At 66.7% G+C, this 57,671-nt stretch carries 48 protein-coding genes and 2 pseudogenes (2 of these 50 running past the window's edge); 15 read left to right on the top strand and 35 right to left on the bottom strand.

All coding sequences use genetic code 11. The features are described from left to right. From ON22_RS36515 to ON22_RS36510, 3 genes are all read right to left on the bottom strand, one after another. The coding region annotated (locus ON22_RS36515; protein WP_043739811.1) for a WXG100-like domain-containing protein crosses the window boundary (this coding region is incomplete at its 3' end): on the bottom strand, positions 1-14,058 show 14,058 of its 36,117 nt. 22,059 nt of the annotated region lie to the left of the window's left edge. A 15-nt stretch (positions 14,059-14,073) separates the two neighbouring features. After that, complete coding sequence (locus ON22_RS04015) at positions 14,074-14,568, bottom strand: YbaB/EbfC family nucleoid-associated protein (protein ID WP_051157126.1); 495 nt, start codon at positions 14,566-14,568, stop codon at positions 14,074-14,076. Positions 14,569-14,587: 19 nt separating this feature from the next. Next, positions 14,588-14,908, bottom strand: a complete 321-nt coding sequence (locus ON22_RS36510) for a hypothetical protein (RefSeq protein ID WP_156052297.1) — start codon at positions 14,906-14,908, stop codon at positions 14,588-14,590. A 228-nt stretch (positions 14,909-15,136) separates the two neighbouring features. On the opposite strand from ON22_RS36510, the gene dtd reads away from it, so the two are divergent. Continuing rightward, positions 15,137-15,580 (top strand): D-aminoacyl-tRNA deacylase, encoded by a 444-nt coding sequence (dtd, locus tag ON22_RS04005; protein ID WP_033244275.1) that lies wholly within the window; start codon positions 15,137-15,139, stop codon positions 15,578-15,580. A 69-nt stretch (positions 15,581-15,649) separates the two neighbouring features. Here the strand turns inward: dtd and ON22_RS37365 are convergent, their stop codons facing one another. From ON22_RS37365 to rpsH, 10 genes are all read right to left on the bottom strand, one after another. Beyond that, the gene (locus tag ON22_RS37365; RefSeq protein ID WP_174375545.1) at positions 15,650-16,165 is read right to left on the bottom strand and encodes a hypothetical protein; all 516 of its coding nucleotides are present in this window, start codon (positions 16,163-16,165) and stop codon (positions 15,650-15,652) included. Between the two features lie 248 nt (positions 16,166-16,413). Continuing rightward, on the bottom strand, positions 16,414-17,223 hold the full coding sequence (gene map, locus ON22_RS03995) for a type I methionyl aminopeptidase (RefSeq protein ID WP_033244274.1): 810 nt from the start codon (positions 17,221-17,223) through the stop codon (positions 16,414-16,416). A 44-nt stretch (positions 17,224-17,267) separates the two neighbouring features. Then, entirely contained in the window at positions 17,268-17,828 is a 561-nt protein-coding gene (locus ON22_RS03990; RefSeq protein ID WP_033244273.1) for an adenylate kinase, read from the bottom strand. Further along, positions 17,825-19,141, bottom strand: coding sequence for a preprotein translocase subunit SecY (gene secY, locus ON22_RS03985; RefSeq protein WP_033244272.1), 1,317 nt, complete (start codon positions 19,139-19,141; stop codon positions 17,825-17,827). The genes ON22_RS03990 and secY overlap by 4 nt, the downstream gene beginning before the upstream one ends. Positions 19,142-19,380: 239 nt before the next feature. Next, on the bottom strand, positions 19,381-19,824 hold the full coding sequence (gene rplO, locus ON22_RS03980) for a 50S ribosomal protein L15 (protein WP_033244271.1): 444 nt from the start codon (positions 19,822-19,824) through the stop codon (positions 19,381-19,383). Position 19,825: 1 nt separating this feature from the next. Next, positions 19,826-20,005, bottom strand: coding sequence for a 50S ribosomal protein L30 (gene rpmD, locus ON22_RS03975; RefSeq protein ID WP_033244270.1), 180 nt, complete (start codon positions 20,003-20,005; stop codon positions 19,826-19,828). A 1-nt stretch (position 20,006) separates the two neighbouring features. Further along, positions 20,007-20,651 (bottom strand): 30S ribosomal protein S5, encoded by a 645-nt coding sequence (rpsE, locus tag ON22_RS03970; RefSeq protein WP_033244269.1) that lies wholly within the window; start codon positions 20,649-20,651, stop codon positions 20,007-20,009. Between the two features lie 46 nt (positions 20,652-20,697). Then, complete coding sequence (rplR, locus tag ON22_RS03965) at positions 20,698-21,105, bottom strand: 50S ribosomal protein L18 (protein ID WP_033244268.1); 408 nt, start codon at positions 21,103-21,105, stop codon at positions 20,698-20,700. 2 nt (positions 21,106-21,107) lie between these two features. Then, a complete protein-coding gene (rplF, locus tag ON22_RS03960) occupies positions 21,108-21,644 on the bottom strand; it encodes a 50S ribosomal protein L6 (protein WP_033244267.1) in 537 nt (178 codons plus the stop codon). Between the two features lie 13 nt (positions 21,645-21,657). Further along, the gene (rpsH, locus tag ON22_RS03955; RefSeq protein ID WP_033244266.1) at positions 21,658-22,056 is read right to left on the bottom strand and encodes a 30S ribosomal protein S8; all 399 of its coding nucleotides are present in this window, start codon (positions 22,054-22,056) and stop codon (positions 21,658-21,660) included. Between the two features lie 255 nt (positions 22,057-22,311). Between rpsH and ON22_RS03950 the strand changes: the two genes are divergently transcribed. Continuing rightward, the gene (locus ON22_RS03950; protein WP_051157125.1) at positions 22,312-22,698 is read left to right on the top strand and encodes a hypothetical protein; all 387 of its coding nucleotides are present in this window, start codon (positions 22,312-22,314) and stop codon (positions 22,696-22,698) included. A 76-nt stretch (positions 22,699-22,774) separates the two neighbouring features. On the opposite strand, the gene ON22_RS37795 is transcribed toward ON22_RS03950, so the two are convergent. Together ON22_RS37795 and ON22_RS37790 are read right to left on the bottom strand one after the other, a co-directional pair. Beyond that, complete coding sequence (locus tag ON22_RS37795) at positions 22,775-23,587, bottom strand: MSCRAMM family protein (protein WP_231508604.1); 813 nt, start codon at positions 23,585-23,587, stop codon at positions 22,775-22,777. A gap of 267 nt (positions 23,588-23,854) precedes the next feature. After that, positions 23,855-25,261, bottom strand: a pseudogene (locus tag ON22_RS37790) (MFS transporter); the annotation flags it as partial. A gap of 141 nt (positions 25,262-25,402) precedes the next feature. Between ON22_RS37790 and ON22_RS03940 the strand changes: the two are divergent. Further along, positions 25,403-26,533: an alkaline phosphatase family protein gene (locus ON22_RS03940; RefSeq protein WP_051157124.1), complete on the top strand. Its 1,131-nt coding sequence runs from the start codon at positions 25,403-25,405 to the stop codon at positions 26,531-26,533. 112 nt (positions 26,534-26,645) lie between these two features. Next, the gene (locus tag ON22_RS03935; RefSeq protein WP_033244619.1) at positions 26,646-27,281 is read left to right on the top strand and encodes an MBL fold metallo-hydrolase; all 636 of its coding nucleotides are present in this window, start codon (positions 26,646-26,648) and stop codon (positions 27,279-27,281) included. Between the two features lie 63 nt (positions 27,282-27,344). Here ON22_RS03935 and ON22_RS03930 read toward each other — a convergent pair whose 3' ends face one another. Further along, the gene (locus tag ON22_RS03930) at positions 27,345-27,680 is read right to left on the bottom strand and encodes a hypothetical protein (RefSeq protein ID WP_033244263.1); all 336 of its coding nucleotides are present in this window, start codon (positions 27,678-27,680) and stop codon (positions 27,345-27,347) included. 931 nt (positions 27,681-28,611) lie between these two features. On the opposite strand from ON22_RS03930, the gene ON22_RS03920 reads away from it, so the two are divergent. The 4 genes from ON22_RS03920 to ON22_RS03905 all read left to right on the top strand — a co-directional run bounded on the left by ON22_RS03920 (position 28,612) and on the right by ON22_RS03905 (position 32,341). Continuing rightward, complete coding sequence (locus ON22_RS03920; RefSeq protein WP_033244261.1) at positions 28,612-29,979, top strand: acetamidase/formamidase family protein; 1,368 nt, start codon at positions 28,612-28,614, stop codon at positions 29,977-29,979. Positions 29,980-30,122: 143 nt separating this feature from the next. Next, complete coding sequence (locus ON22_RS03915) at positions 30,123-30,989, top strand: alpha/beta fold hydrolase (RefSeq protein WP_033244260.1); 867 nt, start codon at positions 30,123-30,125, stop codon at positions 30,987-30,989. After that, positions 30,976-31,575 carry a TetR/AcrR family transcriptional regulator gene (locus ON22_RS03910; protein WP_033244259.1) on the top strand — a complete coding sequence of 200 codons (600 nt, stop codon included), beginning with the start codon at positions 30,976-30,978 and terminating at the stop codon, positions 31,573-31,575. Before ON22_RS03915 ends, ON22_RS03910 begins: the two co-directional genes overlap by 14 nt. A 73-nt stretch (positions 31,576-31,648) precedes the next feature. Next, complete coding sequence (locus tag ON22_RS03905) at positions 31,649-32,341, top strand: class I SAM-dependent DNA methyltransferase (RefSeq protein WP_033244258.1); 693 nt, start codon at positions 31,649-31,651, stop codon at positions 32,339-32,341. A 129-nt stretch (positions 32,342-32,470) separates the two neighbouring features. Here the strand turns inward: ON22_RS03905 and ON22_RS03900 are convergent, their stop codons facing one another. From ON22_RS03900 to rplN, 4 genes are read right to left on the bottom strand one after another with little or no spacing between them, the layout of a single operon-like run. After that, positions 32,471-32,656 carry a type Z 30S ribosomal protein S14 gene (locus ON22_RS03900; protein WP_014349101.1) on the bottom strand — a complete coding sequence of 62 codons (186 nt, stop codon included), beginning with the start codon at positions 32,654-32,656 and terminating at the stop codon, positions 32,471-32,473. Between the two features lie 3 nt (positions 32,657-32,659). Next, positions 32,660-33,223, bottom strand: coding sequence for a 50S ribosomal protein L5 (gene rplE, locus ON22_RS03895; protein WP_033244257.1), 564 nt, complete (start codon positions 33,221-33,223; stop codon positions 32,660-32,662). 1 nt (position 33,224) lies between these two features. Beyond that, a complete protein-coding gene (gene rplX, locus ON22_RS03890) occupies positions 33,225-33,542 on the bottom strand; it encodes a 50S ribosomal protein L24 (RefSeq protein WP_033244256.1) in 318 nt (105 codons plus the stop codon). Between the two features lies 1 nt (position 33,543). After that, complete coding sequence (gene rplN / locus ON22_RS03885; RefSeq protein WP_033244618.1) at positions 33,544-33,912, bottom strand: 50S ribosomal protein L14; 369 nt, start codon at positions 33,910-33,912, stop codon at positions 33,544-33,546. A gap of 326 nt (positions 33,913-34,238) precedes the next feature. Here rplN and ON22_RS03880 point away from each other — a divergent pair, with 326 nt between their 5' ends. Further along, complete coding sequence (locus ON22_RS03880; protein ID WP_051157123.1) at positions 34,239-36,257, top strand: M13 family metallopeptidase; 2,019 nt, start codon at positions 34,239-34,241, stop codon at positions 36,255-36,257. 181 nt (positions 36,258-36,438) lie between these two features. Here ON22_RS03880 and ON22_RS03875 read toward each other — a convergent pair whose 3' ends face one another. From ON22_RS03875 to ON22_RS03860, 4 genes are all read right to left on the bottom strand, one after another. Continuing rightward, complete coding sequence (locus ON22_RS03875) at positions 36,439-41,004, bottom strand: non-ribosomal peptide synthetase (protein ID WP_051157122.1); 4,566 nt, start codon at positions 41,002-41,004, stop codon at positions 36,439-36,441. Between the two features lie 70 nt (positions 41,005-41,074). Next, positions 41,075-42,016: a methionyl-tRNA formyltransferase gene (locus tag ON22_RS03870; protein WP_033244254.1), complete on the bottom strand. Its 942-nt coding sequence runs from the start codon at positions 42,014-42,016 to the stop codon at positions 41,075-41,077. A gap of 63 nt (positions 42,017-42,079) precedes the next feature. Further along, on the bottom strand, positions 42,080-43,372 hold the full coding sequence (locus ON22_RS03865; protein ID WP_033244253.1) for a SidA/IucD/PvdA family monooxygenase: 1,293 nt from the start codon (positions 43,370-43,372) through the stop codon (positions 42,080-42,082). A gap of 482 nt (positions 43,373-43,854) precedes the next feature. Then, entirely contained in the window at positions 43,855-44,907 is a 1,053-nt protein-coding gene (locus ON22_RS03860; RefSeq protein ID WP_033244252.1) for an AMP-binding protein, read from the bottom strand. Between the two features lie 324 nt (positions 44,908-45,231). On the opposite strand from ON22_RS03860, the gene ON22_RS03855 reads away from it, so the two are divergent. Beyond that, positions 45,232-45,933: a siderophore-interacting protein gene (locus ON22_RS03855; protein WP_033244251.1), complete on the top strand. Its 702-nt coding sequence runs from the start codon at positions 45,232-45,234 to the stop codon at positions 45,931-45,933. 51 nt (positions 45,934-45,984) lie between these two features. Beyond that, a complete protein-coding gene (locus ON22_RS03850) occupies positions 45,985-46,941 on the top strand; it encodes an RluA family pseudouridine synthase (protein ID WP_033244250.1) in 957 nt (318 codons plus the stop codon). Here the strand turns inward: ON22_RS03850 and ON22_RS03845 are convergent. After that, positions 46,926-48,458: an alpha/beta hydrolase gene (locus ON22_RS03845; protein ID WP_231508568.1), complete on the bottom strand. Its 1,533-nt coding sequence runs from the start codon at positions 48,456-48,458 to the stop codon at positions 46,926-46,928. The genes ON22_RS03850 and ON22_RS03845 overlap by 16 nt on opposite strands. Positions 48,459-48,624: 166 nt before the next feature. Here ON22_RS03845 and ON22_RS03840 point away from each other — a divergent pair, with 166 nt between their 5' ends. After that, a complete protein-coding gene (locus ON22_RS03840) occupies positions 48,625-49,368 on the top strand; it encodes a CPBP family intramembrane glutamic endopeptidase (protein WP_051157121.1) in 744 nt (247 codons plus the stop codon). Between the two features lie 11 nt (positions 49,369-49,379). Here the strand turns inward: ON22_RS03840 and ON22_RS03835 are convergent, their stop codons facing one another. The 3 genes and pseudogenes from ON22_RS03835 to ON22_RS03825 all read right to left on the bottom strand — a co-directional run bounded on the left by ON22_RS03835 (position 49,380) and on the right by ON22_RS03825 (position 51,735). Further along, positions 49,380-49,970, bottom strand: a complete 591-nt coding sequence (locus ON22_RS03835; protein ID WP_231508567.1) for a hypothetical protein — start codon at positions 49,968-49,970, stop codon at positions 49,380-49,382. A 216-nt stretch (positions 49,971-50,186) separates the two neighbouring features. Beyond that, positions 50,187-50,678, bottom strand: coding sequence for an NUDIX domain-containing protein (locus tag ON22_RS03830; RefSeq protein WP_051157120.1), 492 nt, complete (start codon positions 50,676-50,678; stop codon positions 50,187-50,189). A 65-nt stretch (positions 50,679-50,743) separates the two neighbouring features. Next, positions 50,744-51,735, bottom strand: a pseudogene (locus tag ON22_RS03825) (oxidoreductase). Positions 51,736-51,951: 216 nt separating this feature from the next. Between ON22_RS03825 and ON22_RS03820 the strand changes: the two are divergent. From ON22_RS03820 to ON22_RS03810, 3 genes are read left to right on the top strand one after another with little or no spacing between them, the layout of a single operon-like run. Continuing rightward, on the top strand, positions 51,952-52,326 hold the full coding sequence (locus ON22_RS03820; protein ID WP_174375548.1) for a winged helix-turn-helix transcriptional regulator: 375 nt from the start codon (positions 51,952-51,954) through the stop codon (positions 52,324-52,326). A 44-nt stretch (positions 52,327-52,370) separates the two neighbouring features. Next, positions 52,371-52,688 (top strand): type II toxin-antitoxin system Phd/YefM family antitoxin, encoded by a 318-nt coding sequence (locus ON22_RS03815; protein ID WP_033244247.1) that lies wholly within the window; start codon positions 52,371-52,373, stop codon positions 52,686-52,688. Continuing rightward, positions 52,685-53,104: a type II toxin-antitoxin system VapC family toxin gene (locus tag ON22_RS03810; RefSeq protein WP_033244246.1), complete on the top strand. Its 420-nt coding sequence runs from the start codon at positions 52,685-52,687 to the stop codon at positions 53,102-53,104. The genes ON22_RS03815 and ON22_RS03810 overlap by 4 nt, the downstream gene beginning before the upstream one ends. Here ON22_RS03810 and ON22_RS35460 read toward each other — a convergent pair. The 7 genes from ON22_RS35460 to rpmC all read right to left on the bottom strand — a co-directional run. After that, positions 53,067-53,708, bottom strand: a complete 642-nt coding sequence (locus tag ON22_RS35460) for a P-loop nucleotide/nucleoside kinase family protein (protein ID WP_081595302.1) — start codon at positions 53,706-53,708, stop codon at positions 53,067-53,069. The genes ON22_RS03810 and ON22_RS35460 overlap by 38 nt on opposite strands. A gap of 327 nt (positions 53,709-54,035) precedes the next feature. Further along, positions 54,036-54,464, bottom strand: a complete 429-nt coding sequence (locus tag ON22_RS03800) for a hypothetical protein (RefSeq protein WP_033244244.1) — start codon at positions 54,462-54,464, stop codon at positions 54,036-54,038. Positions 54,465-54,466: 2 nt separating this feature from the next. After that, positions 54,467-54,697: a hypothetical protein gene (locus tag ON22_RS36505; RefSeq protein WP_156052296.1), complete on the bottom strand. Its 231-nt coding sequence runs from the start codon at positions 54,695-54,697 to the stop codon at positions 54,467-54,469. 55 nt (positions 54,698-54,752) lie between these two features. Next, positions 54,753-55,685, bottom strand: coding sequence for an NAD-dependent epimerase/dehydratase family protein (locus ON22_RS35455; RefSeq protein WP_081595301.1), 933 nt, complete (start codon positions 55,683-55,685; stop codon positions 54,753-54,755). Positions 55,686-55,700: 15 nt separating this feature from the next. Further along, complete coding sequence (locus tag ON22_RS03790; protein ID WP_033244242.1) at positions 55,701-57,077, bottom strand: helix-turn-helix domain-containing protein; 1,377 nt, start codon at positions 57,075-57,077, stop codon at positions 55,701-55,703. A gap of 122 nt (positions 57,078-57,199) precedes the next feature. Further along, the gene (gene rpsQ / locus ON22_RS03785; RefSeq protein WP_033244241.1) at positions 57,200-57,469 is read right to left on the bottom strand and encodes a 30S ribosomal protein S17; all 270 of its coding nucleotides are present in this window, start codon (positions 57,467-57,469) and stop codon (positions 57,200-57,202) included. Then, a protein-coding gene (rpmC, locus tag ON22_RS03780; RefSeq protein ID WP_033244240.1) for a 50S ribosomal protein L29 crosses the window boundary here: on the bottom strand, positions 57,466-57,671 show its 3' portion. The gene runs 34 nt beyond the window's last position; the window shows 206 of its 240 coding nt (coding positions 35-240); its start codon lies off the right edge, out of view; the stop codon is at positions 57,466-57,468. Before rpmC ends, rpsQ begins: the two co-directional genes overlap by 4 nt.

The raw sequence follows: 57,671 nt of genomic DNA, 5'->3' as shown, positions 1-57,671 counted from the left end.
CCGTTCCTGCGCCACATCCACTTTCGCCAGCAGCTCGGCCGTTCGCGCCGCCACGATCAACTCGCGTGCGTGGTGGGCGGGGGAATCGGCCGGGTCGAGGACGACCGTGCGCGTGATCGGATCGTATCCCGCGGCGGGCCCGCGCCGGGCCCTGTCGAACGGCGAACGACTCGTCGCGACGTCGGGGTCTGCGCTCAACCGGATCCGGATGTCGTGATGGTTCAGTGTCTCGGTCACCCAGCGGGGCAGATCCCACAGGAACCCCCGGCTAGGGACGTTCTGCAACTCTTCGACGGCGGCGTTACGCGCTGTGTCCACCTGTTCGTCGAGCGTGCTGCGATCCTGCGCCGACGTGCCCGTATCGGCCATATGCTCGGCGCCGGTATCCCGCGTGACCACGTCCGATGCGGGCCCCACGGGTTCCGGCCGGATAGCGCCGTCGAATACGAAGAGAACTCCGGATTCATCCCGGTGCACGCGGATCGGTTCGTTGCCCGAGCCGGTCGTGTCCGCCAGATCTTGCCGCACCCTCGCGGTGATCTCGCCGAACAGCCGATCACGATCAGCGACTGCCCGGGTATGCCGGTCGGTCAGCTCCTCCAGTACGAGGATGTCGTGCCGGAGCCGGGGGTCATCGATGAGCCGGGCGCGCATATCCAGTTCGTCATAGATCGCACGCCGGGTTCCCGACTCCTGGCCGGGCCGCAGCCCGAGGCGCTCCCGGAGCCGTCCGCCGACCCGATCCCACTCCGCGGCGGTGCGCTGCTCGGCTCGGGTTGCGGCGGCATGATCTCGCACCGAGCGTTCGATATCGCGCGCTACCTCCGCCGAGGAAGGCACGTACTCCCGCATTCCCGTGGGGACCGCTACGTTCCGGAACGCCTCCCACTCCGCACCCGCTTCCGACCGGCCACCGATACCGATCGCCGGATCGTCCGGGTTGTCGAACAGCGGGTTGTCCAGCAGTGCGCGAACACCTGCTGTATGCCCGGCCTCCGAGTCGGCACCGGTGTCACGAGATTCCAGATACGCCTGTTCCACCACGCGCTGGTAGGCCTGCGCTACCTCTCGGCGCCGCAGATCCTCGATCATGTGGATGCCGAGACCACCCGGGTCGTCGTACCCGGCCTCCGCGATTTCCCGGTGGAATTCGGCCTGCCGGGCGAAGGCTTCGGCCTCCGCGGCGACCCGAGCCGCCACATAGGCTTCCCGGTCGAGCTCCCGGATCCGAGTGGGTGTCACCTCGATCCGGCCGCCCTGTACCGCTTCCGCCAGCTCCGCCGCCCGGATGATCGCCCCGGCCTGCGCCATCTGGTCACGACCGGCGGTGACTATCACCACTTCCATCGTCCGGCCGTTGAAATCATCGGGCCGGTCCGGATCCTCCGGGTTCGAGTCGAACCGTATCGTCGCCCCGGCGTCGAGCAGCACCGCAAGCGCGCGTCGCCCGCTCTCTGTGCGCGCCAGCAACTCTCGTACCTCGGCCGCCCCGGAGTCCACAGGGCGTCCGGACCAGAGCGTTTCGCCGGCGCGCACGGATTCGAGCTCTGCCCCGCGCTGTTCGTGGTCGCGCTCTTCCGGGCCCGGCTCGGGATCCCCGAGCGAATCGGAACGGTCACTGTGCACAGTGGTTTCGGCACCGGACGGCTCCGCCGCCGGCCGCTCCGGATGCTCGGGCGCTGTCCGATCGCGACCGGCGGGTTCGATTCCCAGGTCGGCCGGCCGCACCCGGCCGCCGGTATCGACGGTGTCGTAGTAGTTGTCGACCGCCGCGCGCAGCAACGCCCCGTACACGATGCGGGCGGGCTCGGTGGCGTCCGCTCCGTTGACGACCACATCGAGAACCGCGTCGGCGAGCATCTCGGTCTGGTTCAGATCACCACGCGCGGTGAAGCTGTAACCACTGAGCTGGTTCAGCCATACACTGAAATGATCGGGATCGAAACTGCCCGTCAGCTCCGTGTAGTAGTCGACCAGCAGGTCTTCGACGCTGCCCCGGGCACGCATGCTCCCGGCGAAGTCCAGGGCGTGGCCCAGCTCGTGGATGGTGGTCGCGAAAGCCGGGCGCCGCGCCGAATTACGCGGTGCGAACAAGCTGTTCTCCGAGCGGCGCCGGGATGCGTAGAACTCGCCGGGATTACGTAACAGCCGTTCGTTCAAGGTGATCGAGCCGGTAACGAATCGATCGATATCGTCCGGGTCGAAGTCGTAAGAGGCCAACCCCCTCGCGTGCTCCTCGTCGTCGGTCGGCGCTATCCGCAGACTGTGCACGTCCAGCATCGGAAACTGCGACATCATCAGGTCGACGGCGCGCGCAACCTCCCGCACCAGCGTCAGATCCAGAGGCGGCACCGCGGGATCGGCCGGGTCCGTGAATCCGGTGATCTCGCGGAACGGATACCGATCCCGCAGGGTCGCGACGATTTCTTCCAGGCCCATCCGGGACCATTCGTCGGTACCGGGTATATCGCGCAGTTCGGCGGCGGACCGCACCCGGAGATCGGCCGGCGGTTCTCGGTCCGGTAACCGGTGGCTGTCGGCGGCGAACCGGCCGCTGCGGAACCGCTCCCGGATACCCGATCCGAAATCCTGGAAGTCGTCGGCAAGCAATCCTGCGACACCGCGGTTCTCGGTGCGCTCGACCGCCGCCAGCAGAGTGTCGTAGATCAAACCCACCACGGCATCGACATTGTCCCGGCCCACGGTCTGCACATGCTGAAATGCCTCCGCCAGCGCCTCGGTCGGGTTGAGCCGGCCGTCCTTGTGAATGCTGTACCCGCTGAGGTTTTCGGCCAGCCAGCGCAGATATCCTTCGGCAGTCTGCTCGCCGAGCTCGTTCGCCGCGTAGTACTCCAGCAGCACCTGGTCCAGCGTGCGCCTCGCCTGCCGCATACCGGCGTTGTCGAGCACATGCCCGAATTCGTGCAGAATCGTCGTGTAGACGGGGCGATCCCGCGAGCTGCCGTAATGGAACCCGGTGTCGTCCGCCGTACTGACCAGGTAAGCCACAGGATCCTTCGCCCAGCGGTTGCCGAACGCGACCGAAGCGGTCGAGTATCCGCGGCGGCCGAATCCCCCCGCCGACGAGGCCACGGCCCAAGCTGTTCTTCCCAGGTCCGCGAATTGGACCGCCCTGAGAATCGGCTGTGGGAACTGGGCCGAAATATCGGTGATCGCGCGCGCAAATTCCCGGGCGATCTCCGGCTGCACCTTGTCGGAGAACCCGTACACCCGGAACCGGCGGTTGCCGGTGAGCTGCCGCATCACCTCCTGCAACCGCTCGCCGACCTCGACCGCGGACAATCGCGACCACCCGTCGAGTGGTGCCCTGAACATCAGGGCGAACGCCAACTCGGCCGGCCGTTCGTCGGACAGCTCATCCCCGGCGGGGAGCCTGGGTTCGACACCGTCCTGAGCGAGCAGCAGATCGTAGAGCACCCGTGCCTGATCGGTGACATTGTCCCGGCCCCGGAGTACGACCTCGGCGAACGCTTCCGCCAGCACCCGACCGGGATAATTCTCGGCTCGAGAACCGGGAGTGGCGGCCTGGGTATCGACCCAATCGCGGTAGGCGAGGCGGTCTCCTGCCTTTTCCGCATAGGTCACGAAATGCCTGATTCGCAAACTGTCGACGAGCCGGGAAGCTTCGTGCCCGGTCGCCTCGTCCACCGCCCGGCCGAATGCCTGAACGGCCTCCGCGTACGCGGGGCGTTCACCCATACCCGCGTGCGGTGTGCCGGCTTCGCCCGCACGGTCCGTGCCCCACTCGGACCCGCGCGCGAATTCGGATCCGAGGCGAACAGCGGGGTACCGGTCAACCGTCCCGGGATAGCCGTCGGCCTCGAGAAGACCGTCCCGGGATCCCGGTCCGGGTTCGACGGTGTCGATCAGCTCGACCGCCCCGACCCGCACTTGCGGGAAACGGCCGAACATATCGACCATCGCCCGCGCATAGTCATGCAGCACATCGACACCCAGACCGGAGTTCGCGAACCCGGACACCGAGAATTCCGGATCACCGGTGGCCTCGCGCAGTACCTCACGCAGACGCTCACCCACCTCCGCGGGCCCGAGGCCGGACCACTGGTCGGTGGCGGTACCGGGATCGTCCAGGAGATCGGGCCGATCCGAATTCTCGGCTCGTGGCGGGGGTCCGTTCTCCGTTGCGGCAGGGAGGTAGGACAGCAACAGGTCATAGATCATCTGCCGCGGCGGCGAGAGCGCCGGCCGCTCCGGTTCCGGGAGCAACGCGGCCAGCTCGGCCTCCGCGAATGCCTCGGCAATCGCTTCGGCCTCGAAGAGTTTGCCGTCTTGCTTGTGGAAGCTGTACCCGGCCAGTTCGCGATGCATCCAGTTCTGGAACTCTGCCGCGGGCCCGCCGACTTCATGTGCGTAGTACTGGAGCAGTGCGTATTCGACGGCCCACCGGGCATCTTGGCGGCCCGCGTAGTCGACTGCGTGACCGAACTCGTGGGCGATCACCCCGAAGGCGGGCCGGATGAGCACGTTCGGGTTGTAGAACCCCATTTCGGCACAGGTGTGTACCGCTTCCAGCAAGCGATCGAGATTACGCGCGAACTTCAGGTTCAGACTGATCGAATCGGCCCGTACCTCCCCGGTCGCGGGGTCGGTGACGGGTTTGGCAGACGCGATCGCGCTACCGATATCGGCGATCCCGACACTGCGCAGATCGACCTGCGGATAACGCCGCTGCAAATCGAGGATCGACCGGGCGAACTCTTGTACCACAGTCGGATTCAGCTCCGACAGACCGAACCCGTACACCTCGAAATCGGGATTGCCGGTCAGCTCCCGCATCTCCTCGCGTAGCTGCCGCCCCACGTCCACCGGATCGAGTCCGGACCACCTGTCGGTCGGGGCGGCCAGCCACTCGGCGTCCGAATCGCTGTCGGCCGGACCGTCCGGATCAGGCGCCGTGTTGTCGGGACGCGCCGTCAACCGGTCGGCCCCATCGGGAACCTCGACCCGGCGGAAGGTGTCGGTCCGGCGTGCACCTTCGGGACCGACCCGCGCGGGCGTGTCCGGCGTGACCGGATCCCGGTCCCCGGTCCGCGGCGCACCCTCCGCATCGCGTGACCGTTCCGGCCCGCTCCGAACCTCGGCGGCTCCCGGCGCCGCGGGGGGTTGCGACCCCGGCCGATCCGGGCGCGGGCCGCCCGCCGGTTCGGGACCGTCACCGGACGGCGGGCTCGGTGGCCGGCCACCGACGGTATCCCACCACATATCGGCGTTGGCCCGGTGCTGGCCGGCATTCCATTCCGCCTGCACGGCTCGGTCTCGATAGGACTCGGCCTCGTCGAACGAACCGGCGGCCTCGAGATCCTCGGCCAATCCGCGCAGATGGTCGGCCCGGTTCTGCTCCAGATCCGCGCGGCTGTCGGAAATCCCCGCCCGCAACCGCGCGGTGAACTCACTCGGTGACTCCTGCCGCAATGGAGTTCCCCCCGCGTCCGGCACATCCGGTTCGCCGACGGCTTGTGGCGGCGCGGCGGGAAGTTCGGACTCCGACCGGGCCTCCGGCTCGTCGATTGTCCTGCCCCTCGGTGCGCCCTCACGTGTGGAACCTGGCTCCGACCGGGGCGCCAGAGTGCCGGTACCGGGCGCCCCGGTATCCCGGCGGGGCGGCAGCACCGGGTCCCGGAGCGGCGGCGCATAAGGCACCCCGGCCCGGGGACCGGTCAGTGGCGGTCGCCGGTCGTCCCAGTGCGGGCCTTCCATCCGTGATACCAGTGCTACGACATCCTCCCAGGTCGCCTGGTATCCGGTTTGGTTGTTCAGATGGTCCAGCATCCGGTGCCACGACCACGCGTCGCGGATGAGCAGCAGATCCTCGGAGTCCGGCGCACCGTCGATCAGCCGCTGCCAGGCTTCGGCGATATGCGGTAGCTGTGGCAGCCCACGCCGGATCTCCGCACCGGAGTCGAGATCATCCATCAGGATGTCGCCGCGGCGCATCAAGAGATCCTTGACCGCACCCACATCACCCGGCGTCAACTCCGGCACCGACGAACCCACCAGATCCGTGAACGGGACCGCTACTTCGGTATCGTTCCCGGCCGGTCGATCGGGGTGGGGAAGGCGCAGCGTCGAATTCAGTATTTCGTCGGTGCTGCGCCCGGCACCCAGCCGGTCGAGCAACTGTTCGACGACAATGCGCCGAACCTCCGGATCGCCGGGGACGAGGCGATAGCCCAGATCGGTGTGGAGCCGATCGATCGCAGTCCCCAGGTCGACGAGTTGCGCGTCGATATCACCGCGCGGGTCGACCTCCGTGCGCGGCAGTACTTCTCGACGAATCCGGTCGAGAATATTGCGGGCGTTGTCCTGGACCTCCTGTTCCCGTCGACTGTTCAGCAGGTCGGCGATTCGCGCGATATCGGAGTCGTCGGCGCGGAATCGGGCGTACTGGTCGTCGGCCCATCTCTGAACCCGGGCCCACTCGGCCCGGCGTTGCCTGTCTCGGTCGGCCAGGTGCTCCGGGGCCTCGTAGGACGATTGCAGCGGTTCGGCCGACGGGACGAGCGGCTGCACGTCCGGAGGTGACGACCGGAACCACGGGTGCCCCTCGAAGCGCGGTCGCAGCCGCGTCGGATTATCCGGATCGCCGTACCAGGTCCAGCCGGAGAGCTTGGCGACCTCGACGAACACTCGCATGACATTGCTCGCCGCATCCGCGAACGGAAGTTCGTAGGTGGGCATGTCTTTACCGGTCACCGGGTTGGGACCACCGACGATATGCGGTAGCAGATCGACGTTCACACCCTCCGGATGCGGCCCCCCGGGCTTGGCCGGGGCCGCATCCGCGAAACTGTCGACAACGGCCGCCTGCACCCGGTCCACCGCCCAGGCGCTGACACCTTCGGGAAGATCCCGATCTTTGTAGCCACCCTCGTCCGGTGTTGTGCCCTGCCGGTTGTAGGTCCAGTCGAGCCGGTTGGGATCGACCGTCCGCCATATGCCGTCCCGGCCGCGCCAGCGCACCGTGTCCCGGTCCGCGGCCGGGTGATCCGCGGGCAGCACGGGCGGCCGCCGTTGTACCTGCGGCCCCTCCGGCCCCGGCTCGACCCGCCAGTCCCCGACCCGGCCCGAATGCACGCGGCGGTATTCGATGGTGGCGTTCGGATTCATCATTGCCCGCACTACCTCGGGCGAGGTGTGCAACGCATGCTCGAGCGCGGCCTCGTAGTCGGTCAGCCCGGACCCGGGCAGATACCCGAGTGGCTCCCGGGGACCGTAGACGATGGTCCGCGGAGCCTCCCCGTCGATCACACCGACCCGGTCGGTCACCATCCGGCCGCCCGAGGCCTCGATATCGCGGAGCCCGGCACCGGACAGTTGCGCCATGGCATCCTGGATCCGGCCGATCCGGTTATGCGCCTCGTTCACCTCTCGGGCCGCGGCCGCGAGCGCATCGATATCTTCTGTTCGGTCCGGGAACGCTGCGCGCAACCCGTCGATCGTATCGGCCAGCCGCGGCGGTGCCAGGGCATCGTCGTTCACGATGCCGTCTTCGACCAGGCCGAATCGCCGGGCCAGTTCCTGTCGGATATGCCGATGCGGTTTCACCCGGCCCAGCTCGTCCGCGCGCCGCACGGCAAGCCGATCCTGTAGCGGGCCCACTTCTTCCAGTGGACGCCGTTCGACCGCGCCGCTGTTCTCCAGGATCTGGATTTCCCGATCGGTCCTGCCCAGCGCATCTCGATAGGCCAGGGTCTGCCGGGCCGCCGCCTCGAGCCGGTGCAGTTCACGCATCCGGCGGTCGCGTTCGTCGGGCGCCAACGATTCGCTGTACCGCCGGAATCCGTCACCGTCGCCGCTGGGCGCGATATCGGTGGTCCGACTGGTCGCCCGGTGCTGTAGTTCGGCCAAGGTGCGAGACAGCGACTCCCGGCTGCCGAACGCCTCGTCGGGTCTGCCGATATCCATCCAGCCCTGCACCCGGCCGTCGCGTTTACCGCGCCAGAACTCCGCCTCCCTCGCCTGGTTGTTCCGTTGCTGGATCAACCTGTCGTATTCGGCATTCGCCCAGGCACTTCCAGCGGCCACGGGATCCGGTTCGCCGGGTGTGCCCGGTTCGTCGGTGGAGTCACGGCCGGCATCCGAACCGCCGGGTTCGACCGGGCCGAGACCGCGTGTGGCCGGACCGGGCCTGCCATGCTCCGGAGTGCCGAAGCGGGCCGGTGTGTTCTCGTCCGCAGTCCGGACCAGCAAGTTGTGGATCAACCCGACGGGGCCCGCCGGGTCCGGCGGCGGAGTTCCCCGCGGGCCGAACCGGCTCATCGTCGCGGCAAGGAAGGCTTCCGCGAGCGCTTCGGCAGGATTCACATGCCCGGCGGGATGGAAACTGTAGCCGCTGAGCGCTTTGCGCAACCACGCCAGATAGTCGTCGACGCTCGCGGTGTCCGGATTGCGCTGGTAGAACTCCCGCAGCAGATGGCCGGTGACCTCACGGCGCGCGGCGTGGTCACCGGCAGCGTCGAGTACATGGCCGAACTCGTGCACCGCCCGCGCATACGCGGGACGGTGCCGCACCCCGTCCGGGAACCATCCGGAATCGGCATTCGCCTCGGTGAAGCGGCGGACCTCCGCGGGATCGCGTGCCATGGCCGGGTTGAAATCGATGCTGCTCGCCCGCCGGACGCCGTCGACGGGCACCCACCAGGTGCGGCCGAAAACCGTCTCCGGGAGACCGTCACGGAAGCGCACCGAATCGAGCTGAGCCGACGGATACTCGGTGAACATATCCACCAGTGCCCTGGCGTATTCGCGGACGACCTCCGGATGCAGTTCCCGACGGTCGAATCCGAGGGCCTCGAAGCGAGGGTTACCGGTGATCGCCCGCAGTTCGTCCTGCAACCGCCGGCCGACTTCCGCCGCGGACAGAGTCGACCAGACGTCGTCGTCCGGTGCGCCCAGTAGTTCGGTATCCGGTGGGCGATCGGTCCCGTCCACGGTCGGCAACGGCTGGGTATCGGCAGTGGTCGGTGCGGGCTGCGGGTTATCGGTTCGCGGCGACGGCTGGGTATCTCCGACCACCGGCAGCGGCCGGGTATCGGCAGCACTCGGCAACGGTGGTGCGTCGGGGGTCGCCGACGGCGACCGGGTTCCGTCCACTCGCGGAATCGGCTGCGTATCACCGATGGACGCGGGTGGGTCACCGGCCTTCGGCGCCGGCTGCCGGTTGCCGGCCACTCCATGCGGCTGATCCTCGTCCGCCGAACGCCCCCGGTCGTGACCGGCATCGTCCCCCGGGTTCCTGCCACCATCGAGGTCCCCGTCGGAATACAGGTTCCCGACGCCGCCGATCATATCGATGCGAACCGGCGCACCGTCGCGGGTGAGATCGAAGTGGCGAACCGTGATATCGCCGTTCGCCGCGGTCCGCACCTGGTGGTATTCGATCTGCAGCGTTCCGTCACGATGAGCGGCCAGCAGTTCGTCGCGAGCGCGGATGAGCGCACGGCCCGGCGCGCTGTCGGGGTCGATACCGCGGGCTCGCATCTGCTCCGGGCTCTCGGTGAGTACGGTCGCGAGATTCTTGTCCATGGCGAGGGTCCGGCGCAGATACTCCGGTGATCCCTGTTGTGCCGCGGAGACCCTGGATCCCCCCAACGTCGACCCGACGCCTTTGGCTTCGACGACCAGTAGTTTCGGCGGCGCGCCGTCGGTCCCGGGCACCAGAACGGCAATGTCGACGACGTTCTTCGCGCTGCTCCCGCCCTCGTACGGCGACAGCTGGACAGCATCGGGATGCAGTTCCGGGTCCAGCGCGTAGGCCAGCCCGCCCAGTTCTCCGAGCCGCTGCGAGGTGGCGACCTCCTGCCGGACCAGATCGTGGTACTGCCCGGCGTGGGAACGGAAATCGTCCAGGAGTGCGAGCCGCTCCTGCCGCTCGTCCTCGCTCAGGCTCTCGTCGTAGAGCGCAACCTCTTCTTCGCGCGCGATCTCCCCTTCGAGCTTGTTCGGGGTGAGATACCGGAGATCGGTCAGATCGGCGCGCGCGACGATCCCGGCGTCGACCGCCAGCAGCGCGAGGTTCTGGGCCAGCCGGTCGCGCCGGGCCTGCTGATCGAGCCGGGTTGCCGATACCTCGGCCAATTGCTGAGCCGCCGGTCCGGGGGCGAGGAGGTACGGCGTGGCTTCACCGAGCTGGGCACGGTGCTGGTATCCGTGGCCGGTGAGCGGATCGGGCACCCATCCGTGCTGGTCGCGCAACCGGAAGTCTTGGTCGCGATAAGTATTCGGCGGGTCGTCGCGATGGTGCAACCGCCCCTCGGAATCACGGTGGACAGATTCTCCGCCGTCCACGCCGGAACGCGGTTCGCCGCCGGATTCGTCCCGCCGTCCCGAAGCAGGTTCGCCGCCGGGCTGGTTCCGGCCGTTGTCGACACCGAATTCCGGCGGCCGGCGGACCCCGGCCCCATTCTCGCCCGCACGATCCGGGGTCCGGTCCTGCCCCTGGGGCATGGGGGCCTCGTCCTCGTCCCCCGCGGCCTGGCTGTCCTCGTCTCGGCCGGCAAGCGCATCTTCATCCCGAGCTGCGGGCCCGCCCTCATCGAGCCCATCGTGATCACGGCCTGCCGGCTCGTCCTCATCGCGCCGCGACGACTCCCCCTCGTCACGAAGCACCGGTTCGCTCTCGTCACGACCGGTGGACTCGTCCTCGCCACGATCCGTATCGTCGGTCTCACCCCGGTTCGCCGGTTCGTCCTCATCGGGCGCTGCCCGCTCGTCGTCGCGGGGCCAGTCCGAAACTCGCGTTTTCGGCGTGCGCCGCGCCTCCTCCCAATGGTTGTCGGCGGTGGTGCGGTGTTCTTCGGCCAACCGGTCGGCCTCGTCGGCGCGATCGCGGAGCATATCGCCGAGGCCGGCTGGTCCGTTCTCGGCGAAGCCGTCCGCCGCCAGCCGCAGGACCTGCGCGCGCCGCCGTTCCAGCAGCGATTGCAGATCGGCGTTCTCGGCTTCCCGGCGCGCCGTGTACTGCTCCTCGGATTCCCGGCGGCCCTGCCGGTTCGCCCGGTAGTCATCCTGGTTGTGCCGCAGATACTCCTCGACCGACGGCCGGACCCGTGCATCGTTCCCGGAGGGCGGTACCACCCGGCCGGCCCCGTCCAGGATCGTCGCGGACACCTTCCGGACCTCCGCCGGAGCATCCGGCGGGTAGCCCCGGGTCGGCGGCGCCGCCGTCGGATCAGAGATCACGATCCGGTATTCACCGGTCAGCGGATCGGCCGCCACCCGCATCGAATAGGCGTGCGATCCCACGCCGTGCTCGTCGACGGGCCCGGCATAGCTGTCGATCACGAACGCGCGGGGTCCGTGGCCCGCGAGCACCAGCTCCGGCGGCATCTGCGCGGCCCGCCGCAGCAATTCGCCGGCCACCGCCTGATGCCGGGGAAGGTCCCCCTCCGGAGCCGGGTAGTCGTAGAGCTTGCCGCCGAGAGCGTCCTCGATGTCGGAACGGCTCATACCGCGCGGCCCGACCGGCTCCTCCGGGGGCGTGATCCGGGTGCTGCCGGTCTCGTCTTGGAGCTGGGCCAAGGTGAGACGCGCACATTCCCCGCGGTTTCGGGGCTCCGAGGCCCCCTCGGGCTCGTCCGGGTCCCGGGTCCGGATGTCGTCGGAATCGTCGGGCGAAGGGGCGAGGTCGTCCGGGTCGTCGGGGTCCGGACGATCGTCGGTGTCCGCGGGCTCCCGGCCCGGGTTGTCCTCGGATTCGCCGGGCCGAATGTCGCGACGCAAGCCACGGGACTCCGGATCACGTGGTGCACTGCGCGTTCCGACGTCTCGCGAAGCCGGATCGCCGAGATCACCCGCGGGCAGCGGAAGCGGCAGCACATCTTCCGGGCCGATCCGGCCGTCACCGATATCGCCCGGGACCCGGCCGCCCGGTGGTTCCTGCCGGTCAGCGGCCGGCGGAGTATCCGCCGAATCGGGGACGGAGACACCGGTCCGGCCGGCGCGTATACCTTCCGTGCCCGGATAAGGCCTGCGGTCACCTGTTCCAGCCCGGTCACCGGAACCCGCTCGATCAGCGACTCCGGCACGCTCGGCAGTCCGCGCGCGCGAACCGGCCTCGCCGGAGCCCGGCGCCGACCGGGAATCACCCGGCGCCCCGGGCTGCGCCCGCGAATCGCTACCACTGCTCGAGGCGGGTGACGAACCGGACGCCGCCGGGCTGGAACCGGGTGTGGCACCGGAAGCGGCCCCCGGGGCGGGCGCAGCTCCGGGTACACCTGCCGCCTGCGGTGCGGCGACGCCCGCCACCGGACCCGTTACCGGGGCGCCGACAATGGCGCCGGGTGCGCCGGCTCGGTCGGTCCCTACCGATGGATCCCCGGTTCCGGTGACCCCGTCGCCGGGCGTACGACCGGAGTGCTGCGCGTCATCAGCGCCGGAATCCTGCCGCTCACCAGTGCTATCCGCGTCTCCGGAGCGGTCGCCCGCCGAATCCGACCCGGAATCCGCGACGGGGCCGGTGGATTCCTCACTCCCGGCCCGGTCCGCGATACCGGCACCGGATTCGGACCGGTCGGCGCCACCGGTCGATTCCGGGGCCGCACCCGAATCCGCGGAATCCTCGCCGCGCGACGTCCGACCGTTGTCGTTCGACGGCGAGTCCGATGCCGCCGGACCCTGATCGGATTCGCCACGTCCCGCGCCGTCCCCGCCACTGTCGCTCGACGAATCGCCGGTGACACCCGCCGGGTGACTGCTGCGCTCGCCGGTGTCGTTGATCGAACCGCGGTCGGAGGTAGAGCTCCCGTCGGCCGAAGAGCTGTTGTTCGGCGAGGAACTACCGTCCGTCGACGAACCACCGTTGCTCACAGAGTCGCCCGCGACCCCGGCACCGTCGGAACCACCCGGTGTCCGCGCCGGACTGCTGCTCTGCGAACCATCGCTCCCCGGACCGGAACCGTCTGCACCCCCGGGTAATCCGGTGCCGGGGTCGAAACCGGTCCGCGAATCCGGCCCGCCCACCACCGCGTTCATCCGGTCCATGAAGGTCCGGTCGCCCCAGGTGTCGCGATAGTTCTGGCTGTGCACACCCCAGCCGTTCTTGGCGGCCAACGCGTTCATACCGCCTTTGCCGCCACCGGTGAGGGCCCCGTTGGTCGCGCCGGAAACCAGTGCCAGCGGTCCGAACTGCTGCGGCAGCGACGACATCGTCTGGTCCATCGCCGTATCGAAATCTCCGGTCTGGTACCAGATGACCGCGAACTGCGTCGGTATGGCGGCGAGAGTTCCTGCCAGCCCCCCGACGAGTCCGGCACCGGCGCCGGTGACGATCCCGTTCGCGGTCTGACGCAGTACGCCCGCGCCCTCGCGGGACAGTGCGTTGCCGATCACGTCACCCACCGGCCCGGCGGCGGCGCCACCGGCGGCGGAGCTCACTGCGGCGATAGCGATCTGGCCCAGATCGAAATCCGGGCGATGTCCCTCTTTGATCTGCCAGCCCTGGATCCCGACTTCCTGAAGGGTGCCGAGAACGGTATCGATTGCCATATGGCGCAGCAGGAATTTGACGAACCGGTTGCTCGCGTACCGCAGGATCGCCTGGACGACCCGCTGCAGCAGGCCGCGCACCACGAGCCGGGTGACCGCGATGGCCGCGGCCTGAACGGCCGGAGCGGTGGGCGGGAAGATCAACGCCGCAGCCAGTTCCGCCGCCAGCAGACCCAGCGACGAGAGATACATCAGCTTGGTGTATTCGATCTCCGTGCCGGTGTTGTACGCCGCATCCCCGAGCGCCCGGAAGTTGTCGGCCAGCTTCGGCACGGATTGATCGGTATCGGATCCGTCACCGGAGATGAGGCTGTCGAAAGCCTTGATCATCTCCTCGACGCCGTCACCCTCTGGATAGGCGTGCAGTGAGGCTCGTTTGGCCTCGATGATGTCGGCGACGATATCGTCGAGTGAACCCCCCGCGTCCCGCCAGTCTCCCCCCAGGCCCCACATCTCGTCTTCGTTGCCCTCGGGCCATTCCACGCCCGCGAGCCATGCGAGATTCTGCGCCCAACCCGGGATGTCGATCATGGTGGGTTACTCGGATTACCAGCTGGAGTCGGTAACCGAGCGGCCACGCCCGCTACCGTCTTCACCGGCGAACGGCAGTCCGCTGCCATCCGGGCCTCCGCGCCGTTCCGCGGGCGTCGGCCGCACAGTGGAAGCCGATACCACTCCCGGTATCTCCGTCTCTTCGATTCCTTCCACGAGATCGGAGAGTTTGGGCATCCGCGCCTTCTGCGTTTCCAATGGCGCCATCAGATCGGTGGTCTTTTCCGCGATCTGATTACAGGCGCCCTGCGTCGCTTCGACGATCGCCTTCGCAATCTCCGAATAGCTCAATTCGTCGATATCGTCGGCAAATTTCACATCGATCACCGTGTTGTCGGCGTTCACGGTGACGCGGACCTTCTTGCCCCGGGCATTCCCGGTGGCGGTCAGTTCGGCGCGCTGCTGCTGGATTCGTGCGATGGTGCGCATCTGCTCGCGCACCCCGCCCATGATCGCGGCGAAATCGGCTTTGGCTTGTTCGTTGGTCATCGTCGCGCCGCAGCCCCGATCAGCGCAGACCGTCGCGGTTGCCGTCTTCCATATCCTGCAGATAGTCGGCGCTCTCGACCTGGCCCTCGTAGAAGGAGTTCATTGTCCCGGCGACGTTTTCGGCGCTGTCGACCAGATTCTTCTTACCCGCGCCGTATCCGTCGTTGTTCTGCCCGTCGAAGAAGCTGTTACCGAGCGTATCGTTACCCCACGGCTCACCGCGGCCGTTGATGCTGGTGGTGAGGGTGTCGATCACGCCGTTGACCCGATCGCGCACGCCGCCCGTACGTTCCGCGGCCGCCCGGAACGCTTCGTCGTTGTAGTCGACCCTGTCGGCCATGGCGTCCACTCCTCCCGCGGTGCCGAGCCACCCCGCACCGTCGTATCCGTTCGAATCGACGATGGCAGCCTGGAGCGAACCCGGCGTGATGCGGGTGTGAACAGCAGCTTTCCCACGGTTTGCGAACGAGAAATACAGCCGGGCAGGAGCTTCTGCGCGGTGCGCGGCGGATGGGAATACCTGTCCCACGGCATCGGCGCGGCAGCCGGCACGGCATGATCGACCGATATGCGAGCCCTACTACAGCGTGTGACCTCGGCGCAGGTCCGGGTGGACGGCGAAGTGGTCGGCCGGATCGACCCGACGGACCGGGGAATCCCGCACGGATTACTGGCCCTGATCGGGGTCACCCATACCGATACCGATACCACTGCCCGCGCCATGGCCGAGAAGATCTGGCGCCTGCGAATTCTCGACGATGAGCGCAGTGCCGCGGATCTGTCCGCCCCGATCCTCGTGGTCAGTCAGTTCACTCTGTATGCCGATACCCGTAAAGGACGCCGTCCCTCCTGGTCGGCCGCCGCACCGGGTCCGCTCGCGGAACCTCTGGTGGAAGCCGTCACCGAGACACTCCGGCAGCTGGGCGCCACGGTCGCCGGCGGCCGTTTCGGCGCCCATATGCAGGTGGAACTCACCAACGACGGCCCGGTCACGATCATGCTGGAGCTGTGAGGGCAGCCGCCGCAGGGCAGTTGAAACACGGCCTGTCACGCCGCACCTGCGCCGTGACAGACCGAATCCTCAACGGCCGGGCGGAGTCCCATAGCCCCCGTACTGCGGATTCTGCGGGTACGGTTGCGGCGGAACGCCGCCCCCGTACTGCTGCGGCGGAACGCCACCGGGCTGCTGCGGCATTCCTCCCGGTTGCGGATTTCCACCCGGATGCCCCGGCGGGACCCCATAAGGCGCGGGCGGCGCACCGTACGGCCCGCCGGCCTGCTGCGCGAACCCACCGGGTTGCCCCTGCGGGGGGCCGGCCTGCTGCATCGGCGGTCTCGGCGCCGCCGACTGTTGTAGCTGCCGGGCCTTCCACCAGGCGATAACGGCGATCGCCACGATCACCAGAACGATGAAGGTGATCACCCACCCCCAGTGGATATCACCCCCGTCCCCACCACCGCCACCACGGCTACGAGCCAACAGCTCGCCACCCGCGGCAAGAACGCCGCCGTCCGCGGGCGCGGATAATCCCGTGAGCAGATTTGCGTAGAGCACGAAAACACCCCGATCTGTTTCGTACGCCTCCTCCAGACGCACGGGGCCCCACGCTAGTGCGCCCTCGCCGCTCTCGCACACACGACATTTACCGCAGAATGGACAGATCCGACGGCGCGCTCCGGCAACCCGGCTTCACGGCCTGCGCTGTGGAGGCACCGGCAGCCGCGGCACTACCCGGCTGCCGGCGAAATATCAGGTTCCGCACTGTGCCAACCGGATCCAGTCGGCGTGAAAACCGCCCGGTGCGATCGGTCGATCCGGCCGGCACCGGGTGTGCTACCCCGTGCCTACTCGGAGTCGGACGGGCGCAAGGTCAGAATCCGCGGACCGTCCTCGGTCACTGCGACCGTGTGCTCCCAGTGCGCGGCGCGCGAACCATCGGTGGTCACCACGGTCCAGTCGTCGTCGAGCACCTTCGTATCCGCGGTGCCCAGAGTCAGCATCGGCTCGATCGCGAGCACCGAACCGACCACCAGCCGTGGCCCCTTACCCGGCTGTCCCTCGTTCGGCAGGAACGGGTCGAGATGCATTTCGCGGCCGATACCGTGCCCGCCGTATCCGTCGACGATTCCGTACGACCGGCTGTGCTCGGCTTCCGCGGCCCGGGTCCCCAGCTCGATCGCGTGTGAGACATCGGTGAGCCGGTTCTCCGGGACCATAGCCGCGATCCCCGCCACCATCGACTTCTCGGTGGCTTCGCTCAGCATCCGATCGGCTTCCGATACCTCACCGACACCGAACGTCCACGCCGAATCACCGTGCCAGCCGTCGAGGATCGCACCGCAATCGATGGACACCAGATCTCCCGGTGCCAAGATCTCTGCCTCGGTCGGGATACCGTGCACCACACGATCGTTCACCGAGGCACAGATCGAGCCCGGGAAACCGTGGTAACCCTTGAAAGACGGGACCGCACCGGCGTCCCGGATCACCTGTTCGGCCACCCGGTCCAGTTCGAGCGTGGAGACCCCGGGGGCGGCGGCGGCGCGGACAGCCACCAATGCGCGGCCGACGATCGCGCCGGCCGCCGCCATGGCGTCGAGCTCCCCTGCGGTGCGGAACGGTACGACCTTCTTGTTCTTACGCCCGAACACCACGACTCTCCCTCGTCGAAGGATCGGCTCCGGACCCGGAAACCGAGCTAACCGGTCGTGGCATTACGGCCCAGTGCCTCCAGGGCGCGCGCGTTGACCTCGTCGACCTCGCCGATACCGTCCACCGAGACGACCAGGCCGTCGTAGTACTTCAGCAGGGGTTCGGTCTCGTCGCGGTAGACACGCAGGCGGGTCCGGATGGTTTCCTCGTTGTCGTCGGAGCGACCCCGTGAGAGCATCCGCTCGACCACGGTGTCCTCGGACACCACGAAGCACAGCACGGCGTCGAGCCCGCTGCCCAGTTCGTCGAGGATCTTCGCCAGCGCGTCGGCCTGGTCGACCGTGCGCGGGTATCCGTCGAGAACGAAACCGCGCGCCGCATCGGGTTCGCCGACCCGGGACCGGACCATACGGTTGGTCACATCGCTGGGCACCAGCTCGCCGGCGTCCATGTAGCGCTTGGCCTCGAGGCCGAGCGGTGTCTGCTCGCTGATATTCGCGCGGAAGAGGTCCCCGGTGGAGATATGCGGTACGCCCAGCTTTTCCGATAGCAGCACGGCTTGAGTGCCCTTGCCCGCTCCCGGCGGTCCGAGTAGTACGACTCTCACTTGAGGAACCCTTCGTAATTGCGATTCATGAGTTGGCTTTCGATCTGCTTCACGGTGTCCAGGCCGACGCTCACGATGATCAGCACCGCGGCACCGCCGAATACCATGCTCTGCGCGCCGCCGGTGGAGCCGAGGAACACAGTCGGCAGGACAGCCACCGCTCCGAGGTACATGGAGCCGGGGAGGGTGATCCGGCTCAGTACGAAGCTGAGATGATCCGCGGTCGGTTTACCGGGCCGGTAGCCCGGGATGAAACCGCCGTACTTCTTCATCTCGTCGGCCCGTTCCTCCGGGTTGAAGGTGATGGCCACGTAGAAGTAGGCGAAGAACACGATCAGTCCGAAGTAGATCGCGATATAGACCGGGTTGGTGGGATCCACCAGGTAGGTCTGGATTATTTCCTGCCACCAGCTCGGGTCGGTCTCGTTCGTGGAGCCCGTCAGCTGCACGACCAGGTTCGGCAGGTAAAGAAGCGAGGAGGCGAAGATCACCGGGATCACACCGGCCTGGTTGACCTTCAGCGGCAGATAAGTCGAGGAACCGCCGTACATTTTACGGCCGACGACGCGTTTGGCGTATTGCACCGGAATCCGGCGCTGGCCCTGCTCGACGAATACCACGGCGATGATGATCGCCAGCGCCGCCGCGCACACCACGCCGAACACCAGACCGCCACGGCTGTCCAGGATGTTTTTGCCCTCGGAGGGGATCCGGGCCGCGATACCGGCGAAGATCAGCAGCGACATACCGTTGCCGACACCGCGCTCGGTGATCTGCTCGCCGAACCACATCACCAGGGCGGCGCCCGCGGTCATCACCAGAACGATGATGATCATGCCGAAGATACTGGTGTCGGCGAGAATATCCTGCTGACAGCCCTGGAGGAGTTGGCCGCGAGCGGCCAGCGCCACCAGACCCGTGGCCTGCAGAATCGCCAGCGCGATCGACAGGTATCGGGTGTACTGCGTCATCTTCGTCTGGCCGGCCTGGCCTTCTTTCTTCAGCTCCTCGAACCGTGGGATGACCACGGTGAGCAGCTGGACGATGATGCTCGCTGTGATGTAGGGCATGATGCCGATCGCGAACACCGACAACTGCAGTAGCGCGCCACCGGAGAACAGGTTGATCAGCTGGTAGATACCGGCGGAATCACCACCGGAAACCAGGTCGATACACTCCTGGACCGCCCTGTAGTCGACGCCCGGCGAGGGCAGCGCGGCACCGGCGCGGTACAGCGCGACCAGCCCCAGCGTGAAGAGAATCTTCCGCCGCAAGTCCGAGGTCCGGAAGGCCGTAACGAAGGCGGAAAGCACAGATCCTCCTGGCGAACGACATGGTCAGGCCATGGAAATTTCAGCGTGTCCCGACTCGGAAATCGCCGAACCCATGACGGGTCTTGGCAGAACCACTTGAACTCTAACAGTGACGCCGGACGAGCCTGCACTCGTCCGGCGGCGCTGTGCCTTTCGACATGGTCGGGAGCGCTGCGTGGTTACGCTGCGCTACCGCTTCCGCGCTTGACCCGACCATGTCGATCGACGTATGGCGTACGTCAGCCCAGTTCGGTGGCGGTACCACCGGCGGCGGAAATCTTCTCCTTGGCGGAGCCGGAGAACTTGTCCGCACTGACCTGCACGGCGACGGAGATCTCTCCCTCGCCGAGCACCTTCACCAGCTGGTTCTTGCGCACCGCGCCCTTGGCGACCAGCTCGTCCTTACCGATGGTGCCGCCCTCGGGGAACAGCTCGGCAATGGTGCCCACGTTCACTACCTGGTACTCCACCCGGAACGGGTTGGTGAAGCCGCGCAGCTTCGGCAACCGCATCTGAAGCGGCATCTGCCCGCCCTCGAATGCGGCGGGCACGTTCTTCCGTGCCTTGGTGCCCTTGGTACCGCGGCCGGCGGTCTTGCCCTTGGAGCCCTCACCGCGACCCACCCGGGTCTTATCGGTCTTGGAGCCCGGGGCCGGGCGCAGATGATGCAATTTGATGGTCATGTCAGACCTCCTCAACAGTTACGAGGTGGCGCACGACATTGATCAGACCACGGTTCTGCGGGTTGTCCTCCCGGATCACCGTCTTACGGATACCCCGCAGACCGAGGGTCCGCAGGCTTTCCCGCTGATTCTGCTTGGCGCCGATCGAGCTCTTGATCTGGGTCACCTTGAGATCTGCCATATCAGACTCCTTGTCCGGCACGGGCACGCAGCATGCCCGCGGGAGCGACGTCCTCGATCGGCAGACCGCGGCGCGCCGCGACCTCTTCCGGCCGCTGCAGCATCTTGAGTGCGGCGACGGTCGCGTGGACGACGTTGATCGCGTTGTCGCTACCGAGCGACTTGGCCAGGATGTCGTGGATGCCCGCGCATTCCAGTACGGCACGCGCGGCGCCACCGGCGATCACACCGGTACCCGGGGAGGCCGGACGCAGCATGACGACACCGGCCGCCGCTTCGCCCTGCACCGGGTGGGTGATGGTGGAGCCGATCATCGGGACGCGGAAGAAGCCCTTACGCGCTTCCTCGACACCCTTCTGGATGGCCGCGGGAACTTCCTTGGCCTTGCCGTAGCCGACACCGACCAGGCCGTTGCCGTCGCCCACGATGACCAGGGCGGTGAAGCTGAAGCGCCGGCCACCCTTGACGACCTTGGAGACACGGTTGATCGCTACGACGCGCTCGAGCTGGTTCTTCTCGGCGGGATCGTTACGACGATCGCCGCGGCGGTCGCCGCCGCCACGACGGTTGTCGCGGCCGCCCTCGGGGGCGTTGGGGTTCTGTCCGGCGGGTCCGTTTCCGCCGTCACGCCGTTGACGTCCCGGCATCAGACGTTCCTTCCGTTCACGCTGGTAAGTGCAGTGGTGTTGATCATCAGAACTTCAACCCGCCTTCCCGGGCGGCGTCGGCGAGCGCCGCGATCCGGCCGTGGTAGTCGTGGCCGCCACGGTCGAACACCACGGCCTCCACACCGGCGGCCTTGGCACGCTCGGCGATCAGTTCGCCGACCTTCTTGCCCTTGGCGGTCTTGTCGCCGTCCAGCGCCCGCACATCGGCTTCGATAGTCGAGGCCGAGGCCAGGGTGCGACCGGCCGAATCGTCGATGAGCTGCACATGCAGATGCCGCGAGGAGCGGTGCACGATCAGCCGCGGCCGAACGCTGGTGCCCTCGATCTTCTTGCGCAGGCGGAAGTGACGCCGCGTCTTGGACAGCCGACGGCGGGTCGAAGCATCCTTGCCCAGCGGAATGCGCTTGGACTTCTGGTTCTCGGTTTGCGCCATGATCACTTACCCGTCTTTCCGACCTTGCGGCGAACGACCTCGCCGGCGTAGCGGATGCCCTTGCCCTTGTACGGGTCGGGCTTGCGCAGGCCGTGGATAACCGCCGAAATCTGGCCGACCTTCTGCTTGTCGATCCCGGATACGGAGAATTTGGTGGGCGATTCCACCGCGAAGGTGATGCCGTCGGGCGCCTCGATCGGCACCGGATGGCTGTAGCCGAGGGCGAACTCGAGGTTGCTGCCCTTCTGCTGCACACGGTAGCCGACGCCGAAGATTTCCATCTTCTTCTCGTAGCCCTTGGTGACACCGGTGACCATATTGTCGATCAGGGTGCGGGTCAGGCCGTGCAGCGAACGGTTGCGCCGCTCGTCGTCCGGGCGGGAAACCACCAGGCGGCCGTCTTCCTGCGCGACGGTGATCGGCTCGGAAATGGTCAGCGCGAGCTGACCCTTCGGGCCCTTCACGGCGACGTCCTGGCCGTTGATGGTCACCTCGACACCCGAGGGAATCACGACGGGATCTTTGCCGATACGCGACATGTCCGTACCTCCCTTACCAGACGTAGGCGAGGACTTCCCCGCCTACTCCCTGCTGAGCCGCCTGACGGTCGGTGAGCAGACCGGTCGACGTGGAGATGATCGCCACGCCGAGGCCGCCCAGGACCTTGGGCAGGTTGGTGGATTTCGCGTACACGCGCAGACCCGGCTTCGAGACGCGGCGCAGACCCTGCAGGCTGCGCTCCCGGCTGGGGCCGTACTTGAGGTCGACAACGAGGGCCTTGCCCACGGTCGCGTCCTCGGTGCGGTAATCGGCGATATAGCCCTCACGCTTCAAGATCTCGGCGATATTCGCCTTGAGCTTCGAATGCGGAGCCTTCACCTCATCGTGGTACGCCGAGTTGGCGTTGCGCAGACGTGTGAGGAAGTCTGCGATCGGATCGGTCATGGTCATAGTTCGACCTCGACACCTTTCTCGCTGCGGTTCCCATACAACACCCGCGCCACGCGGGCGCAGGCCGTGGGCCTACAGCAATTCGGCTGGTCCGGACGGCAATCACCGCCGGATGAGTTCGTATCGCCCGGGGGCCCACGCGGGGCCGCCCACGGACACAGATGTGCCCTGGCAACCGGTCTAGTGTAGGAGCTGGCTCGAATACGACAAAATCAGGGTCCAAGAATGGCATCCTGACCAGGTACTCTGGCCATTATGACAGAGAAGGGGAACCTCGAGGAGCGGGTCACCGCCCTCGAAGGTGAGGTGGGAGATCTCAAGCATCGGTTGCAGCGCAGCGAGAAAGATGCCGCCGCGGCGCGCGTCCTTGCGGGCGGGGCGGACCGCGATACCTCGGAATTGCGGATCGAACTACGCGAGTTCCGCGAACAGAACATGCGCCTGCACAACGCGACACGGGCTGATATCGCCGATATCCGCGGCGATATCAGCGAGATCCGGGGCGAACTCGGGCAGCTGAACGGCAGGGTGGACACGTTGACCCTGGAAATACGTAGCAAGTTCGACATACTGGCGGCGGGACAGCAGCAGATCGTTGACCTGATCAGCCGAGCCGACGATGACAAGGGCGGCGACAGCTAGCCGGATTCTCACGCAACAGGGCCCCTGAAGCGGTTGTTTGCTTCAGGGGCCCTGGCGCACTCTCGGCACAGGCGGCTCACCAGGAGCTCTTGTGCACCTCCGGCAGATCGTCGAACTGCCCGGTTTCGGGCTCGACCGGCTCGGCAGGTTCGTCGGCGGCGGCTGCGCGCAGTTCCATATCGAAGCCCTCGACATCGTGTTCGCCCACTCGCACCTGCGCACTGGCCGGCGCGTAGCCGCTGGCGACCACGGTGTAGCTACCTTCGGCGAGATTGCCGAAGGTATAGGAACCGTCCGCGTCCGTGGTCCGGCTCTCGAGCACATTGCCCAGCGAATCGGTCAGGGTGACCAGCGCACCGGCCAGTGGACGCCCGCCACCGTTGACGACACCCGCGACTCGCACGCCGGGTCGCAGCAGTACCTCCAGGCGGGCGGTGTCCCGGCCGGTCACCTGGGCAGATACGGCGGCCGGATGGTAGCCGAACGCGCTCACCGCGATGGTGAACTCGCCCTCCGGCAGTCCGGTGAGCTCGAACCGTCCGGTGTGATCGGATTCGCCTGCCGCCATGACCTCACCCCGCAGGTCCAGGGCGGTGATCATCGCGGCGGAGACCGGGGTGCCGTCACCGGTACGCAGGACCACGCCTTCGAGACCGGTCAGCGCACTGAGCGTGACATCGTAGGACACGGGGTTGCTGCCGAGAACCGCGGTCGATGCATCCGGCCGCCGCCCCTCCGCGGAGGCGATCAGTACATACGACCCCGGCGCCGGCGCAGCCAGTTCGTAGAACCCGTCCGGTCCCGACCGGGCCCGGCCCAGTTGCTGCCCGGCGGGCGAGATCAAGGTGAGTGTCGCGCCGGATACCGCGCCGCCGCGGGTATCGGACACCCGGCCGAACAGCACCGAACCATTGCCGGTCGGCTGCGGGGACGGTTCGCTCGCACCGTTGCGTTGCGCCGGCGCGACGGCCGGTGTCTCGGGTGCTGCGTGCCGCGGGCTCGGCGTGACAGCGATGTCCTCGGTGACCGCCTTCGCCGCCACATCGTCGACCACCTGCTCGGCTTCCGCCGAGAGCCCCGCGGGCGCCGCCGGGACGGCTTCGGCCACCGCATGCGCTTCGGCCCTCGCTTCGTCGGGCCGGGCGCCGGCGACAGCCGCCGCGGCCGCGCGTTTGGCCGTCGGAATGGTCAGCGCGACCAATGCGGCCGCCACGGCGACACCGCAGCCGATCAGGATGCCGACCCGGAAACCGTCCTCGGTCGGGACGCTGGCCCCGCCGGCGAAACTGACGCTCATCTGCGCGAGGACCGCGCCGACGGCGGCCGAGGCCACCGAGGTACCGATCGAACGCATCAGCGTGTTGAAGCTGTTCGCGGCCGAGGTCTCGGTGATCGGCACCGAGCTCATGATCAGCGCGGGCATCGCACCGTAGGCGAAACCGACACCGAAGCTGATGATGATGCCGCCGAGCATCAACCCCCACGCCTCGCCCATCATCAGGACCGACGACCCGTACCCGATGGCGATGATGACCGAGCCGAGAATCAAGGTGATCTTCGGGCCGGCGATCGCGGACAGCTTCGCGCTCAGCGGCGAGGTGAGCATCATGGTCAGACCACCGGGCGCCATCCACAGGCCCATCGCGACCATCGACTGCCCCAGGCCGTAGCCGGTGGCTTCCGGCAGCTGCAGCAGCTGCGGGAAGATCAGCGCCTGCGCGAACATGGCCATGCCGATGACGATCGAGGCGGCATTGGTCAGCAGCACCCGCGGGCGCGCGGTCACCCGCAGATCGACCAGCGGATCACGCGAGCGCAGTTCCCACAGACCCCACAGCAGCAGCACTACCACCGCGGCGATGAACAGCGAGATGGTGGTGACGCTCGTCCAGCCCCAGGTCGCCCCCTTGGAGACGGCGAGCAGGAGGCAGACCAGAGCGGCGCCGAGACCGAGTGCGCCCAGCACATCGAAGCGGCCGCGTTCGGCACGCGGCGGGGTCGCCGGTACCACCAGGAAGATCAGCAGGCCCGCGATCGCGCCGAGTACGGCGATACCCCAGAACAGGTACTGCCAGCTGCTGTATTCGACGACCGCCGCGGCCAGCGGCAGACCGAGCGCACCACCGACACCGAGGGAGGAGCTGATCAGCGCGATACCCGAGCCGAGCTTGGCGGGCGGCAGCAGATCGCGCAGGGCGGCGATACCGACCGGGATCAGGCCCACGGCCATCCCCTGCAGAGCGCGGCCGACGAGCATCGGCCACAGCGACGTGGACACGGCGCACAGCACCGACCCGATGATGAGCGGAACCACCGAGCCCACCAGGACCACGCGTTTGCCGTAGAGGTCGCCCAGCCGGCCGGCGACCGGAGTCGTCACCGCGCTGGCCAGCAGGCTCGCGGTCACCACCCAGGTCGCGTTCGACGGGTCGGTGCTCAAGATCTCCGGCAGCTGCCCGAGTAACGGCATCACCAGGGTCTGCGTCAGTGACGCCACGATCCCAGCGAAGGCGAGCACCGCAAGTACCGCCCCGGGGCGGACAGCGGGTTCGGTTTTGGTCACGAGCTTGCTCCTCGCAAGAAAAGTTCAGTCGATGTGCATAATACACATAACATGCATGATGCAATCTAACCAATTCGGACACCCCACCACCCGGTCGATCGGACCACCCCGAAACCGGCGGATACGGCACGATATGAAGCGATGCCGTATTCACTCGCCGATGTCCTGCCGTCCGTGGCCGCCTCGTTCGGATCGGACGAACCCAACCCCTTGGGAATCGCACCCAACCGCGACGTGGTGGTGCTGCTGATCGACGGCCTGGGCGCGGAACTACTCGCCCGGCACCGCGACCTCGCCCCCACGCTGGCGGCACATACCGCCACCACACTCACCGCCGGCTTCCCGGCGACCACCTCGACCAGCCTCACCAGCCTGGCCCTGGGCGCCCCGTGCGCGACGCACGGCATCATCGGCTACAGCTTCGCCGTCCCCGGCCCGGACGGTATCCGGCTGTTCAATTCACTGCGCTGGCGGCTCGACGGCGCGACCGGCGACGACGCCCGCGAAACGCATCCGCCCGAAACGGTTCAGCCGGGCACCAGCAGGCTCGAGGATCTCGCCGCCCGCGGGGTCGAGGTGCACTATGTGATTCCCGGATATCAGCAAACCTCCGGCCTCACCCGCGCATCGTTCCGGGCCGCCGGAACCCTGCACCCCGCGACCACACTGGACGAGGTACGCGCCGGAATCCGGGCGGTCGCCGATCATTCCGGTGCGGGTTCGCGTTTCGCCTACGCCTACTTCCCCGATCTGGACGGCAACGGTCATCTGCACGGTCCCGAATCCCCGGCGGCGCTCGCGGTTCTGCGGGATATCGACGCCTTCGCGGCCGACCTGCTCACCGATCTCCCGGATACCTGCACACTGCTGATCACCGGCGACCACGGAATGGTCCACGCCGATACCGTCATCGACCTGGATACCCGGCCCGGGCTGCACGACGGCGTGCGGTTGATCGCCGGTGAGGCACGCGTACGCCATATCTACCTCCGCGACCCGGCCGCACTATCCGATACTTTCGATCGATGGACCGGCGAACTGGCCGGCCACGCACATGTCGTAACGCGTGAGCAGGCACTGGACGAGCACTGGTTCGGCCGTACCCCGCCCGATCCCGTGATCGCGCACCGTATCGGGGACCTGCTGGCGGTGGCCGAGGGCGGCGCCGTGCTGGTGCGGCCGGAATCCGAACCGCTGGAATCGGCGATGGTCGGCCATCACGGCGCCTGGACACCCGACGAACAGCTGGTTCCGTTCATCACCTCGCGCTGAATTTCGTCCGGAGACCGCAGCACCGAAGCCTTGACCTGAACTATTATTCAGGTTTTACCGTCGGGTCATGCGCACCGAAACAATCCGGGAAACCGGCCCCACCGAACCGACAATGCACCAGCTAACGCCCGATCTCTGGGAAACCCGCGAGTTCGTCGTCCCCGGCGGGCCACGAACTCACGCCTACCTGTGGACCCCACCCGCCGGACCGAACATCCTCTTCTATTCCCCCGGTAGTGACCAGGACTTCGACCGGCTCGAACAACTCGGTGGCGTCGCCCGCCAGTATCTGAGCCACCAGGACGAAGCCGGGCCGATGCTGCGTGCCGTGGCCGGGCGCTTCGGCAGCCGCCTGTACGCCCCGGCCGCCGAAGCCGCCGAAATCGGAGCCCACGCACCGATCGATATCGCGGTATCCGAACGAGGTGTGGACGATGCGGGCGTCGAAGTGATTCCCACCCCCGGCCATACGCCGGGCAGCACCTGCTACCTGGTCCCCGGCCACGACGGCCGCCGCTATTTGTTCACCGGCGATACCCTGCTGCGCTATCGCGAGGGCTGGCGAGTGGGATACATCCCGGGTTACAGCGATAAAGACGGCCTGTTCGCGGCGCTGGACACACTGGCCACCGTGCAACCGGACATGGTGGTGTCGAGCGCTTTCGTCGCGGGAGCCTCCGGCTACCACCATGTGGATCGCGACGCCTGGCAGTCCCATCTCGACGAAGCCCGGGCCGCGCTCTCTTGACCATCCTGCGCCCGCGGGCACCGCTCGGCCCACCCGGACCGAGCGGTGCCTCTACTCAACGCATCACGGGATGACGGTCACGCCGATACCGGGTGGAGCACCCACCGGCTGATCGATGATCACCGATAGCGTCGACCCCGGGGTCCGCGCGGCACGACCGGCGTATTCGGCCAGATTCTCCCCCAGACGCTGTTTCGCCTCCGGCGTGAAGTTGGGCGGCAGCGCACCCAGCACCGGTCCCAGATCCAGCGCATCGATCATGCGCGCCTCCACGTCGGTGAAGTTCACCGTGACCGTATTCGGCGCCTGCTCCGTCGTCACCGCCGAGGCAGTACCGGCCCCGAAGACCAGACAGCCGAGCGGAACGGCGAGAGTGATCAGAGGTGTGCGGATTCTCACGAAAAGTATCTCCTGATTTGTGGTGCAAAGTGTTGTTGCACTGACGGATTCGGGCCGACGGCGGCACCGCCGACACGAATGGGACGCCCGGTGACGCTTTTCGGGTGAACCGGAAGCAATGGCCGCCCCTTCTCGTCGGCAATTACCCGTGGTCACGCACACGGCCGGGCTGAACACGTCCGCCCCGCAGCGTTTCCCGGCCACCGATCGGCGCACGCGCTGCCGGCGGAGCCTGGACTACAGGGCTCATGCGTCGGTGGACGAGCTACGTCCACCAATGGACCGTCAGCGCCGGCAGACGCAGAGGTGTAGCAACAACTCCGGGCCCACTGCCCCGGTGGCAGTTCGGCCGGCAGCGCGAGGCCGGTCGTCCCATCGGCGGTAATACGCACCCGCGATCAGCAGTCCGGCGATCAACAGGGCCGGGTACCAGAGAGAGCCCACCCGCGGGCGAACGGCCGGAGCACGGACACAGCGGAAAGGACAGTGCACGGTCTGGCTGCCCGTATCCGGGGACTCCGAGAGGACGTAACCGACCGGTTCGTGGATCGCGACCACCGAGTGGACGAACGAAAGCTTCCCGGGCGGCGTGGGTTCCGGGTTCGAAAAGTTCTGGATACCGAAAGTCATTACCACGGTGGCGAATACCAGAACGACAGCCCGCGCCAAGTTCGGCGGGCGCCCGATACTCCTCACAGCCGCCGATACTAGGGGGCTATTTCCACACCGGGACAACCGGGACGATTCCGGCACTGGGAACGATCCGGATCGCATCGCGACAGCTATCGGACAGCGACCGCGCCCAGACCCCGGCACCCCGGGAACCGGCCGCGCGCGAGCGTCATACTCCATCGACACAGAACAGAAACGGCCACGAAACCTCGGCTCGATACCTTTCGGACGCTCGACCAGCCTGATCCGGAGGTGCCCCATGACCGATTCCTACGCCCGCGCCGCGGCCGAAACCCTCACGCGCGGACTGGGCAGGCGAGGGTTTCTCCGCGCGGCCGCCGCTGTCGGAGCGGTCGGCGCCGCGGCCGCGGCCACCTCCTGCGCCACGGACACCGCGGCCAACTCCGTCTCGGGCTCCCCGACTGCCCGGCCATACACCGGCGGCGTACCGATCCTGCAACCCGGCCAGGGCGATATCCCCGGCGACCACTACCTGCGCTCGGAAGTGGAACAGGTGCTGTGGGGTTATGTCCCCAATATCCACAGCACAGAAGTGCTGCGGATGAAATCCGGCGAGACGGTCACCATCGACGCCGTATCGCACGAAGGCATCCTCGAAGACCAGGGCCGGGACCCGGTGGCGTACTTCGGTGCCGAGGGCGTCGCGAAAGGCGATGTACTGGCCGATGCCGTCGCCATCGCCGAGGGTTACGACCGGACGCCGCGGGATTTCGATACCGACGGCCCGCATATCGTCACCGGTCCGGTATTCGTCGAGGGCGCCCGGCCGGGCGATGTCCTGAAGATCGAAACCCTCGATGCAGTCCCGCGCGTGCCGTACGGCGTGGTCTCGAGCCGGCACGGCAAGGGCGCCTTGGCCCGGACGGCGAAAGGCGAGGCTCCCGCCGGTATCTCACTGGCAGAGGTGATGCCGCCGATATCGACCGACGGCCGCTCCGCCGACGATCCGCGCGATTACGGCAATATCTCCACCTTCACCGCCATCGAGGAAGGTCTGGGCGTTATGCCGTACGGCGAGGCAAAGGTCCGCTTCCCGCTACGGCCCTTCATGGGCATGATGGGCGTGGCCTTCTCGCCCGACACCGATCCGAAAGCGGCCTCGGCCAATTCGATTCCCCCGACCCGTGGCGGCGGCAATATCGATATCCGCCTGCTGGGTGCGGGATCCGCCTTCTATCTCCCGGTTTTCGCCGAAGGCGCACTGTTCTATGTCGGCGACCCGCATATGGCCATGGGCGACGGCGAAGCCGCGCTCACCGCGATGGAGGGCTCGTTGCGCGGCACCTTCCGGCTCACCGTCTGCAAACCGGGATCCGGGGACGCGCCGGAGGTCGCCTACACCTACCCGTTCGGGGAAACCGAGGAGGCCTGGATCCCGATCGGCCTCTCCGATCCGGACGGTTCGCTGGGCGGCCAGTCCGGTGATCTGGATATCGCCATGCGCCGCGCAGTGGTCAACGCACTCGACTTCCTCGAGCAGGAAAAGGGTATGGACCGCGCCACCGCGTACGCCTATCTCTCGGCGGCGGCGGACTTCACCGTCTCCCAGGTCGTGGACCGCACGGTCGGCGTGCACGGTCAGATCTACAAATCCCACTTCGCCTGATCCTGTTGTTTCCGGCATCGGACAACAGCCGGTCACCGGCGCTTCCCCCATGAGGCATGCCGGACCCCGGAGCGACACAGCACCCGTAGACATACATACGGCATGTATGTAACTATCGATGTGGAACCGACCCCGGAGGAAATATGTCGAACACCAACGACCTCGGTCGCATCGATATCGCCCACTTGCCCACCGCAGCCATCCGCTACAGCGATACCGGCAGCGGGCCACCGATCGTCTTCGTCCACGGACTACTCGTCAACTCCGGCCTGTGGCGGCACACCGTCGCGCCGGTCGCGGCGGCAGGTTACCGCTGCCTCGTCCCGGACTGGCCCCTCGGATCGCATTCGATCCCGGTGCCGGACGCCGACCTCACCCCCACCGGCGTCGCCGGTCTCATCGCCGATTTTCTCGACCATCTCGACCTGCAGAATGTCACGATCGTCGCCAACGACACCGGCGGCGCCCTCACCCAGGTACTGCTGACCCACCGCCCGGAACGGATCGGCCGTGTCGTGCTCGCCGCGGTCGATTCCTACGAGAGTTTCCTGCCACAGCCGTTCACCCTGCTACCGCCGCTGGCGCGCGTGCCGGGATCGGTCCGGCTCATCACCGAACTGCTGCGATTCCGTTTCCTGCAGCGCCTGCCGATCGCGCTGGGCTGGTTGAGCAAACGCCCGATCCCACCCGAGACCGTCGATTCCTATCTCCGGCCCAGCCGTGAATCGGCAGCCATCCGCGCCGACCTGCGCCGCTTCCTACAGCACGCGCGGCGCCGCTACACCCTCGATGCCGCCACCCGATTCGATTCGGTGACGGTGCCGGTACTCGTCGTCTGGGCCCGCGAGGACCGGCTGTTCCCGGTCTCCTACGCCGAACGTCTCGTCCGCGATCTACCCGATGCCACTCTCGACCTGATCGACGATTCCTACACGCTGATCCCGGAAGACCAGCCCGAGTTGCTCGCCGGACGAATTCTGGAGTTCACTCGGCTGCATGCCACGCCGTAGCCAGGAGGACCGCTCCCGCACCACCCGCGCCGCGCTCGAACAAGCCGGCCGCCGCCTGTTCACCGAGCGCGGTTTCGCGGGTACCTCCGCGGAGCAACTGGTGACCGAGGCCGGCGTAACCCGCGGCGCACTGCACCACCACTACGGCGATAAACGCGGCCTGTTCCTCGCGGTCCTGGAACAGCTGGAAACCGAGATCACCACCGAAATCGAGAATGTACTACGCACCGCCCCCGCCGAGGACATCCTCACCGCCATGGCCGCCGGCCTGAACACCTTCCTGGAGATCTGCCAGCGCCCGGAGATGATCCGTATCGCCCTGTTCGATGCCCCTGCTGTCCTCGGCTGGGAAGCCTGGCGCGAACTCGAAGCCCGCCACGGCCTGGGCCTCATCACCGCCGAACTGGAACGTGCCCGCGACACCGGCCTGATCACCGCCACCGCCGTCCCCACCCTCGCGCAGCTCATCCTGAGCGCCGTCTCCGAAGCCGGCCTGATCGTCGCCCACGCAGCCGACAAGGACACCGCCCGCCGTCAGACCCAGGAATCGCTGCTACTGCTCGTCAGCGGTTTGCTCCGCACCTGACCGCCCCGGGCACACGGCTCAGTGATCAGGAAACCCGTTGCACACGGTCCGGCGAAGACGCAGGATAAGCCTCATGCCGGACCTCGCCGATTTCGATCGACGCCGTTATCGCGCCGTCGACGTCGCCACGGGATACGACGGCTGGGCTCCGACCTACGAGCAGTCCGTCCTCGACGATATGGATCGGGCTCTGCTGAATCGTCTGGACCGGCCGCGCTGGGACCAGGTCCGCCGCGCAGCGGATTTGGGCTGCGGTACCGGCCGCACCGCTGAATGGCTGCGCGAACGCAGTCCGGCCACCATCGACGGAATCGACCTCAGCGAAGGGATGCTCGCGCGCGCCCGGGCGCGCGGGATACATTCCTCCCTCACACATGGTGATGTTCGCGCGACCGGGTTGCCGGGCGGATCCTACGATCTCGTCATCGCCTGCCTGATCGACGAGCACCTGCCCGATCTCGCACCGCTCTACACCGAAGCCCGCCGGCTCGCGGGCCCGAGGGGCGTATACGTCTCGGTCAGCTACCACCCGCAATTCATGATGGTGACCGGTATGCCCACGCACTACACCAGCCCCTCTGGCGAGCCACTGACCATCTCCACACATTTGCACCGTCTCAGCGACCATGTAACCGCGGGTGTCGAGGCCGGTTGGCAGCTCGCCGAACTGACCGAATCCGCGATCGATGACACCTGGATAGCCGCGAAGCCCAAATGGGCACACCTGCGCGGCCACCCGTTCACCATGGCGTCGGTATGGGTATGAGGCCGAAGAGCCTTCGCCGCATATGGCGAAGCGGCCGACGGCCCACAAGCGCGAAAAGGACCCGAGCCGTAGCTCGGGTCCTTTTCAGTGGTGTGGGATCCCGGTCGGACAGTGCCGCCCGGGATCAGCTCACCAGGAGCTCTTGTGCACGCCCGGCAGCTCGCCGCGGTGCGCCATCTCGCGCAGGCACACACGGCACAGGCCGAACTTGCGGTACACCGCGTGCGGCCGGCCGCAGCGCTGGCAGCGGGTGTAGGCGCGGACAGCGAACTTCGGCTTGCGGTTGGCCTTGTTGACCAGTGCTTTCTTGGCCATGTCTCAGTTCTCCTTGAACGGGAAGCCGAGGTGCTTCAGCAGGGCACGGCCTTCGTCGTTGTTGGTCGCGGTGGTAACAACGGTGATGTCCATACCGCGCGGACGGTCGATCTTGTCCACATCGATCTCGTGGAACATCGACTGCTCGCTCAGGCCGAACGTGTAGTTGCCGTTGCCGTCGAACTGCTTGGGCGACAGGCCACGGAAGTCGCGGATACGGGGCAGGGCGATCGAGACCAGGCGGTCCAGGAACTCCCACATCCGGTCGCCGCGCAGGGTGACCTTCGCGCCGATCGGCATACCCTCACGCAGTTTGAACTGCGCGATGGACTTGGTGGCCTTGCGGATCTGCGGCTTCTGTCCGGTGATCAGCGCCAGGTCGTCGATCGCGCCGTTGATCAGTTTGGCGTCGCGGGCGGCGTCGCCGACACCCATGTTCACGACGACCTTGACCACGCCCGGGATCTGCATGACGTTGGCGTACTCGAACTCGCTGTTCAGCGCGTCCTTGATTTCCTCGCGGTAGCGCACCTTCAGCCGCGGCTGGATCTTCTCAGTGGTGGTCATATCAGATGTCCTTCCCGTTCTTACGGGAGATCCGAACCCGCTTGCCGGTTTCTTCGTCGGTGCGGTAGCCGATCCGGGTCGGATTACCGTCGGAGTCGACGACCATCACGTTGGACACGTGGATGGGCGCCTCCTGGGTAACGATGCCGCCCGACGACGCGCCGCGCAGGTTCGCGGAGTTCGCGACATGCTTCTTGATCCGGTTCACGCCCTCGACCAGGATCCGGTTCTGCTGCGGGAAGGCCTGGATGACCTTACCCTTGGCGCCCTTGTCCTTACCCGAGACGACGAGCACGGTATCGCCCTTGTGCACCTTCATGTCAGAGCACCTCCGGGGCCAGCGAAACGATCTTCATGAACTTCTTGTCGCGCAGCTCGCGGCCGACCGGGCCGAAGATGCGGGTGCCACGCGGGTCGTTGTCCGGCTTGATGAGCACGGCGGCGTTCTCGTCGAAACGGATGTAGGAACCATCCGGACGGCGCCGTTCCTTGGTGGTGCGCACCACGACGGCCTTCACGACGTCACCCCGTTTGACGTTGCCGCCGGGGATCGCGTCTTTCACAGTGGCGACGATGACATCGCCGATACCGGCATAGCGGCGCGACGAACCACCGAGAACGCGGATGCAGAGAATCTCCTTGGCACCCGTGTTGTCGGCGACGCGCAGCCGCGACTCCTGCTGAATCACTTCAGCCTCCTCGACCTGGACGTAAAGCACGCCGGATTGCCGACCCGACGGGCATGGTCTGTTACCACCCGAACGCACGCCTACCAGCGGTTTCATCTGATCTATACGATCAACCGCCGGGGGTTCGTGGCCGAATCGCGGGCTCGGGGCCCGCAGGCAACCGGTCAAGGATAGCGAACCCGCAGCTCGGAGAGAAATCGGGGTGGTGCGCGGCGTCCGGCGCGACGACGCCGGAACCCGCCGGTAGCCTCATGAGGCCGGTTCGCCTAGCGAGGTGCGGGTCCCGCATCGGGGAGAGAGTTCTGTTGAAGTCTTCGGATCGTCGGGTGGCGCTCGATCGCCGCTCGTTCCTGGTCGCGCTGGGACTGGTGCCCGCGGCCGCATGGCTGGTCTCCTGTTCCGAGGACGAGCCGGTGCGGCTGGTCAGCGTGGACATGGACGGCTCGGACCCGGCGGTCCGGCCGCAGGACGATCTGTATCGGCACGTCAACGGCAAATGGCTGCGTGAGTACCAGCTGCCGCCGGACAAGACCTCGTACGGTGCGTTCAGCGAGGCCGCGGAGCGCACCCAGGCGCAACTGCGCGAGATCGTCGAGAGCATCAGCGATCCGGAGCCGGGTAGCGAAGCCCAGCAGATCCGCGATCTGTACGACGCCCGGATGAACCTCGACGAAATCGAACAGCTCGGGTTGACGCCGCTGGATTCGATGTTCGCCGAGATCGATGCCGCGAAGGACAAGCCGGCCCTCGCGGAGGTGATGGGGCGGCTGCCGATCGGCGGGCTGATCGGTATCGGGGTCAGTATCGACCGGAAGAATTCCTCGGCCTATATCGCGTCGATCGGCCAGTCCGGAACCGGCCTGAACGAGCAGTACTATCGCGATCCGCAGTTCGCCGAGGAACTCGCCGGTTACCGGACCTATCTGGAACGCCTCGCCAAGGGCGCGGGCCTCCCCGATCCCGCGGCGATCGCCGCCCGGCAGGTCGATCTGGAGACCCGGATCGCCGCCGCCCACTGGGACAATGTGCGCAACCGCGATACCGAGGCCACCTACAACCTGATGACCTGGGCGGAAGCCACCGGGCTGGCGCCGGAGTACGACTGGGAGCCCTGGCTGGCGGGGATCACCGACCGCCCCCGCGACCTGTTCGCGAAACTGGTGGTGAACCAGCCGTCCTTCGTCACCGAGGCCGGCAAGATCTGGGCCGCCACCGATATCGCGGTGTGGCGCGAATATCTCAAACTGGCGGTTCTGCAGACCTACGCCCGGTTCCTGCCCAAGGAACTGTCGGACGCCAATTTCGATTTCAACGGCCGGATCATGTCCGGTCTGCAGCAACGGCCCGAGTTGTGGAAATCCGCGGTCGGCACGGTGGACGGCAATCTCGGCGAACAGCTCGGCAAGCTGTATGTGGAGAAGTACTTCCCGCCGGAAGCCAAGGAGCGGGTGCAGGTCATGGTCGACGACCTGACGGCCGCCTACCGGGAGAACTTCACGAATTCGACCTGGATGTCGCCGGAGACGCGGCAGGCGTCGATCGAGAAATTGGACAAGATCGGCCTGAAGCTCGGCTACCCCGACAAGTGGGTGGACTATTCGAAGTTGACGGTCACCCGCGGGAAATTGATCGAATCCCTGCGTGCCATCAACGATTTCGAAGTGAAGCGGGCGTTCGATCGGCTCGGGGAACCGGTGGACAAATCGGAGTGGAGTGCCTCACCGCAGACGGTGAACGCCTACTACTCCCCCACCGCGAACGAGATCGTCTTCCCGGCCGCGTTCCTACAGCCGCCGTTCTTCGACAAGGACGCTGTGCCCGCGGTCAACTACGGCGGGGTGGGTGCGGTGATCGGACACGAGATCGGGCACGGCTTCGACGATCAGGGGTCGAAGTTCGACGGTGACGGTAACCAGCGGGACTGGTGGACCCCGGCCGATCGCACCGCCTTCGACGCCAAGTCGAAACAACTCGTCGACCAGTACAACGCGCTGGTGCCGGAGGGTCTCGCGCCGGACCAGCATGTCAACGGCGAACTGACCGTCGGTGAGAACCTCGCCGATCTGCGCGGTCTGCAGATCGCGTTGACCGCCTTCCGGATAGCCGAGGAGCGGGCGGGGGTATCGCCGCCCGACTACCAGACCATGTTCCTGTCGTATGCCCGGATCTGGCGTTCGAAATCGACACCGGAGTACGTCGAGCGATTGCTCCACGGGGATACGCATGCCCCCGACGAGTTCCGCGTGAATCAGGTGGTGCGCAATATCGCCGAGTTCTACCGGACCTTCGGCGTGGTCGAAACCGACGCACTGTTCCTGCCGGAGGACCAGCGGGTCGAACTGTGAGCTCGACGCGGGGAGTGTTCGCGCTCCCCGCTCCGGGTACGGAGATCTCCGCGTGACCGGCCGAATGCGGCAGATTCGAGCCGACCTCGACAGCGGCGCCTCGTGCTCTCCCGAGGAAGGTACGGGCAGTACCGGCGCCGGTTGTCCGGACGGCGGTGTCACGCCGAAGGCGGTGCTCGCGTCAGGATCCGGAAGGTTCCAGGGTCAGGCCGCCGTCTGTCGTCCACAAGGCACGCGGCGCGTCGAGCGCGACTGCCTCGGATACCGGGATATCGGGCGATTCGACGAAGGTCGTGAGCAGCTCTTCGAGGTACCGCGCCAGCAGTTCGGTGGTCTGCCGGTCGTGCCGCGCGGCTTCGGCGCGCACCGTGACCTGCAAACCCCCGTCACCTGTGGAGCCGAACGCGAAGACGAGCCGGTGGGCGATCTCGGCTGCGGAGTCGGTGATCCGCACGGCCACCTCGTCGCCGAGCCAGATCTGCTGTGGCGGGCAGAGTTCGCCGAAATCCACGACCGCCCGGCACAGTTCGTACGGTGAGCGCCCCGGGAGTACGGCCGGCGCGATTGCGTCGATCAGCATGTCGTGGCCGCCGTACACCCCGAACGCGGTACCGCGCGCCCGGTCCAGGACAGTGCGCAGAGTCGGGTCGCCCGATAGATCGTGGCGCAGCACAGCGGCCGTGGAGAGCGGCCCGGCCACCTCGGCCACCGCGCTGTCGGCGCGTCCGGAGAGCGGCGCGCCGAGCGCGATATCGACGCCCGCCCCGAGTGCGTGCAGCAGGGCGGCAACCACAGCCTGATAGAGCATGTACTCGGAAGCACCGACCGTCTCGGCGTGGGCACGCAACCGGCGGCGCAGTGCGCCGGGCACCGTGAATTCCACCGACCGCGCAGGTTCGGCGGCCGGTGAGGTCACCTGCACCTGCGGAGGTTCGAGCATGCCGCGCAGCCCTGCTCGCAGCTGTTGCAGCTGGGGGCCCGCCGATTCGACGACCGTGGACTGCCACAGCGTGTAGTCGGCGTAATCGACGGCCGGTCCCGGCCATCGGGGCGCCGAACCGTTACCGGCGCGGCTCCGGTACGCCGTGGCCAGATCGGTGAGCACGATCCGCAGCGACCATTCGTCGGCCACGAACCGGTCGGCCGTCAGTTCCAGCACATACCGGTCCTTGCCGAGAACGTAGAGCAGGGATTGCAGAAGTGGTTCTGTCGCGCGATCGAACCGGACAGCCGGTGCGCACCCGGACCGCTGTTCCTCCGTGGCCTCGATCACCGTCATATCGGGCAACAGACCCGAGCGGACCACTTGGTACCACTCGTCACCCACGGGGGCCGGAACCGTCCGCAGGATCTCGTAGCGCTCGAACACATCGTGAAAGGCCGCCGTGAGCGCCTCCCGGTCCAGCGGACCGTCCATATGGGCCACCAGCCGAACCGGACCGGTATCGCCACCGGCGAGGACCGCTTGCTGGTTGTAGGACAACGGGATTCGTTCGGGCCGCGGCCGGCGATCCAGTTCGGGCCGGCCCGTCGCGGTGACCGGTGTCGCGTCGACGAGCGCCGCCAGCCCCGAGACCGTCGGAGTGTCGAACGGCGCGCGTACATCGATCTCGACGCCGAATTCCTCCCGGATCAGCAGTATCAGCCGGTTCGCCAGCAGTGAATGCCCACCGAGTTCGAAGAACGAATCGTCGGCGCCGATATCCGCGCAACCGAAGAGTGTGCCGAACAACCCGGCCAGCCGGACCTCGGTGGGCGAACTCGGCGGACGACGCCGGCCGGTTCCGAACCGGCGCGGCTCGGGCAGTGCCCGCTTATCGAGCTTGCCGTGTTCGGTGAGAGGAATTTCCGCGAGCACCGCCCACGCGGTGGGCAGCATGTAATCCGGTAGCGATCTCGCCGCGAACGCACGGACTTCGGCCACATCCACAGTGCCCGCGGCGGGCACCAGGTAGGCAGCCAGCGCCGTTCCGGTGACCGGCTCCTGGAACGCGACCACCGCACAGGCCCCGACCGCGGGATGCGCGGACAGCGCCGCCTGCACCTCACCGGATTCGATCCGGTGCCCGCGCACTTTGACCTGTTCGTCGGCGCGGCCGGCGAATTCGATCTCTCCGCGACTGTTGCGCCGCGCCAGATCACCGGTCCGGTACAGCCGCTGACCGGGCAGGAAAGGGTCGGCGACGAACCGCTCGGCGGTCAGGCCGGGACGGTGCAGATAACCGCGGGCCAGCTGGACACCACCGAGGTAGATTTCGCCGAGCACACCGTCGGGAACCAGCTGTAAACGGTTGTCCAGCACGTAGACATACACATTCCGGTTGGGCACGCCGACGGGGACCATCCCGGTGCCCTGGGGTCCGCGCACAGTCAGATGGGTGGCCGATACGACGGCCTCGGTCGGGCCGTAGTGGTTGCGCAGTTCCGCGTCGAAAACCCCGGCGAAGCGATCGGCCACCTCACCGAGCAGTGCCTCGCCGCCCACCGGGACCCGGCGCAGCGCACGCCATTCGGTCACCTCCGGCAGCAGCAGGAAGGTACTCAGCAGCGAGGGCACCATATGCAGCACGGTCACCCCGTACCGGCCGATGAGTTCCGAGATATACGGGATATCGCGCAGTGCATCGGGTTTCGGAATCACCAGGCAAGCACCCAGCGAAAGCGTGACGAAGATATCCAGCAGGGAGGCGTCGAAACTGACCGACGAGGACTGCAGCAACCGATCCTGTGCCGTCATATCCCATTCGGCGCCGAAACCGCGCAGGTGGTCGGCGATCGCCGCATGTGCGACACCGACACCCTTCGGTGTTCCCGTGGAACCGGATGTGTAGATGACGTAGGCCAGGTTGCCGGGTCGCAGTGGCCGCATCCGTTCGCTATCGGAGAGGTCGTGGCCGGGCAGATCGGCCGCACTCTCCTCGGCGGCCGCCAGTTCGGCGCGGCCGAGCACCAGCCGTGGCCGCGCATCCCGATCCAGGAAGTCGATCCGCTGGTCCGGATAGGACGGATCGATCGGCAGGTAGGCGGCGCCCGCCTTCAGCACCCCCAGCACCGCCACCACGAACTCGGTCGAATTCGCGATCCGCACGGCGACGAGATCGTCGGTGCCGATCCCCTGTGCGACGAGTCCGCGGGCCAGCCGGTTCGCCCGGCTGTTGAGTTCGCGGTAGCTCAGTTCCAGATCCGCACCGTCCGCTGCTGCGGGCGCCACCACGGCGGTGGCGTCCCCCGCCGCAGCAACGCGCTGTTCCACCAGCGCGATGAGCGTCGCCGGCGCCTCGGGCACCAGTTCACCGTGCGATCGCGCGAGCAGTGCCGCCCGGTCGCGGTCACCGAACAGGTCGAGTTCACCGAGCCGGCCTGCGGGGTCGTGCAGCGCGCTGTCCAGCAGCTGAACATAGTGGTCGAGTAGTTGCTCGACCAGCATCCGGTCCAATTGCCCGGACCGGCACTCGGCAACCACCCGCGGCCGATCCCGGTCGGGGACCACCGTGATCCGCAGCGGCACCCGCGCATCCGGCGACCCGGACATCTCGAGGGTCGCGTGCACCCCTGCCAGTTCCGGTACGGCGATCGGCTCCCGTACCCCGAACCCGATCCGCGCCAGCTGTTCCAGCCCGTCCCGTGCGCTTGTGCGGTCCGGATTGATCGCGTGAACCACCTCGTCGATGCCGATATGGCGATACGCGTGGCCATCGGCCACCGTGGCGGCGAGGCCGGTGTGGAATTCGGCGAAGCTCTGTTCGGGACGCGGGGTCGCGCGGATCAGTACGGTGTTGCCGAAATAGCCGATCATCCCGGATGTTTGCGGTCCGCGGGTATCGGCTGGTACGGCCACCAGGAAATCACCGGCGCCCGTATAGCGGTGAACGAGTGCAGCGAAAGCAGCGAGCAGCACGGTGGTTTCGCCGGTCTCGGATTCGGTGGCGGCCTTCCGGGCCAGGTCCAGCAGATGATCCGGCAGGGGCCGCGACATGGTGTCGACCGCTGCCGGCCCGACCTCGCGCAACACCGGCCGACCGGGTAGTTCCAGCGCCTCGGGCAGCGGAGTCAGGGCCTGGCGCCAGTACTCCGGACCGTCGAGCGGCACGGTATCGCCGGCGGGGCCTTCTGCAGTCGGCGCATGGACCGGCAGGATTGCCGCAACGCCTCCGGCCGCCTCGACGGACTGTTCGGCGAACCGGACCGGTTGTGCCGCAAGGGCTGTGCCGTTGTATGCGACAGATAGGTCGGCGGCGAATACCGAGGCCGATTCGTCGTCCCACGCGATCGTATGCACCACCAGCAACAGCAGATATTCGCTCGCGGCAAGGCGGATCAGCGTCACCCGCAGTGGTGTTTCCGCTGCCGGATCGAAGGGCCGGGCCAGCGCCCGCCTGGTGAACACCTCGGCGCGGCGGCGCGCGGGTTCGGCCGCCAGACCGGTGAGATCGTGTTCCTGCCATTGCAAAGGCAGGTCTGTGCGCACCTGTTGATACGGTTCGCCGTCCGACTCCAGTCCGTAAGTGGTGCGCAGGATCTCGTGCCGATCAACGACGGACCGGACGGCGGCGCGAAGCCGTTCGCTGTCCAGCGCGCCGTGCAACCGGTAGCCGACGGGCAGGTTGAGCGCGGTGTCGCCGGGGTCGCGGGTCTGCAGGAACCAGGCGCGCCGCTGGCCGGAAGAGAGCGGGTACCGGTTCGGCAGAGTCCCGTCGCCTTCGTCCGGCCGGGCCGCACGGTTCGCGTCGTTGGCGATGATCGACATGATTCTCTCCGGCCCTGTACTCGTTCGAACGGCTGCTCCGGCCGGTGCGCGGGCACCGGCCGGGCGGACGCTATTCCGGCGTATCGGTCAGATACCCACCGCGGCGGAAGAATTCGGCACCGCTGTACTCGGTACCGTCGGCCGTCCGGACCCGGGTGATCAGCAGGCCATGGTTGTCACCGCGATAGGCGTCCGGACCGCAGACCACGACTCCGCCGCCCTCCTGCACGATGACCCGGCCCGGCGTGCCGCCGTAGCGGGCCGCCGACACACCGGATTCCAGGATCTCGATCCGCTCGCCCCGGTAGTGGCTGAACGCGCGGGGGTAGGGCGCCGACAGTGCGCGCACGAAACGTTCCAGATCCGCGGCCTGCCAGTTCCAGTCCATCCGGCTGTCCCGGTCGGAACGCTTGTGGAAGTAGGTGCGGGCGGCTTTGTCCTGCGGGCGCCACTGAGCGGTACCGGAAGCGAGTGCTTCCAGCGCTTCGTGTACCGCGCCGGGAATGAGTTCCATTCCGGCGAGCACCAGCTCGGTGCCGGTGGCGTCCGGGCCGATGGGTAGCGAATGCTGCACCAGGATGTCGCCGGTGTCGAGTTGTTCGTCCATCCGGTGCACGGTGAGGCCGAATTCGTCGGCTCCGCTGATCAGGGCCCACAGCACCGGCGAGAAACCGGTGAATTTCGGCAGTAGCGAATCGTGCAGGTTGAGGGTGCCGTGGGTGGGCATGGTGTACAGCTCCGGCGGCATCCAGGTGTACCAGCTGTTCACCACGATCACATCGGGTTCGGCGCGTTTGACCAGGTCGATCGTCTCGGTATCGGCCCGTTCGGTGAGATGGACCGGGATTCCGTGTTCGCGGGCCAGTTCCTCCACCGAATCCGACCAGATCCCCTTGTAGGAATCCTCACTGGCGGGGTGGGTGACCGCGAGCACCACCTCGTGCTCGGAATCGATCAGCGCCTGCAGAGTCTTTCGGCCCCAGGTCTGGAACCCGAACGACACGATACGCATCAACGAACCTCATCTATTTGTTGCTGGGTAAAAGTAAGGCAAGCCTAGCCTAGAGTTGGACTGTCAGTGTGTCCGGACGTGTTCCGGCAGCGCCGAGTGCGCCGCCGCACGCGCGGGTGCCGGTGGACTCGCCAAGATCCGGTCGGAAAGTTCGCCCAGGCAACTGAGGTTCGGAAACCCCGGCCCCTGTGCGAGACCGGCCATATTCGGCAGGTACAACTTCGCGGGCAAACCCTCGACCGCCAGATCGAATCCCATCACGGCCTCGATCCGGGCCTGCGTGACCGGGCCGCCCACCGCCAGTTCGAACAGATCCGCGACCTCGTCGTCGAACAGGTCCAGGAACCACAGCGGCTGACCGCCGATCGCGTCGACCACCAGATCGAAAGCGTGCGTCTGATCGGGCCGGGATTCGTTGCGCAGGGTCAGCGCCACCCCGTCGCCCTGATCGGCCACCCGGACCACCCGGCCCTGCAGATGATGCACCCGGTTATCCGCGAGCAGCGTCTCCTGCACTCGCACCGAGAACACGCCCCGATCGGTCCGCCGCACCACATCCCGGCGTTCGGCGACGCTCAGCGCCCGCCATTTGGCGGGATCGCTGAACAGCGAGTTCTCGAAATAACTTTCGCCCCGCGTGTAGATGGTGGCCGCGGGCGAGATCACCGACACCGTCAGCACATCATGACGGACCAGTTCGTCCATGGCCGAACCCGCCGTCTCGCCCCCACCGATCACCGCGGCCCGGGAGGACGGCGGTAGTTTCCGCCGGCCGGCCAGATCCCAGAAGTCGGCGATACTCATCAGCTTCGGATGCTCGGCCAGCGCTCGCCGGCTGTCACCCGGACCGGTGACCATCAACCGCCGCGCGTCGATCTCGGCGGTTACCCCGTCCACTCCTTCGACGGTGACCCGCCAGCCGGCCCCCTCGGCACGAATGGTGCGCACCCGGCCGCGCACCACCTCCACCCCAGATTTACGCGCCACCCACTGCAGGTACTTCGCCCACAAATTGTGTTCCGGACTCGGCCGCCCACGATCCACCCATTCCGCATAGGTGCCGCGATCGACCAGGAAGGCCGTCCACCCGAAGGCCATCATGGCCTGGTTGACGGCGTGATTGTGGCCGCGCGCCCAGGTCGAGTGATACGGGAAGCCGATATCTTTTTCCGGGCTGGTCCCCAGCCGGTGCCGGCCGTCGGTCCACCCGCCGGCCGCCAGCCAATTCCCGCCCACCGCATTGGGTTCCACCACAGTGACCTGAGGCGCCGGCAGACCCAGTTCACGCAACACATACGCCTTGGCGGCAACCGCCATGGCTTTGGGCCCGGCACCGACCACCAGAAGTCTGTCCACTGGTTCTCCCACTTTCCCGACAGCCCGATGGCGTCGCGTTCTACACGGTGGCGCCTGTCGCACGGGACAGTCCGGCCACCCGAGTTCGCATAGGCTTACCTTACATGAGGTTGCCTCGCGAAACCCTCGGTCCGATCGGAAAATAGCGCAGCAGCGCGACCGAATACCCTGTGAACAGCGCGAATACCTACAGCGACAACCGCGGATCAACTGCCACAGCGGCACAGCCCGAGAGCGATGCACTACGGCCGCACTATCCCGGCCGCGCCGACCCGCACCGGCGAAAGCCCGGCCGCCCGATTCGGCGGGAACACCGCCGGGGGCGCGCCCGGTTCTTCGACCCCCTGTGCAGCCACGGAGACCGACCACCATGAAACCGGCCTGCCGCACGCACTCTGGTAGTCGGCGGCGCCCACGACTACAGCAGAATCACCCACGCAGTGCGGACAAACCGCATCCGGCCCGACCCACGCAAGCCGTGCTCAGGATTCGATGATCAACCGGCCCTCGGAGGTCCACCAACCCCGGTGACCCGTCCGGAACAGACGCGCGCCGGGGTCATAGGGATCACCGACGAACCGCTCACGTTCGAGACCACCGGCGAATTCGGTGCCCAGCGCACGGCCGCCGACGTGGACATCACCGACGACACCCGGCGGAACCAACCGGCCTTCGTCCAGCAGCAACACTTTCGCACCGGGCACCGGACGGGTCCAGGCGGTCGCCGCCAACGGCCCCCGTGCGACCGCACCCAGGTAGGCCGAGGCGTGATAGGCGATGGTTGCCACCGCATCCGGCGACAACCGGCGCACCGCTTCCGGCAGTGCCGATCCGCCCGTGGTGCCGACCAGATCCCAGCGCGCCACGGTCGGCAACCGGTCCGCCCCGCATTCGGCCAGCCGGATCGGAAGTTCGGCGTCAGCGACGATCTGCGATACCGCATGGGTTTCGATCAGTGCGGCCAGCGCGACCGGGTCACGGCGCTGCGCTTCGGTCGGCACCACGACAGTCGCACCCGAAGACCAGGCCGCCAACAGGTCGGCAGTGTTCTGTGGATCGCCCCACGGCAGCGCCAGCAGCCGGACATCGGCAGGGCGCATCGCAGGGTCCACCCGGCGCAGCCGGCGGTCGGCGGCGACACCTCGACGATCGGCGACGGCCACGGCGAGCGCATCGGCGCCGAGCAGCAGGCCGGAGCAACCGAAGCGCCCGGCACCGACCCGGGAGGCGGTGACGAATTCGGCGAGCAGCGCGGCGAATCCGGTGGGCGTGGGCAGTGCGGACGAACCCCGGACTCCTTCGATACCGTCGCGCCGGCCGAACAGTTCGCCGTAGGTCACCACATCGCCACCACAGCGGGCCGCGACGCGCGTACCGGGCACCATATGACCGTGCCGGATCACGGTGACCAGCGGGGACAGGTCGTACGGTTCGACACCGGTGGCCCATTCACCGAGGATGCGTTCCCGTTCACCGGCTGTCGGGCTCGCGGCAACGAGCGAATCGATTCCCCGGATATCGTCGACGACGGTCATCAGTCACCTCCTGGCGCGGGCAGCGCACGGGTACCGATCACCACTGGATCGCTCACCACCGCTCCCGCTTCACTGCTCGGCACGGTCACCACCGAACCCTGACACCATATTGCGCTTAGGCTTACCTTACATTGCGAGAGTGGGATTCTCCATATCGACATCCCGCATTTTCATCCCGCAATTCGCTTAGGCTAAGCTAACATCCCGACCTGCGTCGCGCGAACAGGATCCGACCGATACATCCGAGCAGACTCGTCGGCAGGCCCCGGCTAGCAGTCTCGACAAACCCCGACAAGGCTTCGAAGTTAGGTTAAGCTAACCTGCGTGGGCAGAGGCAGCAATGGCGTAATCATGAAGGTGTGGCGGGCCGACGACTACCGGCTGACGGTCACCTCCACCGAGCGGATCACCGACAAATACATCCGCATCGGTTTCACCGCCGGAGGGCTGCTGAACGACCATCCGGTCCACCCCACCCAATTCATCCGGCTGTGGATCCCGGACGCCGACACCGACAGACTGCACCACCGCGGCTACACCCTGATCGACCAGGACCCCGAGAACGACCACTTCTACATCGAATTCGCCGTCCACAACGGCCCGGCCGGCGAATGGGCGGAACGGGCGCAGGCCGGTGAGGTCATCGACACCTCCGTACTGGGCTCGAACTTCGAGCTACCCGCCGACACCCCGGGCGAATACGTGATCTTCGGCGACAGCGCCTCGCTACCGGCGGTGAACACCCTGCTCGAAGCGATCGGCGACATCCCGGCGCGGGTGTGGCTGGAATGGCAGTACGAATCGGACCCCACACTGCCCGTACGCAACAAACCGCACCATACGGTGACATGGCTCCAGCGCGTCGACGACGGCCGCGCCCTCCGCGAGGCGGCCGAAGGGCTCACGGTCGCCACGGATGCGTTCGCCTGGGTCGCCTGCGATACCGCCACCACCCGCGCCGTAGTGAAAACCCTGCGCGCCACACTCCCGAAGAACCGGATCAAGGCCCAGGGTTACTGGAAGTAGCCGGCCGGTCCGCGCCGCAGCCGCCCAGGTCGCGCCGACTATGCTGCGACGATGCGACGAAGGCAGCAGCCCCCGCTGCCGAAGCGGTACGGGCTCGACCCGGCCCGGCTACGGCTCCCCGAGGACGGTGACTGGCCGAGCCTGCGCGAACATCTGATCCACCGATTGCCCCGCGTGGAACCGGCGCGGATCGACGAGATGCTGCGGGCCGGCGATATCGTCGACCTGAACGGCCCGCTCGGCCTCGACTCCCCCTACGTCCCCGGTGGCGCGGTCTGGTTCCATCGCGACCTCCCCACCGAACACCCGGTCCCGTTCGATATCCCGATCGTCTACCGCGACGACACCATCCTGGTTGCCGATAAGCCCCACTTCCTGGCCACCATCCCGCGCGGCAGCCATATCCTGCAGACCGCACTGGTCAAGCTGCGCCGCGAACTCGACCTGCCCGATCTGATACCCGCGCACCGGCTCGACCGCGCGACCGCCGGGCTGGTGCTGTTCGTGATCGACCCGGCATCCCGCGGCGCCTATCAGACGATGTTCCAGCGGCAACACGTCCGCAAGGAATACGAGGCCGTGGCCGGATTACGGCCCGAACTGGATTTCCCGGTCGAGCTGGTGAGCCGGATCATCAAGGAGAAACACATCCTCGCGGCACAGGAGGTGCCGGGCCCGCCGAACGCACGCACCCGCATCGAACTCGTCGAACGGCGCGGTGAACTCGGCCGCTACCGGCTGCACCCGGCCACCGGACGCACCCATCAGCTGCGCCTGCATATGAACTCGCTGGGTATCCCCATTCTCGGCGACGATTTCTACCCGGTGATCACCGATAAACAGCTCGACGACTACCGCCGCCCTCTCCAGCTGCTGGCGGCAACCCTGGAATTCACCGATCCACGCACCGGCGAGCCCCGGCGATTCGAAACCACGCGATCCCTACAGGCCTGGACCGACCCCGACGGGTGGGCCGGTGAGCCGGTCTCCGGTCATCGCGCCGGCTGATTCGGGGTGCAGGTGATATCCGTGGCGGGGAGTTGCCCGGTGCCGAGATAGCCGTTGATCGCGTTGTTCACGCAACTGCTGAGCCCGGGCCGGAACGTGAGGTGGATGCGGACATCGCGCAGCGTCACCAGCCGTGACCCGCTGAGGTGCCGGTGCAGCTGAACCGCCTCGCTGTAGGGCGTCCGCGGGTCACCGGTCGCCTGCACGATCAGCGCCGGCACCTCGTTACGCACCACGGTCGCCGGTTCCACCGGTGGCGGCCAGAACGCGCACGGCTGAATATTGTTCGCGAGCGCCCCGAACAGCGGCTGGGTGGCGCGGGTGGCTTCGATATTGCGCCGGTACCACTGCGGGTCGTCCGGGGCATCGGCGTCACCGCAGGCAACGAACATCAGTTCCGAGTTCTCGCCGGTGAACAGTGCCTCGAGCAGGTCCGCGAGCCCGGATTCGGCGGAACTCCGCGTATCCCCCGCGGTGGCGGCGGCGATATCGCGCACCGTCGCGGCCAGTGTTTCGTTCACCTGATAGCTGCGCAGCAGGTTGTGCAGGATGAAGGGGAAGATATGGTCGTCGATCGGGTAGCCGTCGACCACGATCGGCTCCCGCGCCGTCCGCTGATACAACCCGTCCACCGTCGCGCGGACCTCCGGCGCGGTGGCGCCCAGACCGTAGGTGGCGTTGCGGGCAGCGGCCCAGCGGGCCCAGTCGTCGAAGGCGATCTCATCGGCCGGGCCCCAGTCCTGGACGAGACCGGTCCAGTAGCGGTCCGGATCTATGGCGCTGTCGAGCACCATCCGGTCGCTGCGGTGCGGGAACATCTCGGTGAACACCGCCCCCAGATACGTCCCGTAGGACAACCCGAAGTAATTGATCTTCTCCTCGCCCAGCACGGCGCGAACCAGATCCATATCCCGCGCCGTATTACGGGTCGTGAGATGACGCAGCTTCTCGATATCGCCGTCCAGGCAAGCCGCCGCCAGCTCACCGGCGAACAACACCTCTTCGTCGAAACCCGCGGGGGTCGGCCCAGCCGACCGAACGGCTTCCGAGACCGGCCAGCCGCAGGGCGGCGCGGGATCGGAGGCACCGATACCGCGTGGGTCCATACCGATCAGGTCGTACTGTGCGAGCACATCAGGGCTCAGCACATCCCCCAGCAGCGCCGGGCTGTCCAACCCCGCCGCCCCTGGTCCGCCCGGGTTCGACATCAGGATTCCGCGCCGCCGATCCGGATCGGTGGCCGGTACCCGGGAGATCACCACCGTGAGGGTGCGGCCGTCGGGGTCGGAGTAGTCGAGCGGGACGACCACATCCGCGCATTCGACACCGGGAGTATCGACCGACGGCGTATTGCACAACGCCCAATCCAGTTCCTGGCTGTAATACGGAATCCGCATCCGATCACCGGCCAGCACCGGCACCACGGCCACCAGTACGATCACTGCGAGCAGCCACCCCACCGCTCGCCACCGGGCACGGCCGGAACGCCGCTCGGCGTCCATATCGCCGGTCGACATCACAACCCACTTTCCCCGGAAACAGCTGGTTGTACCGCCGGCAAGCTAAAGCTCGCAGCCTTGCCGCGCCGCATATGCTAATCGAGCATCCGGAGTCCCGCCGGGTGAACGCGGTCGCCCGGCACGTCCCTGCGAGGGGTTCCGGCCGATCCGTACACTGGGCCGAATGCTCCACCCGGTTCCCGAGAAAATGGCTGCTCCGCGGCATAAAATCCACGCTTATATCGATGTCGCGGTCGTGGTGGTCGTACTCGTCTGCACCAACCTGATCGCCCACTTCACCACGGTGTGGGCCAATATCGTCAGTGTCCCGGTCGCCGCCCTGGTGCTGCTGGCGCTGATGCGCCGCCGGGGCCTGCACTGGTCGGAGCTGGGCCTGTCCCCACGGCATTGGCGCACCGGAACCAAATACGCCCTCGCCGCTGTCGGGGTGGTGCTGGCCGCGGTCGCCATCGGCGCCGCCCTCCCCTGGACCCGGCCGTTCTTTCTCGCCGACCGTTACGCCACGATCTCCGGCGCCCTCATCGCCTCGATGATCGTCATCCCCCTGCAAACCGTGATCCCGGAAGAACTCGCCTTCCGCGGAGTACTGCACGGCACACTCGACCGGCTGTGGGGCGCCCGCGGTGTCTTCGCCGCCGGGTCCCTACTGTTCGGCCTCTGGCATATCGCCTCGTCCTTCGGCCTCACCACCGGCAACCGCGGCCTGTCCGGGATACTCGGCGGCGGCCTGCTCGGCCAGATCGCGGGAATCCTGCTCGCCGTAGCCGCCACCGCGGCCGCCGCGGTCGTATTCACCTGGCTCCGCCACCGCAGCGGCAGCCTACTGGCCCCCATCGCCCTGCACTGGGCGGTCAACGGCGCCGGCGCGCTGACCGCCGCCGTCCTCTGGCATACGACTCTCGCCTGAGGTAGAGCGGGTCAGCAGTGTTCGCAGATCCCGGTGGCGGGCAGCTGGATGAAACAGCTCTTGCACACGACCGTCCGCGATTCCGTTTTCGGCGGCGCCGGCCGGGTCGCGACGGATCCACTGGAGCGCTTGGCCGACCCGCCTCGCGAAATCAGCGGCGGGGTGCCGCCGTCGGCGGGAACATCGGCACCGTGCGCGGCATAGCAGGCCCAGCGGGCATACGCGGCGTGGGTTTCGATATCCGCCGGCACCGGCAGCGCGGCCAGCTCCAGCACATACTTGTAGCTGTCGCTCACCTTCAGATTCCGCTTCACGCACAGCGCCGTCAGCGGCGGCTCGCCGGCGTTGTGGCAGCGCCGGGCCACCTTTCGCAGAATCGCGTCCATCCAGGTGCGGGTCGGTGCGTCGGTACGCACCCCCGACATCTCCTGTACCCGCTCGGCCAGCTCCTGCACCGTGACGAAGTACCCGTACTCCGTCGCGGTCTCTGCCAGCACTTCATGAGCGGCCATAGCCCAGGCCACTGCGGCATCACGGAAGGCGACCGCCGTTCCGTCCTCGCTCCGCCAGGCCCCCGAAATCGTTGTCGCAGCGTCCCTCATAGCCCGTACACCGTAGCGCCACCCCTCCCCGCTCGATCAACCGCCCTCCCCTATATCACATTTCACATTCCTCGACCGCCACGGCAACGGCCGTCTCACGCACGACCGTCCTGTCCTGGACAGCCGATGCCCGTGCGGTCGGCCCGCTGCACCGTCGTCGCCGATATCGTCCGGAAGCAGGTCAACGGTCTTCGCTTCGCCCCGCGCGATCCCATCTCACGTTCCGGGCAAGCCGTCCGGAACCCGCTCCGGCTCACCGTGTTCCAGGTAGACCGGCGCCCCACTCGACCTGGCGGCGTGTGCTCGGCGGAGCCGGCGAACCAACCTCGGCACCACGAAATCACCGACTACGCCGATATCGACCCATTCCCACCGATCCAGCTCGGCTGCCTGGAGAACGATCGAACCCGCGACCGCGCCGAGTTCGCCACCGTCGAACACATAAAGGATCTTGTCGCCTTCGCCGGAGCTCGGTGCCCAATCGTGGGCCAGCAGCCTCCCGGGCCGCCGGTCGAACCCGAGTTCCTCCCGGACCTCGCGACGACACGCGGCACTCGGCGCCTCGCCTGGCTCCACATAGCCCCCGGGAATATCCCAGCCGTTCCCGTAGACCTTGTGCACCAGGAGTATGTCGTTTCCCCGGACGAACAGCGCACCGGCCGCCAGCCGCGCTCGTGCGGGAATCGCCGCTTCGTCGATGGTCGCCACCCGGCTATCGGATCACACAGCGGTCGCCATGACGCGTGCGTTCCAGGATTTCTGGCTTGCCAGCATCACATCGGAGTCAGCAATGCACGATCGAACTCCGCGGGACGCTCACCCGCGGCGATCACCTGCGGCCAATCCGGATTCGCCAGCGCGCCCCGGCCGAGTGTCACCACGTCCGCATGGCCCTCGTCGAGCACCGTCCGCGCCAGTTCCGGTGCGTGCATACCACCGTTCGCCAGAACCGGAAGGCCGGTGACGTTCCTGGCCAGTCGCGTGATCGTTCGCCGGTGTCCAAGGTGGCGGTCTCGTACCAGTCCCGTCCCTCGCTGGCGAGGTGCAGGTAGTCGACTCCCGCAGCGGTGACCGCCCGGAAAATCGTCTCGGCTTCCGCCGCCCCGGACCAGCGGTAACCGAAATCGTTCACCTTGGTCTGCGAGAGCCGCAGCCCGATCGGGAACCCGGCTCCGACCGCCGCCCGTACCGCCTCGACCACCTCCACTGCGAACGGCACACGCCCGGCAGCGTCACCGCCGTATTCGTCGTCACGCAGATTGGTGTATTCGGTCAGGAACTGATCGATCAGGTACCCGTTGGCGCCGTGGATCTCCACCGCATCGAATCCGGCCGCCCGAGCCTGCCCGGCCGCGAACGCGAACCCCTCGATGAGGTCACCGATATCTGCCCGGGCGGCCGCCTCGGGTAACGCGAACGGACCCTCACCGCCGTAGGCGGGCATTTTCGCGCCCTTCGGCGGCACCGCGGACGGCGCAATCGTCCGCTCGCTGTGCCGGTTGCCCTGGACCAGGGCTCCGGCGTGCATCAACTGCAGCGCAATACTTCCACCCGCCCCGTGCACGGCGTCGACCACCCGGCGCCAGCCCTCGACCTGTTCCGCGGTCACGATCCCGGGCTGATCGGGATATGCCTGACTGAATCGCTCATCGATTTAGGTGCCCTCGGTGATGACCAGCCCGAATCCACCCGCGGCGAACCGCGCGTAGTACTCGGCCATGGTCGCCGTGGGCACACCGTCGTCCGCGGTACTGACCCGCGACATCGGAGCCACCGCGGCTCGGTTGCAAAGCCGCAGATCGCCGACTCGTGCAGGGGAAAGGACGGGATGGACAGTCACGGGAATCTCCTCGTACACACTGGACAACTGGTTCGGGAACGGATTCCGCGCTACCGGCAATCCCGACGAGTACGGTCTTTTATGTGTCGTAGGCACATCCGGTATACGGATGGAGGTCTAATGCATGCCGAGCGGACTCACATGATCGAGAACACACCGGATTACTGCACCATCGAAGCCGCGATGGAAGTGGTCGGCGGCAAATGGAAGATGGCCATCGTCAACCACCTCTTCGACGGCACCATGCGCTTCGGCGAACTACGCCGCGCCATGCCCACCATCACCCAGCGCATGCTCACCCGCCAACTCCGCGAACTCGAAGCCGACGGGGTGATCCGCCGCACCGTCTACGCCGAGGTGCCGCCGAAGGTGGAATACGACCTCACCGAGATCGGCAGGCACCTGCGACCGGTGGCCGGACTACTCGAATCCTGGGGCGAGCAGTATCGGAAGCACCGCTCCAACCGCCCGATAGCAACGATGAGGTCGCGGCATACCACCCTAAGGCACCTGTAGCTTTTGCGTAGCAAGCCCGTAGCAGTTGGGCTAGTATCAGATGTATGACATCGGCAGCCGAGTTCTCCGAGATTCCACAGCGCGAACTACGCAATGAGGTCAGCCGCGTTCTCCGGGAGGTCAAGGCCGGCCGGTCCTACACGGTCACAGTCGACGGTTCGCCGGTCGCCGACCTGGTGCCCCACCGTCACGCCAAGCGCCGGGTGTCGGTGCCCAGGGCAGAGGCCCTGTCCACCTTCGGCGATCTGTCGTCGTCGCAGAACTATCCCGCGGATCTGGATCGGCACATCGACGATTCGCTCTACGACCCGTACGACCGCGCCTATCGACGTGGTGAGTTCGGTGCGGAATCAGGCGCATGACGACGCCGGGCCGGGGTCTCGTCGATACGAATGTCCTGATTCTGATCAGTCGCTTGATCCCCGAAGAACTTCCCGACGAGATTTCGGTCAGCACGATCACCATGGCCGAACTCGCGGCGGGACCGCACTACACCGACGACCCGATCGAACGCGCCGAACGCATCGAAAGACTCCAGAATGCCGAAGCGCAGTTCGATCCGCTCCCGTTCGATACGGCGGCCGGCCGCCGCTACGGCCACCTGGTGGCTGCCGTCCTACAAGCAGGGCGCAATCCTAGGCCGCGCCGAATCGACCTGATGATCGCCGCGATCGCCTCGGCCCACCGTATTCCGCTCTACACGGTGAACCCGAAAGATTTCAGCGCGCTGGACGGCCTCGTCACAGTGGTTCCGGTGACTCACCCCGACGAAGCCTGAGCGAGGGCCTTGCGTCGGTGCCACGTAGCCCCGGCGGGCTATCGGCATTCGGTCCAGAAGCCCTGAGGTCGGTCGATCGCCACACTCGGGCCGCCCGTTCTATTCGCGCCGCGAGGTCGGTGCAGTCGACCGGCCCGGTGGTGTCGACGCACACGGTAGGCACGATCCCGAGTGGTTCAGCATGCTCAACCCACGTCTCCCAGTGGTTGCGAAGACGCTGACTGTCCTGAAAGAAAGCCGGCCTGCAACGCGCCTCATACCGTGCCCGTGCAATCTCGGCCGGTACGCGACACCACACCTCGACCACACGGTCGACCCGAGCCCGTTCAATGCCGGCCACGACGAATCGCAGATCACGGGGTTTGAACCACCACGAGTCGATCACGACGGACCGTCGGACCGCTGACGCCAATGCCCACACAGCATCCATTGCGACACCGCCCAACTCCGGAACCGCCTCCGCGTCATCGACGCATGCCGCCAGCGCTTCCTTCACCGCGTCCTTCGACAAGAACTGGGCATCCAACGTCGTCGCCAAGGACCGGCCGAGCGTCGATTTTCCAGCACCCGGCAACCCGTTGACCAATACCAGGAGTTCGTCCACAGGGTCATCATGCCGAAGCCTCGAACCCGCGCCCTCCTACCGAGCCAACTGGACGGACCTACCACCTCCGGTTCAGTACCCACACACCGCTCCGCTTCAGACCATCCGGGCACCCGACGACGAAGGACGGCGGACAGCGCAGAGATATCGACGACGACGATCACCGGCGAGCCGACCTATGCTTGATCTGCCGGTAGATATCGGCGCGCATCTCGTCGACTTTGCATGAGCGCCGACTGTGGAAGACTGGCAGTGCGGCACTGTCCCGTGGGCGGTCGGAGGCGCTCGGCAGTGTCGCGATACGGCGGCGTAGGGGTTCGGCTTTGTTCACTCCGGTGGCCACAGCTTCTGCGTCGAGCCGACCTCCAGTCCATGGGGGTTCCGTCCGGTCTCGCACCGCTGTGACGCCAGGCGGCCGAAGAGCAGATCGCCCAGCATGTCCATAATCGGCAACCACCTGGCGTAGGTCTCGCCGTTCTGTTCTATTACGTCCGCCTGCGCAACGATTCGCGATAACTGACCGTCGAGATGGTTGACGGACGGGATGAAAACCGCTTCGGCCCGGTGCAATCTGATTCGGTCTTCCAGCGTCACCAAACGGTGAGAGTGGGAAGCATCGGTGCGTATCAATTCCCGCAGATGGTAGCCGAAACGAATGGACAGGCGCCTCATCCGGTGCTCATCCAGTTCCAGGCCTTCGCCGCTGAGGTCGACACGCAAATACGACACAGCAGGTACGCTCTCGCCCGGCGTCATCGCTACGTCCCAGTCGATTCAGTCGGGCCATAACACCGTGGCCGCGCATCGGTTTGCGCCGCACGGTAGCGGGCAACCACACCATCGATTTCATCCTGTAACCTCGGCGCGCGGGCAATTTGATCCCGCAGTCCCGAGGCAATCCGCGACATCGTTACTGCGTCGGCCGATCCGACTTCACGCAGGATCGAATGGACCTCTGAAAGCTGCAGCCGTTCCGGCACATCGTTCATGGATCAAGAGTCGCAACGCATTCAGCTTCCTGGCTGTGACAATTTGTCACGCGGTCTACGGTCCACTGCTTCCTTCGGTCACGCCAGTGGCCGCATCTCGGTGCCTGGCTGCGTCTTGAACAATGGTATGGATGTCGGAACGGTGGGGGCTCCACGACAGTGCGGACATAGCTCTGGACGGGTCCCCGATGAGCACTGCAGGCTCGGGCGCTGGTGGCCGATGCACAAGTTCAACTCGACGGCCGACGCAGTTCTCAACTGCGGAGACAACATCGAGAACGCTGGTCCCGTGTCCGCTGCCGATGATGTACCGCTCGGTTTCGCCCAGTGGCGGAGGCTTTTCGAGGCACGCACCGAAAGCAGCAGCCGCGTCCTGTAGATGCAGATAGTCTCGAACCGCTTTACCGTCGCCGTTTACCTCCAGTTTCGAATATTCGGCTGCGGCCGCCAGAGCTCGAGGGACGAGACGGGTCGGGTCGGAGTCGAACCCGCCGGCCACATTCATCAACCGCAAGATGGTCGCAGACAAACGGCCCGTACGTACTTGAGCTTCGATTGCCAGCTCGGCCGCAAGTTTGCTGGCGGCGTATGGGTGTGGCGGCGCATCGGGCAACTCCTCGGTCATCGGCTGATGATCCGGGGTTCCATATACCGCGCCGGTGGACGCGAAGACCAGACGGGCGACTCCGGCATCCTCCATGGCGTCCAGGAGAGCGACCGTTCCGCCGGTGTTGACACGAAAGTACGAGAGCGGGTCTACTGTCGATTCCCGTGCCCGGGTAAGACCGGCGAGGTGTACCACCGCATCTATTTCATGGAGGGCTCTCCGAAGACTGTTCTCGTCGAGCAGATCTGATATCCGGACCTCGACAGGTAATAACGTCCGTTCTGTTCGTACCATTGCCACCGGCTCATGCCCAGCCGATATAAGCCGGTCGACGACCGCACGACCCAGGTAGCCGTTTGCTCCGGTAACGAGAATACGCACGTGCCCATACTCGCACTATGGAAGCAGCATTGCCCGATGCCGCCAGGTGAGCGCGATACAGGCGGCAGCAGCGGGGGCCAGTGGCTCGTGGTTCAGCACACGCCGCACATTGTCCGCTGTCCATGGCGTTCCGAGCGTACCGTCCCCGATTGTTTCGATCTCACCTTCGGCGTTCTGGGATACAATCCCCGAGAATGCTCGATCGAATGTCTCCGCGTCGAATACCGCGGTTGTCAGAATTTCACCGGCCGGGGCCAGCGGATCCAAACCCACCCCGAAGCACCACACTCGGATTCCTCCATCTCGGCGAGCTCGAGACAATAGAGCGTAAGGCTCCTCCGCATAATCCACTGATGTACCGCGACTGCCGTCATGCTCCGGCGCATCCAGGAACTCTTCGAAGAATTCTCGGAGCATATTTCGCCAGAGATCGAAATCTCGTGCGACATTCCAAGGGCCGACGGCCGCCGGCTGAAACACCCCTGCGGGAATGATGTGACTCAAACCCGCTGCGAGGGTCACCGATCCCTGTCCTCTGCGGTGGAGGAAGAAGGTGTCGCCATCGTTTCCCCTGCGGATCGTCAAGGTATTGATACTGGGCAGCAGCGCCCGGCGACCTGTATCGAACAAATCACCGATTCGCTGCCGGAACGGTAGTTCCCCAAGGTCGAGACGATCAGGACTACCCGACGCGACCCATGCCGCAGCGGTCTCGTGCGCCAGCGCCTCGCAGACATCGAGCATGTCGAAATAGGTTGTCAGACCGAAACGCATCCGGCCGCCGCGCTGGTCGAATTCAGCATCGAGCAATCTGTACGACGTGCGATTTTCGAACAGTGCGGGTTGGGCAATCGCCCGAACTGCCTGGCTATAACGCTCGTATCGCGGCCCATCGACACGAACGGGTCGCACCGTCTCGCTTTCGACTTCGCCGCCGTTCATCAGTGGTTCGTCCACGTCGGGGGCCAGGTCGAGCTGGACAGCATCGAGATCCAGAGGTTCGGCTGCCAGCCAGCCCGGACGAGACAGACAACGCGTACCTTCTATTCGAACCGGATCCCAATACATGTGCGCAGCGACTGAGGTCAACGCGTGACGGTTCCGGTTCAGCGTCTGCCGGATCACCTTCCACTCGGCGATATCGGCACTCCAGTGCGGACTGTGCGCATTACCGGACAAACCGAAGACCTCTGGAGCGATTTCCATGGCTTCGGCGAAGCGCAGAAGCTGTTCGACATCACGGCAGGTCCTCGACCCCTGCACGTACTTCGTTACAAGACTCCGCTCGACACCGAGAACCCGAGCCATCGCATCATGCGTCGTGAGACCGCGGGTCTTCATATACGCCTTGATCACTTCTCCGAGCTGCGAACCACGGTGGGCTGTCGGCATATCCCGAGCGTAAACCACCAGCCGCTCTGATTCGGTATGTCACGGCTACCGACGACGAAGGCCCGCCTCCCGGAAGGGAAGCGGGCCTTACGTTTATCGACTCGACAAGCCGAGGAGCGACCTTACTTGGCCTTCTCCAGGACCTCGACCAGCCGCCACCGCTTGGTGGCCGACGTGGGCCGGGTCTCCATCAGCTGCACGCGGTCACCGACACCGGCGGCCTCGTTCTCGTCGTGCGCCTTCACCTTGGAGGTGGTGCGAATGATCTTGCCGTAGAGAGCATGCCGGTGACGGTCTTCCAGCTCCACGACGATCGTCTTGTTCATCTTGTCGGAGACAACGTAACCGACCCGAACCTTGCGGCGGCCGCGCTCCTGCTCTTTCTCGCTCATGCCGCATCTCCCTTGTCAGCGGGTCCGGTGGCCAAACCGAGCTCGCGCTCACGCATGACCGTGTAGATACGCGCGATCTCGTGACGCACCACACGCAGCCGACGATTGTTGGTCAACTGACCCGTCGCCATCTGGAAGCGCAGGTTGAACAGCTCTTCCTTCGAGTCACGCAGGCGCTGAACGAGCTCGTCCTCGGTCAGCT

The sequence above is a fragment of the Nocardia carnea NBRC 14403 genome (assembly GCF_000308515.1).
Classification (GTDB): domain Bacteria; phylum Actinomycetota; class Actinomycetes; order Mycobacteriales; family Mycobacteriaceae; genus Nocardia; species Nocardia carnea.
The sequence above is the reverse complement of the archived record's forward strand: the minus strand, read 5'-3'. Positions and strand labels throughout refer to the sequence as shown.

Excerpts from the sequence above, each read along its gene's own strand:
- ON22_RS04015 (WP_051157126.1), bottom strand. The coding sequence starts at position 14,568 with ATGACCAACGAACAAGCCAAAGCCGATTTCGCCGCGATCATGGGCGGG.
- ON22_RS36510 (WP_156052297.1), bottom strand. The coding sequence starts at position 14,908 with ATGGCCGACAGGGTCGACTACAACGACGAAGCGTTCCGGGCGGCCGCG.
- dtd (WP_033244275.1), top strand. The coding sequence starts at position 15,137 with ATGCGAGCCCTACTACAGCGTGTGACCTCGGCGCAGGTCCGGGTGGAC.
- rplO (WP_033244271.1), bottom strand. The coding sequence starts at position 19,824 with ATGACCATCAAATTGCATCATCTGCGCCCGGCCCCGGGCTCCAAGACC.
- rpmD (WP_033244270.1), bottom strand. The coding sequence starts at position 20,005 with ATGGCAGATCTCAAGGTGACCCAGATCAAGAGCTCGATCGGCGCCAAG.
- rpsE (WP_033244269.1), bottom strand. The coding sequence starts at position 20,651 with ATGCCGGGACGTCAACGGCGTGACGGCGGAAACGGACCCGCCGGACAG.
- rplR (WP_033244268.1), bottom strand. The coding sequence starts at position 21,105 with ATGGCGCAAACCGAGAACCAGAAGTCCAAGCGCATTCCGCTGGGCAAG.
- rplF (WP_033244267.1), bottom strand. The coding sequence starts at position 21,644 with ATGTCGCGTATCGGCAAAGATCCCGTCGTGATTCCCTCGGGTGTCGAG.
- rpsH (WP_033244266.1), bottom strand. The coding sequence starts at position 22,056 with ATGACCATGACCGATCCGATCGCAGACTTCCTCACACGTCTGCGCAAC.
- ON22_RS03950 (WP_051157125.1), top strand. The coding sequence starts at position 22,312 with ATGACAGAGAAGGGGAACCTCGAGGAGCGGGTCACCGCCCTCGAAGGT.
- ON22_RS03940 (WP_051157124.1), top strand. The coding sequence starts at position 25,403 with ATGCCGTATTCACTCGCCGATGTCCTGCCGTCCGTGGCCGCCTCGTTC.
- ON22_RS03935 (WP_033244619.1), top strand. The coding sequence starts at position 26,646 with ATGCACCAGCTAACGCCCGATCTCTGGGAAACCCGCGAGTTCGTCGTC.
- ON22_RS03920 (WP_033244261.1), top strand. The coding sequence starts at position 28,612 with ATGACCGATTCCTACGCCCGCGCCGCGGCCGAAACCCTCACGCGCGGA.
- ON22_RS03915 (WP_033244260.1), top strand. The coding sequence starts at position 30,123 with ATGTCGAACACCAACGACCTCGGTCGCATCGATATCGCCCACTTGCCC.
- ON22_RS03910 (WP_033244259.1), top strand. The coding sequence starts at position 30,976 with ATGCCACGCCGTAGCCAGGAGGACCGCTCCCGCACCACCCGCGCCGCG.
- ON22_RS03905 (WP_033244258.1), top strand. The coding sequence starts at position 31,649 with ATGCCGGACCTCGCCGATTTCGATCGACGCCGTTATCGCGCCGTCGAC.
- ON22_RS03900 (WP_014349101.1), bottom strand. The coding sequence starts at position 32,656 with ATGGCCAAGAAAGCACTGGTCAACAAGGCCAACCGCAAGCCGAAGTTC.
- rplE (WP_033244257.1), bottom strand. The coding sequence starts at position 33,223 with ATGACCACCACTGAGAAGATCCAGCCGCGGCTGAAGGTGCGCTACCGC.
- rplX (WP_033244256.1), bottom strand. The coding sequence starts at position 33,542 with ATGAAGGTGCACAAGGGCGATACCGTGCTCGTCGTCTCGGGTAAGGAC.
- ON22_RS03875 (WP_051157122.1), bottom strand. The coding sequence starts at position 41,004 with ATGTCGATCATCGCCAACGACGCGAACCGTGCGGCCCGGCCGGACGAA.
- ON22_RS03870 (WP_033244254.1), bottom strand. The coding sequence starts at position 42,016 with ATGCGTATCGTGTCGTTCGGGTTCCAGACCTGGGGCCGAAAGACTCTG.
- ON22_RS03860 (WP_033244252.1), bottom strand. The coding sequence starts at position 44,907 with ATGACCGTCGTCGACGATATCCGGGGAATCGATTCGCTCGTTGCCGCG.
- ON22_RS03850 (WP_033244250.1), top strand. The coding sequence starts at position 45,985 with ATGCGACGAAGGCAGCAGCCCCCGCTGCCGAAGCGGTACGGGCTCGAC.
- ON22_RS03845 (WP_231508568.1), bottom strand. The coding sequence starts at position 48,458 with ATGTCGACCGGCGATATGGACGCCGAGCGGCGTTCCGGCCGTGCCCGG.
- ON22_RS03840 (WP_051157121.1), top strand. The coding sequence starts at position 48,625 with ATGCTCCACCCGGTTCCCGAGAAAATGGCTGCTCCGCGGCATAAAATC.
- ON22_RS03835 (WP_231508567.1), bottom strand. The coding sequence starts at position 49,970 with ATGAGGGACGCTGCGACAACGATTTCGGGGGCCTGGCGGAGCGAGGAC.
- ON22_RS03820 (WP_174375548.1), top strand. The coding sequence starts at position 51,952 with ATGATCGAGAACACACCGGATTACTGCACCATCGAAGCCGCGATGGAA.
- ON22_RS03815 (WP_033244247.1), top strand. The coding sequence starts at position 52,371 with ATGACATCGGCAGCCGAGTTCTCCGAGATTCCACAGCGCGAACTACGC.
- ON22_RS03810 (WP_033244246.1), top strand. The coding sequence starts at position 52,685 with ATGACGACGCCGGGCCGGGGTCTCGTCGATACGAATGTCCTGATTCTG.
- ON22_RS03800 (WP_033244244.1), bottom strand. The coding sequence starts at position 54,464 with ATGACGCCGGGCGAGAGCGTACCTGCTGTGTCGTATTTGCGTGTCGAC.
- ON22_RS36505 (WP_156052296.1), bottom strand. The coding sequence starts at position 54,697 with ATGAACGATGTGCCGGAACGGCTGCAGCTTTCAGAGGTCCATTCGATC.
- ON22_RS03790 (WP_033244242.1), bottom strand. The coding sequence starts at position 57,077 with ATGCCGACAGCCCACCGTGGTTCGCAGCTCGGAGAAGTGATCAAGGCG.
- rpsQ (WP_033244241.1), bottom strand. The coding sequence starts at position 57,469 with ATGAGCGAGAAAGAGCAGGAGCGCGGCCGCCGCAAGGTTCGGGTCGGT.